General features: G+C 34.8%; 55 protein-coding genes, 3 tRNA genes, 1 pseudogene and 1 other annotated feature (2 of these 60 running past the window's edge). Of the genes and pseudogenes, 31 read left to right on the top strand and 28 right to left on the bottom strand.

Annotated features, from left to right (window positions below; genetic code table 11):
- The 15 genes from tilS to A9Q68_RS08200 form a co-directional block, all read right to left on the bottom strand.
- Positions 1-1268: the 5' portion of a tRNA lysidine(34) synthetase TilS gene (tilS, locus tag A9Q68_RS08265; protein WP_071794231.1), read on the bottom strand. 4 nt of this gene lie to the left of the window's left edge; 1268 of the gene's 1272 nt are visible here — the first part of the coding sequence; its start codon is at positions 1266-1268; its stop codon lies off the left edge, out of view.
- On the bottom strand, positions 1265-2551 hold the full coding sequence (locus A9Q68_RS08260; RefSeq protein ID WP_071794230.1) for a serine hydrolase: 1287 nt from the start codon (positions 2549-2551) through the stop codon (positions 1265-1267). Before A9Q68_RS08260 ends, tilS begins: the two co-directional genes overlap by 4 nt.
- A gap of 17 nt (positions 2552-2568) precedes the next feature.
- The gene (locus A9Q68_RS11070) at positions 2569-2688 is read right to left on the bottom strand and encodes an SP_0009 family protein (protein ID WP_276204048.1); all 120 of its coding nucleotides are present in this window, start codon (positions 2686-2688) and stop codon (positions 2569-2571) included.
- Position 2689: 1 nt separating this feature from the next.
- Positions 2690-3061 (bottom strand): FtsB family cell division protein, encoded by a 372-nt coding sequence (locus A9Q68_RS08255; RefSeq protein ID WP_071794229.1) that lies wholly within the window; start codon positions 3059-3061, stop codon positions 2690-2692.
- Positions 3048-3320, bottom strand: a complete 273-nt coding sequence (locus tag A9Q68_RS08250; RefSeq protein WP_071794228.1) for an RNA-binding S4 domain-containing protein — start codon at positions 3318-3320, stop codon at positions 3048-3050. The genes A9Q68_RS08255 and A9Q68_RS08250 overlap by 14 nt, the downstream gene beginning before the upstream one ends.
- A gap of 28 nt (positions 3321-3348) precedes the next feature.
- Positions 3349-4860 carry an oligosaccharide flippase family protein gene (locus A9Q68_RS08245; protein WP_071794227.1) on the bottom strand — a complete coding sequence of 504 codons (1512 nt, stop codon included), beginning with the start codon at positions 4858-4860 and terminating at the stop codon, positions 3349-3351.
- The gene (gene mfd, locus A9Q68_RS08240) at positions 4823-8323 is read right to left on the bottom strand and encodes a transcription-repair coupling factor (protein WP_071794226.1); all 3501 of its coding nucleotides are present in this window, start codon (positions 8321-8323) and stop codon (positions 4823-4825) included. Before mfd ends, A9Q68_RS08245 begins: the two co-directional genes overlap by 38 nt.
- A gap of 2 nt (positions 8324-8325) precedes the next feature.
- Positions 8326-8895: an aminoacyl-tRNA hydrolase gene (pth, locus tag A9Q68_RS08235; RefSeq protein ID WP_071794225.1), complete on the bottom strand. Its 570-nt coding sequence runs from the start codon at positions 8893-8895 to the stop codon at positions 8326-8328.
- A 73-nt stretch (positions 8896-8968) separates the two neighbouring features.
- Positions 8969-10087 carry a redox-regulated ATPase YchF gene (gene ychF, locus A9Q68_RS08230; RefSeq protein WP_071794224.1) on the bottom strand — a complete coding sequence of 373 codons (1119 nt, stop codon included), beginning with the start codon at positions 10085-10087 and terminating at the stop codon, positions 8969-8971.
- 80 nt (positions 10088-10167) lie between these two features.
- Positions 10168-10572, bottom strand: coding sequence for a helix-turn-helix domain-containing protein (locus A9Q68_RS08225; protein WP_071794253.1), 405 nt, complete (start codon positions 10570-10572; stop codon positions 10168-10170).
- Positions 10573-10678: 106 nt separating this feature from the next.
- Positions 10679-10888: a DUF951 domain-containing protein gene (locus A9Q68_RS08220; RefSeq protein ID WP_071794223.1), complete on the bottom strand. Its 210-nt coding sequence runs from the start codon at positions 10886-10888 to the stop codon at positions 10679-10681.
- A gap of 74 nt (positions 10889-10962) precedes the next feature.
- On the bottom strand, positions 10963-12099 hold the full coding sequence (gene dnaN / locus A9Q68_RS08215) for a DNA polymerase III subunit beta (RefSeq protein WP_071794222.1): 1137 nt from the start codon (positions 12097-12099) through the stop codon (positions 10963-10965).
- Between the two features lie 154 nt (positions 12100-12253).
- Positions 12254-13609, bottom strand: coding sequence for a chromosomal replication initiator protein DnaA (gene dnaA / locus A9Q68_RS08210; protein ID WP_071794221.1), 1356 nt, complete (start codon positions 13607-13609; stop codon positions 12254-12256).
- Positions 13610-13844: 235 nt separating this feature from the next.
- Positions 13845-14618 (bottom strand): ParB/RepB/Spo0J family partition protein, encoded by a 774-nt coding sequence (locus tag A9Q68_RS08205; protein WP_071794220.1) that lies wholly within the window; start codon positions 14616-14618, stop codon positions 13845-13847.
- 78 nt (positions 14619-14696) lie between these two features.
- Positions 14697-15893, bottom strand: coding sequence for a S1C family serine protease (locus tag A9Q68_RS08200; protein ID WP_420806781.1), 1197 nt, complete (start codon positions 15891-15893; stop codon positions 14697-14699).
- A gap of 196 nt (positions 15894-16089) precedes the next feature.
- Between A9Q68_RS08200 and rlmH the strand changes: the two genes are divergently transcribed.
- Positions 16090-16569: a 23S rRNA (pseudouridine(1915)-N(3))-methyltransferase RlmH gene (rlmH, locus tag A9Q68_RS08195; protein WP_071794218.1), complete on the top strand. Its 480-nt coding sequence runs from the start codon at positions 16090-16092 to the stop codon at positions 16567-16569.
- A 52-nt stretch (positions 16570-16621) separates the two neighbouring features.
- Here the strand turns inward: rlmH and A9Q68_RS08190 are convergent.
- Positions 16622-16695, bottom strand: a tRNA-Arg gene (locus A9Q68_RS08190).
- A gap of 173 nt (positions 16696-16868) precedes the next feature.
- On the opposite strand from A9Q68_RS08190, the gene A9Q68_RS08185 reads away from it, so the two are divergent.
- Positions 16869-16940: transfer RNA gene (locus A9Q68_RS08185), tRNA-Glu, on the top strand.
- Between the two features lie 38 nt (positions 16941-16978).
- Positions 16979-17052: transfer RNA gene (locus tag A9Q68_RS08180), tRNA-Asn, on the top strand.
- A gap of 21 nt (positions 17053-17073) precedes the next feature.
- Here the strand turns inward: A9Q68_RS08180 and A9Q68_RS08175 are convergent.
- The 3 genes from A9Q68_RS08175 to A9Q68_RS08165 form a co-directional block, all read right to left on the bottom strand.
- Complete coding sequence (locus A9Q68_RS08175) at positions 17074-19656, bottom strand: YfhO family protein (RefSeq protein ID WP_071794217.1); 2583 nt, start codon at positions 19654-19656, stop codon at positions 17074-17076.
- A 57-nt stretch (positions 19657-19713) separates the two neighbouring features.
- Positions 19714-21333, bottom strand: a complete 1620-nt coding sequence (locus A9Q68_RS08170; protein WP_071794216.1) for an ATP-binding cassette domain-containing protein — start codon at positions 21331-21333, stop codon at positions 19714-19716.
- Between the two features lie 78 nt (positions 21334-21411).
- Positions 21412-22284: a YitT family protein gene (locus A9Q68_RS08165; protein WP_071794215.1), complete on the bottom strand. Its 873-nt coding sequence runs from the start codon at positions 22282-22284 to the stop codon at positions 21412-21414.
- 129 nt (positions 22285-22413) lie between these two features.
- Positions 22414-22641 (top strand) — a binding site (T-box leader).
- Positions 22642-22684: 43 nt separating this feature from the next.
- Here A9Q68_RS08165 and trpS point away from each other — a divergent pair.
- From trpS to A9Q68_RS08150, 3 genes are all read left to right on the top strand, one after another.
- A complete protein-coding gene (gene trpS / locus A9Q68_RS08160) occupies positions 22685-23707 on the top strand; it encodes a tryptophan--tRNA ligase (protein WP_071794214.1) in 1023 nt (340 codons plus the stop codon).
- Between the two features lie 243 nt (positions 23708-23950).
- A complete protein-coding gene (gene guaB, locus A9Q68_RS08155; protein ID WP_071794213.1) occupies positions 23951-25432 on the top strand; it encodes an IMP dehydrogenase in 1482 nt (493 codons plus the stop codon).
- A gap of 172 nt (positions 25433-25604) precedes the next feature.
- On the top strand, positions 25605-26465 hold the full coding sequence (locus A9Q68_RS08150) for a GRP family sugar transporter (protein WP_071794212.1): 861 nt from the start codon (positions 25605-25607) through the stop codon (positions 26463-26465).
- A gap of 40 nt (positions 26466-26505) precedes the next feature.
- Here A9Q68_RS08150 and recF read toward each other — a convergent pair whose 3' ends face one another.
- Together recF and yaaA are read right to left on the bottom strand one after the other, a co-directional pair.
- Positions 26506-27603 carry a DNA replication/repair protein RecF gene (gene recF / locus A9Q68_RS08145; protein ID WP_071794211.1) on the bottom strand — a complete coding sequence of 366 codons (1098 nt, stop codon included), beginning with the start codon at positions 27601-27603 and terminating at the stop codon, positions 26506-26508.
- A 2-nt stretch (positions 27604-27605) separates the two neighbouring features.
- Positions 27606-27977, bottom strand: coding sequence for a S4 domain-containing protein YaaA (yaaA, locus tag A9Q68_RS08140; protein ID WP_071794210.1), 372 nt, complete (start codon positions 27975-27977; stop codon positions 27606-27608).
- A 328-nt stretch (positions 27978-28305) separates the two neighbouring features.
- Between yaaA and yfmF the strand changes: the two genes are divergently transcribed.
- The 8 genes from yfmF to A9Q68_RS08100 all read left to right on the top strand — a co-directional run bounded on the left by yfmF (position 28306) and on the right by A9Q68_RS08100 (position 35816).
- Entirely contained in the window at positions 28306-29553 is a 1248-nt protein-coding gene (yfmF, locus tag A9Q68_RS08135; RefSeq protein WP_071794209.1) for an EF-P 5-aminopentanol modification-associated protein YfmF, read from the top strand.
- The gene (gene yfmH, locus A9Q68_RS08130; protein ID WP_071794208.1) at positions 29550-30833 is read left to right on the top strand and encodes an EF-P 5-aminopentanol modification-associated protein YfmH; all 1284 of its coding nucleotides are present in this window, start codon (positions 29550-29552) and stop codon (positions 30831-30833) included. The genes yfmF and yfmH overlap by 4 nt, the downstream gene beginning before the upstream one ends.
- A 50-nt stretch (positions 30834-30883) precedes the next feature.
- Complete coding sequence (locus A9Q68_RS08125) at positions 30884-31996, top strand: helix-turn-helix domain-containing protein (RefSeq protein ID WP_071794207.1); 1113 nt, start codon at positions 30884-30886, stop codon at positions 31994-31996.
- A gap of 15 nt (positions 31997-32011) precedes the next feature.
- Positions 32012-32554, top strand: a complete 543-nt coding sequence (pgsA, locus tag A9Q68_RS08120; RefSeq protein ID WP_071794206.1) for a CDP-diacylglycerol--glycerol-3-phosphate 3-phosphatidyltransferase — start codon at positions 32012-32014, stop codon at positions 32552-32554.
- A 3-nt stretch (positions 32555-32557) separates the two neighbouring features.
- Positions 32558-33397 carry an energy-coupling factor ABC transporter ATP-binding protein gene (locus A9Q68_RS08115; RefSeq protein WP_071794205.1) on the top strand — a complete coding sequence of 280 codons (840 nt, stop codon included), beginning with the start codon at positions 32558-32560 and terminating at the stop codon, positions 33395-33397.
- Positions 33373-34215 carry an energy-coupling factor ABC transporter ATP-binding protein gene (locus A9Q68_RS08110; RefSeq protein WP_071794204.1) on the top strand — a complete coding sequence of 281 codons (843 nt, stop codon included), beginning with the start codon at positions 33373-33375 and terminating at the stop codon, positions 34213-34215. The genes A9Q68_RS08115 and A9Q68_RS08110 overlap by 25 nt, the downstream gene beginning before the upstream one ends.
- Entirely contained in the window at positions 34208-35008 is an 801-nt protein-coding gene (locus A9Q68_RS08105) for an energy-coupling factor transporter transmembrane component T family protein (protein ID WP_071794203.1), read from the top strand. The genes A9Q68_RS08110 and A9Q68_RS08105 overlap by 8 nt, the downstream gene beginning before the upstream one ends.
- Positions 35009-35159: 151 nt before the next feature.
- Positions 35160-35816, top strand: coding sequence for a transglycosylase SLT domain-containing protein (locus tag A9Q68_RS08100; RefSeq protein ID WP_071794202.1), 657 nt, complete (start codon positions 35160-35162; stop codon positions 35814-35816).
- 157 nt (positions 35817-35973) lie between these two features.
- Here the strand turns inward: A9Q68_RS08100 and A9Q68_RS08095 are convergent, their stop codons facing one another.
- From A9Q68_RS08095 to sdaAB, 3 genes are read right to left on the bottom strand one after another with little or no spacing between them, the layout of a single operon-like run.
- A complete protein-coding gene (locus A9Q68_RS08095; protein ID WP_071794252.1) occupies positions 35974-36600 on the bottom strand; it encodes an HAD hydrolase-like protein in 627 nt (208 codons plus the stop codon).
- A gap of 4 nt (positions 36601-36604) precedes the next feature.
- Positions 36605-37477: an L-serine ammonia-lyase, iron-sulfur-dependent, subunit alpha gene (gene sdaAA, locus A9Q68_RS08090; RefSeq protein ID WP_071794201.1), complete on the bottom strand. Its 873-nt coding sequence runs from the start codon at positions 37475-37477 to the stop codon at positions 36605-36607.
- Between the two features lie 12 nt (positions 37478-37489).
- A complete protein-coding gene (sdaAB, locus tag A9Q68_RS08085) occupies positions 37490-38161 on the bottom strand; it encodes an L-serine ammonia-lyase, iron-sulfur-dependent subunit beta (RefSeq protein ID WP_071794200.1) in 672 nt (223 codons plus the stop codon).
- 253 nt (positions 38162-38414) lie between these two features.
- Here sdaAB and mnmA point away from each other — a divergent pair, with 253 nt between their 5' ends.
- From mnmA to A9Q68_RS08045, 9 genes and pseudogenes are all read left to right on the top strand, one after another.
- Positions 38415-39536: a tRNA 2-thiouridine(34) synthase MnmA gene (gene mnmA / locus A9Q68_RS08080; protein WP_071794199.1), complete on the top strand. Its 1122-nt coding sequence runs from the start codon at positions 38415-38417 to the stop codon at positions 39534-39536.
- 248 nt (positions 39537-39784) lie between these two features.
- Positions 39785-40235: pseudogene (locus tag A9Q68_RS08075) on the top strand (NUDIX hydrolase).
- Positions 40236-40247: 12 nt separating this feature from the next.
- Complete coding sequence (mnmG, locus tag A9Q68_RS08070) at positions 40248-42149, top strand: tRNA uridine-5-carboxymethylaminomethyl(34) synthesis enzyme MnmG (RefSeq protein ID WP_071794198.1); 1902 nt, start codon at positions 40248-40250, stop codon at positions 42147-42149.
- An 87-nt stretch (positions 42150-42236) separates the two neighbouring features.
- Positions 42237-44210 carry a DHH family phosphoesterase gene (locus tag A9Q68_RS08065; protein WP_071794197.1) on the top strand — a complete coding sequence of 658 codons (1974 nt, stop codon included), beginning with the start codon at positions 42237-42239 and terminating at the stop codon, positions 44208-44210.
- Positions 44210-44662 (top strand): 50S ribosomal protein L9, encoded by a 453-nt coding sequence (gene rplI / locus A9Q68_RS08060; RefSeq protein WP_071794196.1) that lies wholly within the window; start codon positions 44210-44212, stop codon positions 44660-44662. Before A9Q68_RS08065 ends, rplI begins: the two co-directional genes overlap by 1 nt.
- 20 nt (positions 44663-44682) lie before the next feature.
- Positions 44683-46059: a replicative DNA helicase gene (gene dnaB / locus A9Q68_RS08055; protein ID WP_206281802.1), complete on the top strand. Its 1377-nt coding sequence runs from the start codon at positions 44683-44685 to the stop codon at positions 46057-46059.
- 12 nt (positions 46060-46071) lie between these two features.
- Positions 46072-46344, top strand: coding sequence for a Veg family protein (locus A9Q68_RS10890; RefSeq protein ID WP_102778170.1), 273 nt, complete (start codon positions 46072-46074; stop codon positions 46342-46344).
- 385 nt (positions 46345-46729) lie between these two features.
- Complete coding sequence (gene rpsD, locus A9Q68_RS08050) at positions 46730-47341, top strand: 30S ribosomal protein S4 (RefSeq protein ID WP_071794195.1); 612 nt, start codon at positions 46730-46732, stop codon at positions 47339-47341.
- A 173-nt stretch (positions 47342-47514) separates the two neighbouring features.
- Positions 47515-47946 carry an NUDIX domain-containing protein gene (locus tag A9Q68_RS08045; protein WP_071794194.1) on the top strand — a complete coding sequence of 144 codons (432 nt, stop codon included), beginning with the start codon at positions 47515-47517 and terminating at the stop codon, positions 47944-47946.
- Positions 47947-47969: 23 nt separating this feature from the next.
- Here the strand turns inward: A9Q68_RS08045 and A9Q68_RS08040 are convergent, their stop codons facing one another.
- Positions 47970-48512, bottom strand: a complete 543-nt coding sequence (locus tag A9Q68_RS08040; RefSeq protein ID WP_071794193.1) for a TetR/AcrR family transcriptional regulator — start codon at positions 48510-48512, stop codon at positions 47970-47972.
- A 130-nt stretch (positions 48513-48642) separates the two neighbouring features.
- Between A9Q68_RS08040 and A9Q68_RS08035 the strand changes: the two genes are divergently transcribed.
- Positions 48643-50922 (top strand): YhgE/Pip family protein, encoded by a 2280-nt coding sequence (locus A9Q68_RS08035; protein WP_071794192.1) that lies wholly within the window; start codon positions 48643-48645, stop codon positions 50920-50922.
- A gap of 9 nt (positions 50923-50931) precedes the next feature.
- Positions 50932-51288, top strand: coding sequence for a DUF1304 domain-containing protein (locus A9Q68_RS08030; protein WP_071794191.1), 357 nt, complete (start codon positions 50932-50934; stop codon positions 51286-51288).
- 44 nt (positions 51289-51332) lie between these two features.
- Here A9Q68_RS08030 and A9Q68_RS08025 read toward each other — a convergent pair whose 3' ends face one another.
- From A9Q68_RS08025 to A9Q68_RS08015, 3 genes are read right to left on the bottom strand one after another with little or no spacing between them, the layout of a single operon-like run.
- Positions 51333-52241 (bottom strand): DUF4097 family beta strand repeat-containing protein, encoded by a 909-nt coding sequence (locus A9Q68_RS08025; protein WP_071794190.1) that lies wholly within the window; start codon positions 52239-52241, stop codon positions 51333-51335.
- The gene (locus tag A9Q68_RS08020; RefSeq protein ID WP_071794189.1) at positions 52238-52822 is read right to left on the bottom strand and encodes a DUF1700 domain-containing protein; all 585 of its coding nucleotides are present in this window, start codon (positions 52820-52822) and stop codon (positions 52238-52240) included. The genes A9Q68_RS08025 and A9Q68_RS08020 overlap by 4 nt, the downstream gene beginning before the upstream one ends.
- On the bottom strand, positions 52809-53135 hold the full coding sequence (locus A9Q68_RS08015) for a PadR family transcriptional regulator (RefSeq protein ID WP_071794188.1): 327 nt from the start codon (positions 53133-53135) through the stop codon (positions 52809-52811). Before A9Q68_RS08015 ends, A9Q68_RS08020 begins: the two co-directional genes overlap by 14 nt.
- Positions 53136-53320: 185 nt before the next feature.
- Between A9Q68_RS08015 and A9Q68_RS08010 the strand changes: the two genes are divergently transcribed.
- From A9Q68_RS08010 to A9Q68_RS07985, 6 genes are all read left to right on the top strand, one after another.
- Positions 53321-53938 carry an NUDIX hydrolase gene (locus A9Q68_RS08010; protein WP_071794187.1) on the top strand — a complete coding sequence of 206 codons (618 nt, stop codon included), beginning with the start codon at positions 53321-53323 and terminating at the stop codon, positions 53936-53938.
- Between the two features lie 92 nt (positions 53939-54030).
- The gene (locus A9Q68_RS08005; RefSeq protein WP_071794251.1) at positions 54031-54300 is read left to right on the top strand and encodes an ArsR/SmtB family transcription factor; all 270 of its coding nucleotides are present in this window, start codon (positions 54031-54033) and stop codon (positions 54298-54300) included.
- 45 nt (positions 54301-54345) lie between these two features.
- Positions 54346-55341 (top strand): permease, encoded by a 996-nt coding sequence (locus A9Q68_RS08000; protein WP_106404008.1) that lies wholly within the window; start codon positions 54346-54348, stop codon positions 55339-55341.
- A gap of 11 nt (positions 55342-55352) precedes the next feature.
- Positions 55353-55694, top strand: a complete 342-nt coding sequence (locus A9Q68_RS07995) for a thioredoxin family protein (protein WP_071794185.1) — start codon at positions 55353-55355, stop codon at positions 55692-55694.
- Positions 55695-55844: 150 nt separating this feature from the next.
- Positions 55845-56708, top strand: coding sequence for a 3-hydroxyacyl-CoA dehydrogenase family protein (locus A9Q68_RS07990; protein WP_071794184.1), 864 nt, complete (start codon positions 55845-55847; stop codon positions 56706-56708).
- 35 nt (positions 56709-56743) lie between these two features.
- Positions 56744-57671, top strand: the 5' portion of a protein-coding gene (locus tag A9Q68_RS07985) for an acyl-CoA dehydrogenase family protein (protein WP_071794183.1). It continues 290 nt past the right edge of the window; the window shows 928 of its 1218 coding nt (coding positions 1-928); it begins with the start codon at positions 56744-56746; its stop codon lies off the right edge, out of view.

Raw genomic sequence — 57671 nt, 5'->3', positions numbered from 1 at the left:
TTTTCAATATAGAGTTTAGCCTTTATTATATCACTATTTAGCGCTTTTCTCAAATAAGTTTGACCTGCCACTAGGACAAAAATCACCTGGTTTTCTTGAACCCCAACAATAGCTTCTTCTCTTTCTTTTATGGAAAATTTCTCATCAATGAAAAGTCTTCTGAGTTTCTTACTAAAAGACCCAAAATCAATTTTATCCCCTGGCTGCCGCTTTCGCAGCGTGATAGGTTCTAAACTGAAGAGTGGAATAATGAATTCACCAGACCTATCAGCTTTCTCGTCAGAAAAAGTAAACTTAAAAGGTGGGAAAGAAATACTAGAGTCATATTCTAACAAAAGCTCTTGGAAATTGGACTCCGTCTCAGGGCTGATTTTTGCAATAAAAAATAGGCTATCTGTTAAAATCAGCTCATATCCCTGTTTAAGAGGAAAATGACCTTCTTTTTTATGACTAAGAATATGCAATAACTCCTGAAATTGCTTGCGAGAAAGCTGTAAATTTGGAAAAGCAGTCAGGTATTTTTGCAATAAATAAAACTGAACAGCATCCGTTTGAGCTGAAAAAACAGACCTATCCTGAAAATCCAAGCTTGTTGTTAAATCAGATAAGGCTTCTAAGAGCAATGTGGATTCTTGCGAAAGAGACAGTAGGGACTCACTAAATCTAGGATTCTCGCTTTCCAATAGAGGTAAGTAATGGTTGCGGATGCGATTCCTAAAGAAATCCTGACCTGCATTACTAGCATCTTCAAAGTGGAAAATAGCTGGCAAATCCTCTTTCCTTAGAGTTAAGAAAGGCCGAATCACTTGCCCTTCAGTAATCGTTTGAACCTCTTTTATTCCAGACAAATATCGTAAAAGACTTCCCCTTACCAAACGCATCATAATGGTTTCAATTTGATCATCCACATGATGGGCCGTCACCAAAGCCGTATAGCTCTCTTCAAACATGACCTTTTTAAAAAAGTCATAACGAAAAGCACGCGCCTTTTCCTCTGAGAAAGCACCCGTAAAGTGACTAATATAGATTGGAATCTTATTTTCCTGAGCCCAAGACTTTAAATAGGTCTCCTCTAAATCAGATTCTTGACGCTGTTTGTGATTGATATGGGCAATAGCAATCTCAATTTCTAGTTGCTCCTTATATAAATGCAAAAAGTGCAGTAAATTCATTGAATCTACTCCACCTGAAACAGCTATCAGAACCTTGTCATGGTTTTTAAAAAAGTTTTTTTGAACACAATAGTCATAAATTTTTGAATAGGTCATTTTAATATCGAATACACATCGTCCGCAATTTTAGTAATATCGTCATAAGACGCTTTATCAGTAAAAATAGAAATAATAAAAGGTGAATCACCATAAACAATAGCAACATCATGCTTATAATCGTAAGCATCACCGATTTTATGAGCAACAGGCACGTCAATATTTTTGGAAATTCTTTTATTATCAAAATCAGTCTTAGACAGGTAAGAAATGATATCTCCCTTTTGATAATAAATGGACTCCATAACATTAGCTGCTGCTCGAGAAGACATCATGCGTTTCTCCATATTCCATGAAATACCTGACACCGCATTAATTTGTGAATAGAAATTTTGATCATACTTATTAGCAAGGTAATACCCTAAAATATTAGTTGCCACATTATCAGAATGTTGGGCGATGGCCTTTAATAATTCAGAAACAGAATACTCTTTATTGTCAGCAGTTTTAGCAATTTCCCCGCTACCAGATGGGTCATAATCACCCTCAAAATGATTAACATCTTTCACATATTTCAATTTTTTATCAGGACTTACTTGACCATTGCTAATCTGATTTTGAACAAAATACAAGGTAGCCAACTTAGCAATACTAGCAGAATACATCATCTTATCAGCATTGATTCCGGCACTAGCTTGCGTATCAAGTTGCTTGACATAAATAGAATAGTTGCCTTTATTATATTTTTGACTTAAAACTTGTTGCACTTTAACCATGCGGTTATCAGCGAGTGATAATTCCTTGTCAGAAATCCAGCCCTTACCATTAATCCGATAATAGAGACCTTGTTGCGTTTGAACTAATTGATCAGCATGGACCTTGGTAAAAGCTTTTAAATCCGTTTTAAGGGAGTCAACACCCTTCACATAAGGTTCTTTATAGACAGTGAAATTTTCTGGTAACCAAAAGGTTTTATCCACAGCAACTTCTTCTATAGTCGCATCATCATAAATGATTTGTCGATTAGCCTCAATGTAAGTGCCATCTGATAATTTGAAAACAGGAATATTTTCTTGATTTAAGACCAAATCCTCAATCGCAAAATTAGCATTAGGCTCTAAAACTTTAGCAAAAATACTTAACTCAGGATCTGAGTAAGTATTGCTTTCATAATAGAGATTTGGATTACTAGGAATAGACTTGTAGTAGAGGGAATTCGTAATGACATTTTCCGTCAGAGGATGGATTTTAGCATTTGAAAATGAAGTCTCTTTTTCAGTACTAATAACCGGTAAAGGAGACACAAAAAAGACCATCATCATTAAAACGAATAGCTTTTTCATCATGTCTCCTTTCTTTTTTAAATATTCTTTTGAGGGTCTAATTCTTCCTTCAATGCTTGATTCTTAGTTTTTAATTCATCCAACTTTTCTTCAGAAAAAGCTAGAAAAGTTTCCACTTTTTTGACAATATCATCCATCTTATTTGGGTAACAAACCTGGAATTGGGTAAACAACTTCACCTTCTTGGGTTAAATAGTATTTTGCACGTGCATATTTTACAACATAGTCCGTATTTTTAAGTTGTTTGGCTAATTTTTTCTCAGCCTCAGTACTTTTATCCAGTGCTTTGTATTCTTTCTTTAGTGTTGTTACTTGTTTATTTTGTTCTTGTAAAGACACATAACTTTTTACCAAATTATAGGTTGGTAGAATGAAAAGAAACATCATGACAACCAAAATCCAGCCCATAAAACGATTCCGTTTTTGACTTTCTTCTTCTTCAAAACGCTTTTTTTGATTCTCATTTTTAATGTATTTATTGTTTAACTGAACAATACTAGGCTTCTTCATCGCTTTCAATCCTTGTTTCTTTGATAATCTCATACATTTTTAGAGCATCTTCTTTTTTGGTGCTGTCTTTCATTTCCAAGACTTTAACCGTCAGCAATTTATTACCGAAACGAATATCAATCACATCATTTAATTTTAAATCAGTGGAACTCTTGGCCAAAACACCATTAACTTTTATGCGCCCTTTATCAGCAACTTCTTTAGCTACAGGTCTCCTTTTAATAATACGTGAAACCTTTAAATATTTATCTAATCTCATGATTTACCTCACAGTCCATTTTATTCTATCATTTTTCTTTGGCAAATGGTAGGTAAGACCATAATTTCTTGTCGAAGACAGCAAGCCTCTTAACCAAGAAGATAAAGGTGATTAAACCAACTAAACTCGCAAGAATCACCTCAGCAAAGTTTTCAAGACGCGTCTCATTTGGCAAAAGTCGCTGCGCTATAAAGATACTTCCAAGCATCAAAAGAAGACTCAACCAATATCTGACATTGCGCAAAACACTAAGACGAACATCAGAACTAAAAGCATAGAGCACTAAGACTATCAATAAAGGAATAATGGTCGAAATAGAGGCTCCCAAAATACCATAAAGACTGGTCAGAAAAGGCGTCAACAGAAATTTCAAAAGCAAGCCAATTGATAAAAATAGAAAAGATTTTTTCTGTCTGTTTTCAATAAATAATTTCTGATGGAAAAACTGAATTAAACTCGATAAGAGAATAACTACCATAAAAACTTCTAAACTCAACCAGCCTTTATTATCCTCAAATAATGTCCTATTCATAGCCGCTAAAATCATGGTAAAGCCCATCAAAATCGTCATATTAAGATAAAAGATAAAATCAAAGAAAGACTGACTTTCACTCAAGTAATTTTTCTTATCTTTTAAGTAATCCTGAGATAGCTTAGGTAAAAAGCTAGTAAAGAAGGCCGTTGAAAAAATCAAACCAAATTGAATCAAGGGTTGTCCCCGATCAAAAATTCCCTTACTGGCCTCAGCCAAAGTATTTGAATAGCCAGCCGCAACTAAAGACTGCTTGACAAAAAGAGCATCGACAAATTGAAAAAGCAAAAGATAAACCGTATAGAAAATGAAAATCAAACTGGCAATTCCAATTTTAGGGCTCATTGAGAGTTTATTATGATGTTTCTTTAGGAGAATAGCTAAGCCTTTAGGATTTTGCCAAAAGAAATAAAGAAGTACCAATAAACTAGCTAGTAAATTGCCAGAGGCTGCCACATTAGCTGTATGATAGACTGACCAATCAAAGAGGCGATAAGAAATAGCTGCCACAATAATGATCAACACACGAATAACCTGTTCCATCACCTGACTAATAGCTGTTGGTAGCATATTGAGATTTGCTTGAGCAAGTCCTCGGTAAAAAGAAGTCACAGGAACTGTTAGTAAAACCAAAGCTGTCAGGGTAATACTAGGTGCAAATTGTGCAGAACCAATAAGTAATGCTAAAGGTTTAGCAAACAGAATCAAAAGAGCAGATAGGATTAAAGATAAGAAAAATTGAAAACGGAAGAGACTTTGTAAATCTTCACTTTCATTTTTTTGAAAAATACTTGAGACGACATTTGGCAATGCTGTCAAACTCAAAGCACTAATAATAGCTAACAAGGGATAAACCTGTTGATAAGCATAAAATCCCCTATCCCCAACCAAGTTTTGATAAGGAATCCGATAAATAGCTGCTAATATTTTGGAAATAAGACCACTTAAGCTAATGATTAAACTGGACTTATTAACTTGATTTTCGAGCTTTTCTGTCTTTAATTTCACGCAGCATCTCCCCAAATAGCATTAATTCTTCTAAAATTTCATAATCTTTTTTCTGTATAACATCAAAAATAATATCAATTTTACCACTATTTTCACTAATTTTAGCTTTCAAGCTAGTTTTTGACAAGGCTTCAAAATAATCTTGCGTTAGGTAATGCGTTAAGGACACTTTTTCAAAGCGGACAATAACTTGATTGTCACGTCTTTCAAGAAGCTCTGCAAAAGCACTATCCATATAGGATTTAAGTAGTCCGATTTCCAGTAAATAAGCCACCTGATCTGGATATTCTCCAAAACGGTCCATTATCTCATCTTGTAAGGCTAGATAATCTTCTTTACTGTCAATTTCCCGGATACGCTTGTAAATTTCGATTTTTTGACGCTCGTCATTGAGGTACTCCTGAGGTAGATAGGCATCAATCTGAAGATTAATTTCCGCATTTCCTTTTTGACGCACCTTAACCTTGCCCTGACGGTTAGCAATGGCATCCTCTAGCATTTGAGAATACATTTCAAAACCAACAGAATCAATGAAACCACTTTGGGAAGCTCCTAATATATTACCTGCACCACGAATAGCTAAGTCACGCATGGCAATTTTAAAACCAGATCCCAATTCTGTAAAGCCTTTAATAGCTTCCAAACGTTTTTCTGAAATCTCTGACAGAACCTTATCTGGACGATACATCAAGTAGGCATAGGCAATCCGATTGGAACGACCAACCCGTCCCCGCAATTGATAAAGGGTCGACAGACCCATATGATCCGCATTTTCAACAAATAAGGTATTCACATTAGAAATATCGACACCCGTTTCAATAATCGTTGTCGCCACGAGGACATCATAATCCCCATTAATAAAATCAATAAGTGTATTTTCCAGTTGAATTTCACTCATTTGCCCATGAACAAAACCAATAGAGGCTTCAGGAACTAATTCCTGTAATTGCGAAACCTTTTTATCAATAGTGTCCACTTTATTATAAACATAGAAGACCTGACCACCACGATCCATCTCACGAATAATCGCTTCTCGTACCAATCCAGGATTTATTTCCATAACATAGGTTTGAACTGGATATCGGTTTGTTGGAGGTGTCTCAATAACTGACAAATCACGAATCCCTAACATAGACATATGCAAGGTTCTTGGAATTGGCGTTGCAGTTAAGGTCAGAACATCAACTTTGGTTTTTAATTCCTTTAATTTTTCCTTGTGTTTTACCCCAAAGCGTTGCTCTTCATCAATGACAATCAAACCTAAATCAGAAAATTGCACATCTTTTGATAATAAACGGTGTGTACCGATAATAATATCGACCTGTCCCTTAGCTAATTTTTCTAAAGTAGCTGTCTGCTCTTTTTTACTTCGAAAACGACTGAGAACATCAACTTCAACAGGATAATTTTCAAACCGTTCTCGGAAATTTTCATAATGCTGTTGGGCCAAAACAGTGGTTGGCACTAAAATAGCAACTTGTTTATGGTCCTTAACCGCTTTAAAGGCAGCCCTCATAGCAACTTCAGTTTTCCCAAAACCAACATCACCCACTAAAAGACGATCCATAGGTTGTTGACTTTCCATGTCAGACTTAATTTCCTTAATGGAACGTAATTGGTCATCTGTTTCAACAAAGGGAAAATCATCATCAAAGGAAGTTTGTAAGTCATCATCAGGTGAAAATTGGAAACCTTTTAACTGACTTCTTTCAGCATATAATTTTAATAAGTCATCGGCAATATCTTCAACTTGTTTGGAAACCTTTTGTTTGGTTTTCTGGAAACGACCATCATTTAACTTATTAATCTTTGGTTCTTTACCATCAGCAGAAACATATTTAGACAAACTTTCAATTTGTTCTACCGGTAAAGAAATAGTATCCGCATTTTGATATTGAATGGTCACATAATCTCTATGGACACCTTGAATTTGAATGGTTTCAATACCAATAAAGCGACCAATCCCATGGACATTATGGACAACATAGTCCCCCTTTGCCAGTTCATTATAATTTTTTAAACGTTCAGCATTGGAAATATTTGATTTACGCACACGACGTTTGATTTTCTTATGGTAAATCTCATGTTCTGTAATATAGGCAATTTTTTCATCAGCAAAATAAAAGCCATTTGCTAATTGTCCAATAATAATTTGCGCTTTCTGGGCTTGAATAGCATCTGCCTTAACAAGCGGTAAGCTTAAATGATACTCTTCTAAATTTTTTAACAAACGTTCATAGGCATGTTGAGATTCAACCTGGACTAAAACAGTTGCTTTAGATTTTTGATAACGATTAATCTCATCAATCAGCAAAGGAAATTGATTGAAAAACTCCTGCATAGCATATTGTGTTAATTGATGGAGCTGATCAAATTTAATATTTCCTAAACCTTTATGGAAATTTGAAAAGAAAGTAGCTGGCTTATAATTGCGCACTTCACGATAGCTATCAGCAAAATAGTGTAAAGAAGAGACAGCTTTTCCCTGATGCAAATCCTCAGTTAAGAGATTTGCGACTTCCAAATCAAAACTGGCATTTTTATCCATAATTTTCTGAAAATCATCGAAAAAGACAGGAGTCCCTTTAGGAATATAATCCAGAAGAGTCCAATCCTTAGCATAAAAAAGAGATAAAAACTTACCAATATCTTTATGGCGATAACCCTCTCTAAAAACAGAGATTACCTCTTGCAAATAGGATTTTGCTTCTGGACTTGCTAAATGCATAGCCGATTCTAAATGAGTTATCGCGCGTGCAAAATCATCTTTCTCCAAAATCATTTCACTAGCAGGACTGATCACAACTTGCTCTAAACTATCAATCGATTTCTGACTTTCGCTATCAAATCTGCGGATGCCATCAACCTCATCACCAAAAAACTCCAAACGATAAGGATTTTCCTGACGTACTTCATAGATATCAAGGATATCACCACGACGGCTATATTCCCCAGGATTCATAACCTGACCAACTTTTTGATAACCAACCTGAGCCAGATTTTTAACCAAATCATCCAGATTATAGTCCTGGCCCACAGCAAAGTGATAGTTATACTTCTGAAAAACCGCTGGATTGGGCAAAAGAACCTTGAGACCAATAATACTGGTTAGAAGTATCCCTTTTTCTTCTTTATTGCTTAAAAATTGCAGAGCTTCGACCCTGGATAGAGATTTGTCTAAAGACGAAAAAATAAATTCTGCCGCCGCAACATCATCAGCAAAAAATTGATAAATGGTCTCCTCACCAAGCAAAGCAGCTAAGTCTGAGGATAATTTTTCCAATTCATTTTGATTTGACGTTACAATAATGATTTTATCGTCTTGATAAATATAATTTGCTGCGATAGCCAAGGCTTTACTTGAACCAGACAGGCCCATAACCAATTGACGGCCTAAAGTGGCAGTCCCTGACATCCAGCTTTGAAGACTCTTATTACGACTAACTAATTCTAATAAATCCATATTTACCCATTATATTTTTGCATGGTCTTTTCAAAGTTATTTTCCTGCAAATAAAAGTTTACAGCATCAACAACTTTTTCAAGGGTTAAATCAATAGTGATAGCATCATCTTTTTCAAATTTGCCTAAAACATGATTGACAACAGTTACGCCAGGACGTGGTCTGCCAATACCAATTTTGATACGGTCGAATTCTTGTGTTCCAATATGAGCAATAATGGATTTAATCCCATTATGACCACCAGCAGAACCTTTCTGACGAAAACGAATTTTTCCCACTTCCATATCTAAATCATCATAAATGACAATCATATCTGAAATATCAATATTGTAGTAGGTTAAAAGGGCCCTTACAGCTAGACCACTATTATTCATAAAAGTAGTTGGTTTTACAAAATAGACTTTTTCCTGATTGATAAAAGACCAACCCACTAAAGCCTTAAAGTTCTTATCTTCAGTAAAGGAAATGTTTAAATCCTTAACTAACTGATCAATGGCCATAAAGCCAATATTATGTTTTGTATTGTCATATTTAGAACCAGGATTTCCTAGTCCAACAATCATTTTTACCATGACGACTCACTTTCTGTAAAAGCCAAAAGGGTTGGAATTAACTTCCAACCTTCTGACCTATTTCTATTTTTGCTTAAACGTTAAATCTAAATTCCATAATGTCGCCATCTTGAACGACATATTCTTTACCTTCTTCGCGAAGACGACCAGCTTCTTTAACAGCTTTTTCACTACCATACTTAATCAAATCATCGTAGCTCATGGTTACAGCACGAATAAATCCTCTTTCAAAGTCTGAGTGAATAATCCCTGCAGCTTGAGGAGCTTTAATGCCACGTTTGAAAGTCCAAGCACGTACTTCTTTTTCACCGGCAGTGAAATAAGTACCGAGTCCTAATAAATGATAAGCGGCGCGTGTTAATTTATCCACACCTGATTCCGTTAAACCAATAGCTTCTAAAAATTCTGCCTTGTCTTCTTCATCATCTAATTCTGAAATTTCTTCTTCAGCACGTGCAGAAATAACAACAACTTCCGCATTTTCAGTTTCTGCAAAAGCACGAATTTGTTTAACATAGTCAATATCATCAGGATCCGCAACACGGTCTTCATCAACATTGGCAACATAAAGAACAGGTTTAGTAGTTAGTAAGAAAAGTCCCTTAACTACTTTTGCTTCTTCTTCAGTAAAATCAATCGTTCGAGCTGATTTACCATCTTCTAAAACAGGTTTGATTTTTTGGAGAACATTAAACTCCGCAACAGATTCTTTGTCTTTCTGTGTACGCGCCATTTTTTCCACACGCGCAAAACGTTTGTTAATAGAATCTAAGTCAGCTAAAATCAATTCCAAGTTGATGGTATCAATATCAGCCATAGGATCAACAAAGGCATCATCACGGCCTTGTTCACGCATAACATTTTCATCATCAAAAGCACGAACCACGTGAACAATCGCATCTACTTCACGAATATTAGCAAGAAATTTATTCCCTAAGCCCTCACCTTTTGAAGCTCCTTTAACAATCCCAGCAATATCTGTAAATTCAAAAGTTGTAGGAACTGTCTTTTTAGGAACAATCAATTCAGTCAATTTATTAAGACGTTCGTCTGGAACTTCAACCATCCCAACGTTAGGATCAATCGTCGCAAAAGGATAATTGGCAGCTTCTGCACCTGCTTTAGTAATTGCATTAAAAAGAGTTGATTTACCAACATTAGGTAAGCCAACGATACCAGCCGTTAAAGCCATAAGTTATAATTCTCCGTTCAAAATTTCAATCAATAACATTATAGCATAAACCAAAAGAAAAAAGCCTGTCTAGTGACAAGCTAAAATAAATTTATTATTAATTTTATAAACATAATGATAACTGGTGCATAAAAGATTAGCCACCAGTACTCAAGAATCAAATCTAAAAGGATTGATAGCCCATCCCGCTTCTCGTATTTTCCTGTCTCAGGATTTAGGACAAATTCACGATGTTTAAGCAAGTGTAAATTCTCATCTTCTTCATCATTTTGATCAGAATCCACCTTTCTACCTAAAACCAATTCATCTAAACTAACTTTTAAAACTTCAGCCAATTTGACCAAATTATCTAAATCCGGGGTAGCATCACCATTTTCCCACTTAGAAATAGATTGACGTGAAATAAAAAGTTGTTCTGCTAGAGCTTCTTGAGAAAGATTTCTTGCTTGGCGAAGAATTTTAAGTTGACTTGAAAGTTGAGTCATCATCTCACCTACTTTCTTTTTTCTTAATAATAATATCTTTGACGGCTTAAAACCAGCACTTTTGGTCGCAACTAAAGGTTGCAAAGACCTTCAAAAAAGCTACAAATTAAAGATTTTCCGGTTGCCCAATTATTTTTTTCATTTTCCGTTCAAAATCATGACGACTCATCATAACAATATGTTCACAATTTTGACATTGAATTTTGATATCAGCTCCCAAGCGTACAATTTTCCAAGAATTGGCTTTTTTTCCAGTTTCTTTAATCACACAAGCATGAGGCTTTTTCATTTCAACAATCGTTCCCAGTTGATACATGTGGACTCCTTATTCATTTTCATTACATACTATCATATCAAAAAAATAAGCCCATTTGGACTTATTTTTATAGATTAATTTGTTCTTACAGGTGTAATCAATTGGACGAATCCTTCTTGGTCATCACCAGGTGTCAAAGTAAATGGTCTAACTGGAGAAACAAAGCGAATTCTAACAGTTTCACTCTTAAGAGCTTTTAAGGCTTCAATCAAATATGTTGGATTAAAGGAAATCGTCAAATCACTACCAGCTTTTTCCACAGTTTCCAATTCTTCATTAACTTTCCCAACTTCTGGTGAGTTAACATGAGCAGTAATGCCATTTTCAGCAATTTCAAGTTTAACCGTACCATTTTGCGTTGCATTAGAAATCAAATGCGCACGTTCCATAGCATGACGAAGAGATTGTGTATTAAAGACAGCTTCAGTTTCAAATTGATTCATCAATAAACGATCGGTATCAGGATAATTTCCCTCTAAAAGTCGCGTGTAGAAAGAAATGTGTTCACTTCTAAACAGAATTTGACTTGGAGAGAAAAAGATTTCCACAGTTTCAATTTCATCCGTAAAAACTGAGGTAAATTCTCTTAAGGATCTACTTGGAATAACCACATCAAAGTCAGTTGCTGCCTTATCTAAAGTCAACAGGCGTTGGCTCATCCGATGGGAATCTGTAGCTACCGCTTTAAAATCTTTATGATCTTTCAAAGTCAAGTGCACACCAGTTAGAATTGGTCGACTTTCTTGAGTACTTGCAGCAAAAGCTGTTTCTGAAATAATCGATTTAAGAAGTTTTGTTTCTAAAACTAATGGGTTGTCTGTTGACACTTCTTGAAGGCGAGGATATTGTTCAACATCTTTCCCTTTCAATGTGATTTCTGATTTACCACTTGTTAAAACAACTTGATGTTGTTCAATCTCTTTAAAGTCTAGAGAAACATCTGGAAGACTAGAGATAATGTTAATAAAGAAGTTAGCTTCTAACAAGATTGCTCCTGTTGAAGAAATTAATAAACCAGCATTTTCATTTGAAACAGGGATAGTGTTCTCAATTGAGATTTGTCCATTAGATCCAGTTAAGGTAATATCAGAAGGATTAACTTGAATTTTAATAGTTGAAAGAACAGGAATAGCATTTTTACTGCTAATAGCTCTTTTAGTTGCATTTAATGCTTGGATAAAAAGGGAACGATTAATGGAAAATTGAATCATGAAAACTCCTTTATTTTATAAGTATAATATTTAGTAGTAGTAGTAGGTCTTGTGGACAAGGGGGATAATTGACTTAATCCCACGCGCCGTAAGCTCTCAAGCTTGTTCACAACTTGTGGAAAAGTTTGTATTGTTTTCCGACTTTTTCCACAGTCTATTTAATTTTATTTTTGATGGTGTCAATTTCAATGCGGAGACTTTCATCTTCAACAATCATATTTTTGATTTTGTTGTAAGCATGAAGAACAGTTGAATGATCTCGCCCACCAAACTCTTTTCCAATCTTAGGTAGTGAATTATCTGTTAACTCACGTGCTAGATACATGGCAACCTGACGTGCCATAACGATATTCTGTGTTCGTTTAGTTGCTTTAATTTCTTTAACAGTCACATCATAAAATTTCCCAACTTGAATTTGAATTTCTTCAATAGGTATGATGGTCATTTTTGGAGTGTCTAATTTTCTTGCGCGAATAGCCTCCGCAGCAATATCAACTGTGATTTTATCAATCTGTTTAAAGTTGGCAACAAGACTAATGTCTTTTAAGGCACCTTCTAGGTCTCTGACATTTGAATCAAATTGACCTGCTAAGTATTCAATAGTGTTTTGAGGAAAAGTAAAGTTATAATCTTGAATTTTATTGGTTAAGATAGCAACTCTTGTTTCAAAATCTGGTGGTGTAATATTAACTGTTAGTCCCCATTTAAAACGTGTCACCAATCTTTGTTCCAAATCGTTTAGTTGGTCAGGTGTTCGGTCACTGGTTAAAACGATTTGTTTATTTTTATCATGGAGAGCATTGAAGGTATTAAAGAATTCTTCTTGTGTTCCAGAAAGTGTTTTCTTAGCTAGTGATTGGATATCATCAATTAAAAGGACATCTAAACTTCTAAATTTTTCCTTTAATTCATCCATGGTATCAAGTCTAATATGAACAACAAACTCATTAATAAAGTTTTCTGCAGTGATATACTTAACACGCGCATTTGGATTTTCTTTAAGGACTTCATTACCAATAGCATTTAATAAATGGGTTTTACCAAGTCCTGGTCCTCCCCAAATAAATAAAGGATTATAAGTTGATCCAGGGGTGTTAGCAACAGCAAGTGAGGCTGCAATAGCCCATTTATTTTCATCTCCTTGAACAAAATTATCAAAGGAGTATTTTTGATTTAAATCAGTATCTACAAGGGGTAGGGAGCGTACCGGTTGAGGTGAAAATCTCTGGCCAAATTGAGGAGCCTCAGAAACAACTTGTAATTCCTCTTCAGATGTAAATTCAACGTCAATTTGAGTATTAAAAATTTCAAAACCAGCAGTCAAAATGACATTTTTTAGATGTTGTTCCCAAAAAAGTATTTTTACTTTATCGAGATAGATAGTAGCAACATTATTCTCAACTTTAATTAACTTAGCATCAAGAACAAAAAATTCATAAGTTGTCTGCTTTAATTCGATATTAGCTAGTTCCAAGACCCTATTCCAAAAAATAGTTTCATTTTCAGTCATTTTAGTGTCCTTCTATGGTAAATTCTAGGTCTATTCTAACATAAAAATAGAGAGTTTTCCACAGTCTTTTCATTATAGATTTAGAGTAATCCACAACTTGTGGACAAAATATTCACATTGTTAATTTAACTTATCCACAAGTTGTGGGTAAGTTAGGAATATATTAGTATATAAGGAATAATAGACAATAAATGATGTGGAAAAACTTGTGAGATAAAAAAAGATTATCAACAAGCTATTTTAGCTTGTTGATAATTCTGTTAAGTTCTTCTTGGTCTTGAAATGAAAATTGTAATTGTCCGCTTCCATCTTTTTTCTGTTTAATGGTTACAGCAATTCCAGTTGCTTTTGCTAGATCCTCCTCAACAGCCTTAATGAAGATATCTTTAGCTTTTTTTTGTATTTTGACTTTTTTCTCAGACTTAATTAATTCCTCTGTTTGTCTAACACTTAAATTTTTAGATAGAATTTGCTGGAATATCTTCTCCATCTTCTTCTTATTATCAATACCTATCAGACAACGAGCATGTCCAGAACTAATCTGTCCACTTTCGATAGCTTCTAAAATATAATTTGGTAGTTGTAATAATCTGATGCTGTTTGTAATATAAGGACGTGATTTCCCCATAAAACTTGCTAATTCTTCATGGGTTAATTGGTTCTTACTTAAAATATTTTGAAAAGCTTTGGCCTCTTCAATTGGATTTAAATTGGATCTCTGCAGATTTTCAATAATAGCCTGATGCATACTTTCAGTAGCTGAAAGTTCTTTAACAATAGCCGGTATTTGTTCCATTCCTGCTAATTGTGAAGCTTTTAGACGTCGCTCACCTGCAATTAATTCATAACCATATATAGCAGATGGTCGAACAATAATTGGTTGAATAAGACCATTTCGTTTGATTGAATGAGCTAACTCTTGTAATTCGTCATTTTCAAAATGAAGTCTCGGCTGGTAAGGATTGGCGACAATATCTTTGATATCTAAGACTTTAAGTTCTTCTTTCATACTTATCCTTTACAAGTAAAATACCTTTACGTTATTGTAAAGGTATTTTACAGTATTTGTCAATATTGTTTGACAGTATTAATTGAGGTCTTTAGTTGTTTTTGTTAATTTAATAGTTTCTGTCTTCTTATCTTTACCGCGATAGAAGGTTACTTTAATACTATCATTTATTTCATGACCATAAAGAATACTTTGTAAATCGCTTGTCGTTGCAACAGCTTCTCCGTCAATTTCAGTTATAATGTCATACTGTTCAAGTTTATCAGAAGCAGGCATGCCTTTTTTAACATTGGCAACAACTATACCACTCTTCACGTCTTTAGGAACATCCAATTGTTCTAAAGCATTTGTAGATAAATCACCTAGATTTACCATTGAAATTCCAAGAGCTGGTCTAACAACTTCTCCTTTACCTTCTAATTGGTTAATAATTTTAACCACATCATTAGCTGGAATAGCAAATCCCATACCTTCTACAGCACTTCCAGAAGAATCGGATTGAGAAATTTTACTTGAATTAATTCCAATAACTTGACCTTCAATATTAATCAAGGCACCACCTGAGTTACCTGGGTTAATTGCAGCATCAGTTTGGATAGCATTTGTAGAGACAGTTTCCCCTTCTTCATTTTTTAAGGTAACTGTACGACTTAGACTTGAGACAATTCCCTCAGTTACTGAATTAGCATATTCTGTACCTAGTGGGCTACCAATTGCAATAGCAACTTCACCAACATTAATTTTTGAAGAATTAGCAAATTTAGCTACCGATTTAATTTTGTCTGAAGAAATTTTAACAACAGCTAAATCAGAATAGGTGTCAGCACCAACTAATTTACCAACTACTTTGGATCCATCTGCAAGTAAGATTTCTATACGTTTTGCTTTATCAATAACATGGTTATTAGTGACAAGATAGGCATCTTTCCCATCTTTTTTATAAATAACACCTGATCCTTCACTATAAATAGCTAAGCCATCATCTTCTTTAGGTGCATCCTCACCTTGATTAAAAATACTAGGCATCTGATTTTCAGAATTATATTCTTGGTAATTTATAACAGATACGACAGCATTTTGAACAACTTTTACAGCTTTTGTTGTATTTGTAGTATTTTTATAGGTGACTTTACTAGTTGTAGTTGGTTTTGCAATGACATCTTGATTGTCAGAGTTAGATTGAAAGTTATTTAAGGTGAAAAATGCAATGGCCCCACCAATAATACCAACTACTAAAACACCAAATAGTTTTGCGATAAATTTCATTATAGACAAACTTTTACCCTCCACTCTTTTTTTTCATCTTATAAAATACTGCTTAATTATACCTTAAATTAGAAAAAAAGAAAAGAAATCCACAACTTGTGGAAAACTTATTGAATTTTTGGATAAGTCCTTATTTCATCAACTTTGATGGAATATATTTTTGTGGATAAATTAAGTTCCCTATAAGTTATGTTACAATAACTATATGAAAGTTAAAATTATAAGTGTTGGAAAATTAAAAGAAAAATATTTAAAAGATGGTATTGCAGAATATCAAAAAAGACTATCTCGCTTCTGTCAGCTTGAAATGATTGAATTACCAGATGAAAGAACACCTGACAATACAAGTATTTTAGAAAAAGAAAAAATAATTGCTACTGAGGGAGACCGAATTGAGAAAAAAATCGGCCAAAGAGACTTTGTTATTGTTCTTGCAATAGAAGGTAAAGCATTTTCATCTGAAAAATTTAGTCAATATCTTTCAGATGCAACTGTACGTGGTTATTCTGATATTACTTTTATTATTGGAGGTAGCCTTGGACTAGATCCAAGAATAAAAAATAGAGCAAACTTACTAATGAGTTTTGGTCTTCTAACATTACCTCATCAATTAATGCGACTAGTCTTGATTGAACAAGTCTATCGTGCCTTTATGATCCGCGAAGGTAGTCCATATCATAAATAAAATGTTTCACATGAAACAAAAAAGCATTACGAATTTCGTAATGCTTTTACTTTGATCCCAGCAGGATTCGAACCTGCGACCGTTCGCTTAGAAGGCGAATGCTCTATCCAGCTGAGCTATGAGACCTTAACTTCCTTATTTTAACAGAAAGGGGTTAATTCTGTCAATGCTATATTAAGATTGGAGCATATTATATGAAGTGAAAAAATAGAATTTTTTTTCAAAAAAATGTAGACAAAATAAAAAGTTCTGATATAATAATAAGAGTGTTAAGGAGAACGTCTCCATTAATTACTTCTGGTCCGTTGGTCAAGGGGTTAAGACACCGCCTTTTCACGGCGGTAACACGGGTTCGAATCCCGTACGGACTATCATAATTGCTGAGAGGCAATTTTTTTTGTAATCTTATTCCGGCATAGCTCAGTTGGTAGTAGCGCATGACTGTTAATCATGATGTCGTAGGTTCGAGTCCTACTGCCGGAGTATTCAAAAACAACCAATTATTTATTGGTTGTTTTTTCTTTGCCTAAAGTTGAAAGTGAAGTATATTAAAGCTAGGACAACACTAACAACTGAAATGATGACACCCTCTTTAAATCCATTTGGAATAAAACTTAATTCAATCTTTCCTTTTCCTTTTTTTACATCTAATAGTATGAAACCATCTTGAGCTTTTCGAATTGGTACTTTCTTCCCATTTCTTTTAGCTTGCCAACCCTTGTCGTAAGGTATTGTTAAAAAAAGTGAAGAAGGTTTATCAGTTTGATAAGAAACGGAAACCTGATTGTTTTTATGACTGACCTTGACTGGACGTTTTTGAATTTCAGCGATAGCATTCTTATATTTTTCTGTATTAAGACTATAAAAATGAGGGTTATTAAATGCTATCGACTTATTATTTGGAAAGATTAATTGAACTTCAACATTTTGTTGTTTTGGAAAATAGCCAATGTCAAAGAAACTAAAAACATTGTCCGTTGTAAAATGACTTGTCTTCCCATTAATTGATACAAGAACATCTTTATTATCTTGATTTTCAAAGATAATATTAGGTAAACTTAAATACATTTGTGACTCTTTTGGAATGTTAAGACGATACGTAACTACAGTGTCATTAGCACTACCAATTGCTTGTTGTTTTACTTGATTTGTAAATAGTTTCGCTTGTGAAAGAATTTGTGCCCCTTGTTCTTGGAAATATAAAAAGTTTTTTCCAGAGAGATCATTTAAGAGCTTCGTTTGATTATCTAAAGTGTTTACTGTAAACTTACTATCACGATAGTTACCATCTGTTAATATTGCAAGGGGAAGTGCATAAGCATTCTTATAGAGTACAGTATCGCCAACTTGCCTCATTTTATTAAATCCATACTTATTCATGTATGTCTCGCTTAAATTGTATTTAACAGCAAAAATACTATCACTAATCAAGGTGTTATTTTGATACCTTAAATTTAAATTTGTTCCTTCTGATTTAAAACCTAATCGATCTAAAATTCTGCTAGATTGTCTATTTCGAATTGACGAAAATTGAGATATGCCATTGTAATTAAACTTCATACCGTCATTGCCAGTTTGAGGAAGTAATCTCTCAGTTCGATAGAATGTATGATCAGTTTGTTTTTGATAGTTTACAAGTTGGTCAATACTATTGAGATTACGATTATAAGATTCTCTACTTGGAAATACCCATTCTTCTTCAAGTCCTGTAACTAAATAATAAGTATTAAGTGTTGTTTCTAGAGTTGTAAAGAGTAATGTAAAGATCGTAATGATTAATACTGGAAAATGAAACTCTTCCAAACTAATTAGAATGATTGTATAAGCAGCAAGAAAAGAAATGGTTAAAAGGAATAAACCTGGATTTAAAAAAGAATAATGTTCTATAAAGAGGAAGGGACTAGCTAATATTAAGCTAAAGGAAACAAAAGAAGTTACAATTGATGACAATTTAATTTCTTCTAAGTGAGACAGTGTTTCACATGATAGTAGAATTAATAGTAATGGAATAGACCAGGCATAGCGATGTAAAAACATATTTGGAGCATGCATGGCTTGCCAAAAAAGATCTAAAGGTTGTAAATAATAACTGGCGCAAATAAAAATGAGTAACAAAAAATAGGAAAAGCGAATTTGCCACTTTATTGACTTGACAGTAAAGTAAAGAATAGTCAATAAAAGGGGAAATAGACCTACATAAATCATAGGGATAGCATCAAATTTTGTTGTATCATAAGTACCTAATATATTCTTCGCAACTAAATCAAGGTACCAAGAATTATCTGTAAGAAGATTTGTTATTTTTGTAAAACTTTCTCCTTGGTTTTTTAAATCAAGAAAGGTAGGAAGTAACATAAAGGAAGCAGATAAGGCTGCTAAAACTGAATTAAATACAAATCTTGTAAATGTTTGAAATCTTTTCTTTACTTTCTCTAGTTTTAATAATTGAATAAAGAGGTACAGACTTAAAAAAATTGAAACCATATAAGCAAAATAATAATTTTGAATGAATAATATGGTTAATGTTGAGTAGTATAAGAGTGGTTTAGATTCAATTAATTTGTGTAAACCAAGTATGATTAAAGGTAGAAGGATAAATACATCTAACCAAGTATTAATTTCAAATTGACTGCTTAAAAAGCTCATTAATGCAAATGCAGTTGATAATCCAAGTAAAAAATAGGGTTTTACTTTACTGTAAATATGGTGTAAAGAATAGAAGGTTGACAGTCCAATCAAGCCAAATTTAATTAGGGTAAATAGATAGATTGCATCAGGCATTGATTTAATATCAAAAAAATAGTAAAAAGGTGACAGAAAACTTCCTAAATAATAACTGCTTAATGCATAAAAGTTGAGACCTAAACCACTTGTAAAGGTGTAAAAAATACTATCTGATCCATGAAGAATATTTCTTAAATTTTGAGCAAAAACAACATATTGATGGAAACCATCACTAGCCAAAAGTGTTTTTTCACTACCCCAATAGATTCCCTTAGAGAATAAGACAACTATCATAATGAGTGATGGCATAAGAAAACTAATTGGATAATTCAGTATGAAAAATTTTTTATTATGATGACTCATCTCTTCTCCTTCTCTTATTTATTCTAAAAAATAATAAGGCGTTTCCGCCTTATTTTTTTATTTCCAAAGTTCTGCTACTTTCGCTTGTACTTCTTGATTTTCAAGGAATTCATCGTAAGTTTCATCGATACGGTCAATAACACCATTTTTTGAAATCACAACAATGTGATTAGCAATTGTTTGAATAAATTCATGGTCATGGCTGGCAAAAATAACGGACTCTTTAAAATCTTTAATGCCATCATTTAAACTAGAAATTGATTCTAGGTCTAAGTGATTTGTTGGATCATCTAAAATTAATACATTTGATTTTAATAACATTAACTTAGATAACATAACACGTACTTTTTCACCACCAGATAAGACGTTAACTGATTTTTTTACCTCATCTCCAGAGAAGAGCATTCTTCCTAAGAAACCACGTAAGAAAGTATCATCGTCTTCACCTTTAGCAGCAAATTGTCTTAACCATTCTAAAATAGATTCACCACTAGCAAAGTCCTTAGAGTTATCTTTTGGTAGGTATGATCTACTTGTTGTGACACCCCATTTGATTGTTCCTTCATACTCAATATCATCCATGAGTGCACGCATTAATGCTGTTGTTTGAATATCATTTTGACCAATTAATGCTGCTTTATCACCTGGACGAAGTATAAAACTAATATTGTCGAGGATTTTTTCTCCGTCAATTGTAACTGATAGATTTTCAACTGTTAGAAAATCATTTCCCATCTCTCTTTCAGCTTTAAAATTGATAAATGGGTATTTTCGACTTGAAGGGACAATTTCTTCTAATTCAATTTTATCAAGCATTTTTTTACGTGATGTTGCTTGTTTTGATTTAGATGCATTAGCAGAAAAGCGAGCAACGAATTCTTGTAGTTCTTTTATTTTTTCTTCAGCTTTTGCATTACGGTCTGATTGAAGACGGGCAGCTAATTCAGAAGATTGTTTCCAGAAATCATAGTTACCAACATACAACTTAATTTTCCCAAAGTCTAAGTCAGCCATATGGGTACAAACTTTATTTAAGAAATGACGGTCATGGGATACAACGATAACTGTATTTTCAAAATCAATCAAAAAATCTTCAAGCCAAGCAATTGACTGAATATCCAAACCATTGGTTGGTTCGTCTAGTAATAGAACATCAGGTTTACCAAAAAGAGCTTTGGCTAAGAGAACTTTAACTTTTTCCCCATTAGCTAATTCACTCATAGTTTGATAGTGTAATTCTTCAGAAATATTTAAATTCTGAAGTAATTGTGAAGCTTCACTTTCAGCTTCCCAACCACCAAGTTCAGCAAAAAGTCCTTCTAGTTCTGCTGCACGGACACCATCTTCTTCAGAAAAATCTTCTTTCATATAAATAGCGTCTTTTTCTTTCATGATATCGTATAGCTGTTCATTTCCCATGATAACAACATCAATAACACGTTCTTCTTCGTAGTCAAAGTGGTTTTGTCGAAGAACAGAAAGACGTTCATCTTGTCCAAGTGAAATATGACCTGTTGAAGGTTCAATATCTCCAGCTAAAATTTTTAAAAATGTTGATTTTCCAGCACCATTGGCACCAATTAAACCATAAGTGTTACCTGCAGTAAATTTAATATTAACTTCATCAAAAAGTTTGCGATCACTAAATCGTAGTGAAATATCTGAAACAGTAAGCAATTTGTCACCTCATCTTATTTATCTAATCTTCATTGTACCTGAAAAAGCCCCTTTTATCAATAAGAAAGGGGCTTTGCTTTACATTGGTAATAAAACATCTTCATCTTCACGTTTATAGTGTTTAGTGACACTAAAGCCGCGACCAACAACTTGAGCTGCAGGCATGACAACGATAAATGCTGTATCATCAATTTCTAGAATTTTTTCTTGTAAACTTGGAAGTTCATAGGTTGAAATAATTGCCATTAACATGACTTTATCAGATGTTGTATACCCCCCACGAATTGGAATCTTTGTAACACCACGGTCCATAACTTGAGTGATATGGTCTTTGATACTTTGATATTCTCTTGAAATAATCATGACATTCTTAGAAGAATCAAAACCATTTTCCATAATAGAAATGACATAACCAACTACCAAGAGACCAATGGTTGAATACATGACATCATCTGCAGTAAGTGAGATGAAACCCATTAAAACACTAATTCCATCTACAATTGTCATAGCAACGCCCAGACTTAAAGGAGAATATTTATGGAGCATTTGTGTTAAAATACCCGTACCCCCTGTCGAGGAATTTCCCCAAAAAACCATACCTAAACCAATACCAACGATTATACCGCCAAATATTGCGGCTAAAAGCTGATTATGAGTGATAGTTGGGAGAAAATTAGTAACTCTAATAGCGATAGGATATATCCAGGAACCATATAAGGTTTTAACGAATGTTTGTTTTCCTAAGAAAAAATAACAAAGTATTAATAGAGGAATATTACTAACCATTAAAAAAAGCGATGGGCTAATTCCAAGAAGTTCTTTAATAACAACTGAAATTCCGACCATACCACCTGATGCAATATTATTGTGGACAAACATTGTATTGAAACCAACTGCTGTAATAAAAGATCCCAATGTTACATATAGGACATCCTTTACCCTACTTTTCATTACTTATTTTCTCCTTACATTTATTTCTAAAAAGACTTAGGAAATCATTATCTCTTATAAGGGGCTAAAGAGTCAAGCTATATTTTCAAAAAAATTGAAAGAATGTTGACAAAAATCATTAATTTTCATAAAATGGTCTTGAATTAGATGAGTAACTTTTCTTGTGTTTTAAGAGAACTAGTGGTCGCTGTGAACTAGTAACACAATTAGTGAAATGGGCTAATGGATGAATAATGATAGGAATCAATAACTGTCAGGACTAGCACCCCTTATCGTGCAACTTTCTGCTACTTAGAAAGTATGAGATGATATATTATTATATCAACTGAGGTGGTACCGCGTTCTAACGCCCTCACGCAATTTTTTGCGTGGGGGTTTTTGATATATAAAGGAGAAGAAAATGACAAAGCCAATAATTTTGACTGGTGACAGACCTACTGGAAAACTTCATTTAGGTCACTACGTTGGAAGTTTAAAAAATAGAGTACTTTTACAAAATGAAGATAAGTATCAAATGTTTGTCTTTCTTGCAGACCAGCAAGCTTTAACTGATCATGCTAAAGAATCTGAAATGATTCGAGATTCAATTGGTAATGTTGCTTTAGATTACTTATCTGTAGGATTAGACCCAAGTAAATCAACTATCTTTATCCAAAGTCAAATTCCAGAATTAGCAGAATTAACAATGTATTATATGAATCTTGTTTCTTTAGCAAGATTAGAACGCAATCCGACAGTAAAAACTGAAATTGCACAAAAAGGATTTGGTGAAAGTATCCCTAGTGGTTTCCTTGTTTATCCAATTTCCCAAGCAGCTGATATTACGGCTTTTAAAGCTAATTTAGTACCTGTTGGGAATGACCAAAAACCGATGATTGAGCAAACACGAGAAATTGTAAGAAGTTTCAATAATACCTACAAGACAGATTGTCTTATAGAACCAGAAGGACTATACCCAGCTAATGAAGGTGCAGGTCGTTTACCAGGATTAGATGGTAATGCAAAAATGTCAAAATCTTTAGGTAATGGTATCTATTTATCTGATGATGCTGATACTGTACGAAAAAAAGTAATGAGTATGTACACAGATCCAAACCATATTAAAGTAGAAGATCCAGGTAAAATAGAAGGTAATATGGTTTTCCATTATTTAGATATTTTTGGTCGACAAGAAGATCAAGCCGAAATTCAGGCAATGAAGGAACACTATCAAAAAGGTGGTTTAGGTGATGTTAAAACAAAACGCTATCTTTTGGAAATTCTTGATCGTGAACTAGCACCTATTAGAGAAAGAAGATTGGAATTTGCTAAAGATATGGGAGAAGTTTTTAACATGTTAGAAAAAGGCAGTCAATCAGCACAGGCGGTTGCCGCTCAAACCTTATCTGAGGTAAAATCAGCCATGGGAATCAATTATTTTTAAGAAAAAGAAGCCAGTTTTAAAGACTGGCTTTTTAACTAGTAAAAAAACGAACAAAAAAATGTATTTTTCATAAAAAAAATCGTAAATTTAACCTATATACGAATATTAAAAATCAAAAAACTTGTAATGTTAAAAAATTATTCTCTATTTGTTGACAAATTAATTTAGCGTGATATGATAGTAACAATAAAAAATAGACTGGGTTAATTGCCCAAGAAAATAAATGAAATGAGGATTATTTTAATGTCAAATTGGGACACTAAATTTTTGAAAAAAGGCTATACTTTTGACGACGTATTGCTAATTCCAGCTGAAAGTCATGTATTGCCAAATGAAGTAAATATGAAAACTAAGTTAGCAAAAAATTTAACATTAAATATTCCTTTTATTACTGCTGCAATGGATACAGTTACAGATAGTAAAATGGCAATTGCAATTGCACGTTCAGGTGGTCTTGGAGTTATTCATAAAAATATGTCTATCCTTGAACAAGCAGAGGAAGTTCGAAAAGTTAAACGTTCTGAAAATGGAGTCATCATTGATCCTTTCTTCTTAACTCCTGATCACAAGGTTGCTGAAGCTGAAGAATTAATGCAACGCTATCGTATTAGTGGTGTTCCAATTGTTGAAACTATGACAAATAGAAAATTAGTTGGGATTATAACAAACCGTGATATGCGTTTTATCACAGACTATGATTCATTAATCTCAGAACATATGACAAGTAAAAAGTTAGTTACTGCTGAAGTTGGTACTGATTTAGAAACTGCTGAACATATCCTTCATGAACATAGAATTGAGAAATTACCTTTAGTAGATGACAACGGTCGTTTGTCAGGTTTAATTACTATCAAAGATATTGAAAAAGTAATTGAATTTCCAAATGCAGCTAAAGATACCTTCGGTCGTTTATTAGTTGCAGCAGCTGTAGGTGTCACTTCAGATACCTTTGAACGTGCTGAAGCACTTTTTGAAGCTGGTGCTGATGCCATTGTTATTGATACTGCTCATGGTCACTCTGCTGGCGTACTTCGCAAAATTTCTGAAATCAGAGCACACTTCCCAGATAAGACACTTATTGCCGGTAATATTGCAACTTCTGAAGGGGCACGCGCCCTTTACGATGCTGGTGTTGATGTTGTAAAAGTTGGAATCGGTCCTGGTTCAATCTGTACAACTCGTGTTGTTGCAGGTGTAGGTGTTCCACAAATCACTGCTATTTATGATGCGGCAGCTGTTGCGCGTGAATACGGTAAAACAATTATCGCTGATGGAGGAATTAAATACTCTGGTGACATCGTTAAAGCTTTAGCAGCTGGTGGTAATGCAGTAATGTTAGGGTCAATGTTTGCAGGAACTGACGAAGCTCCTGGTGAAACTGAGATCTATCAGGGACGTAAATTTAAAACATACCGTGGAATGGGTTCTATTGCAGCTATGAAAAAAGGTTCAAGTGATCGCTATTTCCAAGGTTCTGTCAATGAAGCTAATAAATTAGTACCTGAAGGAATTGAAGGCCGTGTTGCTTATAAGGGTGCTGCATCTGATATTGTTTTCCAAATGTTAGGTGGTGTTCGTTCTGGAATGGGCTATGTTGGAGCAGCAACAATCGAAGATCTCCACAATAAGGCTCAGTTTATTGAGATGTCTGGAGCTGGGTTAATTGAAAGTCATCCACATGATGTTCAAATTACAAATGAGGCACCGAATTACTCAGTACATTAATATTACAACTAAGACTAAAAGACTAGACATTGTGTCTAGTCTTTTAGTCTTGTTTAATGTCAAAATTTGAGATATAATTATTCTCCAGGCAATTTTTTATGATAAAAAATTGACAATAATATTGACAATTCTGTAAATTTATTGTCAATAATCATGTAAAGGAGAATTTTCTTTGGAAGGTATATTATATGCTTTAGTCCCAATGATTGCATGGGGTAGCATTGGTTTTGTAAGTAATAAAATTGGTGGACAACCTAGTCAACAAACTTTCGGAATGACTTTGGGTGCATTATTTTTTGCTATTGTGGCATGGATTATTGTCAGACCCGAAATGACTTCTGTTTTGTGGCTATTCGGATTCATTGGAGGATTTTTATGGTCAGTCGGTCAAACTGGTCAGTTTCACGCAATGAAGAATATGGGCGTTTCTGTTGCTAACCCTCTATCTAGTGGTTCACAGTTAGTCTTAGGAAGTTTAATTGGTATTTTTATATTCGGAGAATGGAAACACTCTTATCAATTTATCTTAGGAACATGTGCTTTAATTTTATTAATCGTTGGTTTCTACTTTTCAAGTAAAAAGGATCAAACCAATCAACAATCTGAATTGCATAACTATAATAAAGGATTTAAAGCTTTAACCTATTCTACTATAGGTTATGTATCCTACGTTGTTCTTTTCAATAACATCATGAAATTTGACATGATATCAGTCCTACTCCCAATGGCAATTGGAATGGTATTTGGAGCAAGTTTATTCATGTCTTTCAAACTAAGCTTTGATAAATATGTTTTAAAAAATAGTCTCGTTGGAATAATGTGGGGTATTGGTAATGTTTTCATGTTGTTAGCTGCATCAAAGGCGGGGTTAGCAATTGCTTTCAGTTTCTCACAATTAGGTGCTATTATTTCAATAATTGGTGGAATCCTATTCCTCGGAGAGAAGAAAACAAAAAATGAAATGCGCTGGGTAATAATCGGTATTATTTGTTTTATTATTGGTGCAGTATTACTAGGTGTTGTTAAAGCTTAAAAAGACGAAGAGAATTTTCTCTTCGTCTTTTTTTATTTTACTAATCATCAACTGTAATGTGACCAGAGTTCACATGAAATTTTCTAATATCTTTTGGAAGTTGGGATAGATGATCTAAGCTTGTTGTTGTAATAAAAGTTTGTACCTTTTCTTGTATGACTGTTTCTAATAATTTTGATTGTCTGGTATTATCCAACTCACTCATAACATCATCTAATAATAAAATAGGATTGTCCCCAGTGATTGTTTTCATTAAACTAACTTCTGCCATTTTTAGGGATAATATTAAACTACGATGCTGACCTTGACTTGCGAAGTTTGCATTAATATCATTGATAAAGAAAGAAATATCGTCACGATGAGGTCCGACACTGGTATTTTTTCGGAAGATATCCTTTTGTCTATTTTTTACCAATGCATCTAAAAATGCTTCTTTGATTGAAAGTTGATCATGTTTTTCAAAACTGGGTTGATAAGAAAAATTCAAGTTTTCTAGTCCATTTGAAATAGCCAAGTGATGTCTTTTTGCCTCAGTTTCAAGTGATTTAATAAATTGAATACGCTGTTCAATGACTCTAGTACCATAATCTGCTAGTTGCTCATCAAGAACACCTAAGAAATCACTATTTATGGATATTGCAGTCTTTAAATAAGCATTTCTCTGTTTTAAAACATGATTATATTGAGATAAATCTGATAAATAAACAGGTTTTATTTGTCCAAGATCAATATCAATAAATTTGCGTCTTAAAGCTGGAGCACCTTTAACAAGTTGCAAGTCTTCAGGAGCAAATAGCACGACCATCATATTACCAATATACTCAGACAATTTTGCTTGTTTTAAAGAATTGATTTTGGTTATACGACCCTTTTCTGTTAAATCAATTTCAAGACTAATTGTTCCACTTACTTTACTAATTTTCCCAGAAACCTGCAAATTATTTTTTTTAAAACCTATTAATTCTTTATCGGTTCGAGTGCGATGACTTCTGGTTAAAGCAATAAAGTAAATAGCCTCTAAAAAATTTGTTTTTCCTTGAGCATTATTACCAATAAATACATTTAGTCCTGGAACAAATTCTGCTTGGATTTGTTCGTAATTTCGATAATGCGTTAATTGTAACTCTTTAATCCACATCTTTACATACCTGGAAATCGGACGGGTTTATTAGATTTCTTAGCTTTTGTATGACTTGAGCTTACTTGTTTTTTGGTTGATTTATTCAATTCTTTAACCAACTTTGCGACTCTTACTTTTTCTGCTTGATCACTAAGATAAGTTTCTTTCTCAGATTCACTTGGTTCAACTAATCGTATTCTTACTCCTTGCTCAGGTATTTCGATTTCATCCCCAATTCTAATTTTTTTACCCCGGCGTTTCTCATCTTCACCATTAAATAAGACTATATTCTCAGATAAAAATGATTTAATTGCCCCGCCACTCTGTATTATACCTACTTCCTTTAATAAGGCTTGTAAAGTAATAAATTCTGTAAATAGTTTGTATTCCATGTTTTTTCTCCATTTATAATTCAAAATATTATAGCATAAATAGGCAAGAAATAATAATAAAGCATTAGTGTTGGTTAGAAACTGTATGTTGACCTTCTTCTCAAATAGAACTTCTTATGATATAATAATTTCAGTATTTTTAAGAATTGATGCTCTGAGAATTGAACAGACCTTCAAAGTAAGTGTCTTTGATATTCTCAGGGCTTCTTTTTTATCCTAAAAAAATGTCTAACAAATTACAAGATAGTAAAAAAAGTGTTTATTCTCAAAGGAATCTCTTTAAAAATGGTATAATTTAAGGAATCAGTCTAATGAGTAAGGAAAAATTATGAAAATCGTCGAAGGTGTCCAACTACATCTTATAAAAACAGAAAAATTCAAAACAAATCATATAACTTTAAGATTTTCTGGTGATTTGAGTCAGAAATTAGTTGCTAAAAGGGTATTGGTAGCTCAAATGCTTGCTACAGCCAATGAAGATTATCCAACAGCAAAAGAATTTAGGGAAAAATTAGCAGATTTATATGGAGCAAGTCTTTCCACAAATGTTTCAGTTAAAGGAAAGGTTCATATTGTAGATATTGATATTACATTTATCCAGGATATTTATGCTTTTCAAGGTGAAAAAATCTTAGAAGAAGTGATTGACTTATTAAAAGGAATATTATTTTCACCACTATTATCTGTTGCTCAATATCAACCACGTATTTTTGAGGTTGAAAAGACTAATTTAATGAACTACCTTGAATCCGATAAAGAAGATTCTTTTTATTATGGATCATTACAATTGAAGGAACTCTTCTTTAAGGACACTGATTTACAAGTATCTAAATATGGAACAGCAGATTTAGTTGATAAAGAGACTGCTTATACAAGCTATCAAGAGTTTCATAAAATGCTGATGGAAGATCAAATTGATATCTATATTCTAGGTCAATTTGATGATTATAAAGTTGTTCAATTGTTCCATCAATTTCCATTTGAACCAAGAAAAAAGGAGTTATCGTTTTATTATCAACAAGAATACTCCAATATTGTTTCAGAAAAAATTGATAAAAAGTTGTTAAATCAATCTATTTTGGAATTAGCCTATTATTTTCCATCTGAAAGGTTTAAAGAAGATTATTATGCTTTGACGGTTCTAAATGGTTTACTGGGGTCTTATGCTCACTCAAGATTATTTACAAAAATAAGAGAAACTGAAGGAATTGCATATAGCATTGGTAGTAAAATTGATCGATACTCAGGATTATTAGAAATATATGCAGGTATCGACAAAAAAGATAAGACAAAAGCACTACAATTAATTGTCAAGGAAATTAACGATATAAAAATGGGTCGTTTTTCTAGTCAATTAGTTGAAAAAACAAAACTTATGCTTCAAACTAATGGAGCTTTATCAGAGGATTACTGTAAAGCATTAGTTGACAGTTCATATACACAATCCTATATTGACAATGATTTTTCACTTGAGTTGTGGTTAAAAAAGATTAAATCTGTTAAAAAAATGGATATTATTAAAGCTGCTAACCATCTCAAATTACAGGCACTTTATTTTTTGGAGGCGGATAAGTGATAGATATAGAAAAATTTAGCTATGCTAGTGTAAGAGAAGAAGTCTATCATTCACGGTTAACGAATGGATTAGAAATATATATCATAAAAAAACCATTATTTACAGAAAAAGCAACAATGTTGACAGTTAATTTTGGATCAATTGACAGCAATTTTACAGTTAGAAATAGACCATATCAATATCCCGAAGGGATAGCCCATTTTTTAGAACATAAGCTATTTGAAAATGAATCTGGACAGGATGTATCTCATTACTTTACAGCCTTAGGTGCAGATGTAAACGCCTTTACAACATTTGAAAAAACCTCATACTTCTTTTCAACAAGTAACAACTTTACAAAGTGCTTGACACTTCTTCAAGAGTTCGTCTTGACAGGAAACTTTACAGAGGAAAGTGTTGCTAAAGAACGAAAAATAATAGCGCAAGAAATTGACATGTACCTTGACGATCCTGATTATCAATCCTATATCGGAATTTTACAAAATCTTTTTCCAAATAGTCTTTTATCAAGCGATATTGCTGGAAATCAGAATTCGTTAGAATCTATTACAGCTACTGATTTACAACGAAACTACAAACAGTTTTATCATCCTTCGAACATGACGCTAATTATCGTAGGTGATGTTGATATTGAAGAAACCTATCGGTCAATAGAAGATTGCCAGGAACGGTTAAAACAAAGGAGACCGGCAAAAGCAACAATAGATAAGTTACCATATTCTCCAATTGTTAAGACTAATTCCATGAGTATGGAAATTTCAACACCTAAGTTAGTAGTTGGTTATAGAGGTAAAAAGTTTACAAATGATATCTCCATACTTAGATATAAAGTTGGTTTACGTCTGCTACTATCCCTTTTATTCGGGTGGACTTCGAAAACATATCAAACATGGTACGATCAAGGGAAAATCGATGATTCTTTTGATATGGAAATTGAGATTCAAAGAGACTTTTCCTTTTTACTAATAACCCTTGATACAAATGAACCAATCGCAATGTCTAGTAATATTCGAAAAAAAATCAATAATTTTACTAAATCAAAAGATTTGACGCTAAAACATTTGCAATTATTGAAAAAAGAGATGTTTGGGGATTTTGTTCAAAGTTTAGATTCAATTGAACAAGTGATGAGTCAGTTTAATCTTTTTTTAAACGACCAGGATTCTTATTTTGAAATACCTCAGATAATTGAAACAATAACTCTTGATGATATATTAGCCATCGGAAACGATTTTTTCGAAGGTGCTGAGGCTTCAGATTTCACTGTCTTTCCAAAATAGTGTTTTATTTGATATAATAGACGTAATATTTTTATAGTAGAGGTACCTGTATGAGAGAACAAACATTAGGTGACTTCCTAAGGGAATCACGAGTTGGACAAAAAATTACTTTAGATGAGATTGAAAATAAAACTGGCATATCTTCTCATTATTTATTAGCCCTGGAGTTAGATCAGTTTAAAATTATTCCAGAAGAAGATTTTGATTCTTATCTTAGTCAATACGCAGATATTGTAAATCTAGATTTTCAATCTCTGAAGCAACGTTTTTTAGAGCAAACTAATAAAGAACAAGATAACAATGAACCGAGTATAACTCAACAAGTTGAGGAAAAATTGAGTAAGCGTCCTATTCCTTTTGTTTTTCCGACAAAAAACGAAGACCCTGAGCAAGAAAAACCTGAAATTGAAGAATTTCTTGCTTTAAATCGAAATGATTCAGAGGAAAATCAAAGCCATTTTTTTAAAGAAGAGAAAAAAAATCAGGAAATAGTGGCTAATAGTCCATCGCTTGATGACAAGATTCCTGTTATGGAAGAAAAACAAACTGAACCTCGACGGGAGAGTCTTTTATCCGATAACCGTCAAGATAAAGAAGTTTCTCGTTTAAGCCGATATCAGGATGAGGATAAAAAATCAAAATCAATTTTACCTGTAATCCTTTTATCTTTTATTGCATTAGCGATTGGAGCTTTTGTTTATTTTACAGTATGGCCAAAATTTTCAAATAATGTAAATGTGGAAAAAGCAAAAAGTGTTTTCTTTGATAAGAATAAGAAAAGCTCCAACTCTTCTTCCAAAAAAGTTGAAAAATCAAGTTCTGCTTCAAGTAGTGAAGAAAAGACAGTGATAAAAGCTGAAGGTCAGGGCAACTATATTACCGCAGATATCAAAAAAGCAAAAGAAACAGTTGAAGTCTCTGTTTCATTAACTGATGCTGAAAGTGCATGGATTGCTCTCTCTAATTCTGATATTGGTGAAGCAGGAACAACTTTGACACAAGAAGAGCCGACCTATACTACTACTTTACCTGCTGATACTAAAGAAGCCCTCTTAATGCTTGGTGTAAAAGATGGACTTTCAGTTTCAATTGATGGTCAAAAATTAGATTTATCATCTTTAACAAATAACGATATCAGTTATATTACTTTAAACATCAACTAAATCAAAGGAAAAACAATGACCAAAAAAGAAAATATTCCTAATTTATTAACACTTATTAGAATTTTAATGATTCCAGTTTTTTTAATCATCACAACTGTTTCACAATCTCTTACCTGGCATATCGTTGCTGCTGTCATCTTTGCTATTGCCAGTTTAACTGACTATCTAGATGGCTATTTGGCCAGAAAATGGAAGGTTGTTACAAATTTTGGTAAGTTTGCAGATCCCCTTGCAGATAAAATGCTTGTCATGAGTGCTTTTATTATGTTAGTTGGAGCTGGTCTTGCTCCAGCATGGATTTCAGCGATTATTATTTGTCGTGAATTAGCTGTTACAGGATTACGTTTACTCCTAGTTGAATCAGGTGGCGAGGTTCTTGCTGCTGCTATGCCAGGGAAGATAAAAACATTTTCACAAATGTTGTCTGTTATTTTCCTATTTTGTCACCTTCATATTATTGGCACAATTCTTTTATATGTAGCTTTAGTTTTCACAATCTACTCTGGCTATGATTACTTTAAGGGAGCTGGTTTTCTTTTTAAAGATACCTTTAAATAAAGCATGTCAAATATTATTGAAGTTAGAAATATAAAATTCAAATACCAAGAAAATCAAGAATCCTATACCTTAGACGATGTTTCGTTTCACGTGAAACAAGGTGAGTGGTTATCGATTATTGGCCATAATGGTTCTGGAAAATCAACAACTGTTCGCCTCTTAAATGGTCTTTTAGCTCCAGAGTCTGGAACGATTCACATTGATGGTGATCTTTTATCAGAAAATAATGTCTGGGATATCAGACAAAAAATTGGGATGGTTTTTCAAAACCCTGATAATCAATTTGTTGGTGCAACTGTTGAAGATGATGTCGCCTTTGGATTAGAGAATAAAGGTGTCTCTCATCAGGAAATGGTAGAGAGAGTTGACCAGGCCTTACAGTTAGTTGGAATGTCGGAATTTAAAACTCGAGAACCAGCTCGTTTATCGGGTGGACAAAAGCAAAGAGTTGCAATTGCTGGAGCAATAGCAATGCGACCTATGATAATTGTTTTAGACGAGTCGACAAGTATGTTAGATCCTAAAGGACGTTTAGAGCTGATCAAAACAATAAAAGCAATCAGAGAAGATTATCAATTGACCGTTGTTTCAATTACACATGATTTAGACGAGGTTGCTTTAAGCGATCGTGTTTTAGTGATGAAAAACGGTCAAGTTGAGTCTAGCTCGACACCTAGAGAACTTTTTGCTAGAGGAGACCAGCTCTTAAATTTAGGTTTGGATATCCCTTTTACAAGTAATCTCATTAAGACGCTTAAAGAAGATGGCTTTACGATTAGTGAAGACTATCTGTCAGAAAAGGAATTAGAAAATCAATTATGGCAATTAATTTCCAAGATGTAAGTTTTACCTACCAGGAAGGGACCCCTTTTGAAGGGCGTGCCCTTTTTGACGTTAATCTTGATATAGAAGATGGTTCTTATACAGCTTTTATTGGACATACTGGTTCTGGAAAATCAACTATCATGCAATTATTGAATGGTTTATTAGTTCCGACAACTGGCCGTGTAACTGTTGATGGAAAAATAATAACAAGTCAATCTAAAAATAAAGACATTAAACAAATTCGTAAAGAAGTTGGCTTAGTTTTTCAGTTTCCAGAAAGTCAACTATTTGAAGAAACTGTCCTAAAAGATGTCGCTTTTGGACCTCAAAATTTTGGTGTGTCTAAAGATAATGCAGAGAGAATTGCTCGTGAAAAATTAGCCTTGGTTGGTATTTCAGAAGATTTATTTGAAAAAAATCCTTTTGAATTATCTGGAGGTCAGATGAGACGGGTTGCCATTGCAGGTATATTAGCAATGGAACCTAAAGTTCTTGTTTTAGATGAGCCAACTGCAGGGTTAGATCCTAAAGGAAGACGAGAATTAATGTCGCTATTTAAAAAATTACATGACTCTGGGATGACAATCGTTTTAGTAACTCATTTAATGGATGATGTTGCTAACTTTGCAACTAAAGTCTATGTACTTGAAAAAGGTAAAATAATTTTATCTGGTATTCCAAAGGATATTTTTCAAAATGTAGAACTATTAGAATCAAAACAACTAGGTGTTCCTAAAATAACCCAATTCGCCAATCAATTAGCCTTAAAAGGTAAAAAATTTCCAAGCTTACCTATTACCTTGGATGAACTTAGGGAGGAATTGAAGCATGGATAAACTTATTTTAGGTCGTTATATTCCTGGCAATTCTATCATTCACCGTCTGGATCCTAGAAGTAAGCTCATTGCCATGATGATATATATTATCATTATTTTTTGGGCAAATAATTTTGTGACAAATGCAATCATGTTTACGTTAACCATCATAGCAGTACTACTTTCTCAAGTAAAATTGTCATTCTTCTTAAATGGTTTAAAACCAATGATTGGAATCATTTTATTCACTACAATTTTTCAAATATTATTTACTCAGGGTGGACAAGTATTATTCCAATTTTGGATTATAAAAATAACAAGTTTTGGTTTGAGTCAAGCACTCTTAATTTTCATGCGTTTTATTTTAATTATATTTTTCTCAACCCTTCTAACTCTTACCACTACTCCCTTGAATCTCTCTGATGCAGTGGAATCCTTATTAAAACCATTGAAGATTATTAAAGTTCCTGCGCATGAGATAGGTCTTATGCTTTCATTAAGTTTGCGCTTTGTCCCAACCCTTATGGATGATACAACGCGTATTATGAATGCTCAGAAGGCAAGAGGTGTTGATTTTGGTGAAGGACATTTAATTCAAAGGGTTAAATCGATTATTCCTATTTTAATTCCACTTTTCGCTTCTAGTTTCAAGCGTGCAGATGCACTTGCAATCGCTATGGAATCAAGGGGATATAAAGGTGGTGAAGGTAGGACTAAATTTAGAATATTAAAATGGACATTTAAAGACTGGCTAGTGATTATCCTGATGATATTATTAGGTCTTGTGCTATTTTTTCTAAAAAGTCCAAAATAAGAACTACATGTAGTAAATTATTATCTTTCTATGGTAATAATTCAGAAATTCTTATAATCAAAATATTCCTGTAATATTTTTAATATAACTTCTATAGACAAGTAACATACTTAGGTTATTATGGTATTTGGAGAAAAAAGAGGTGTATTATATGTTTAAAAATGAAAATTTAAAGAAACGTTATGTTAGTTTTGGGGTATTAGCATTTGCTATCGCAATTGTTGCAGTTATCTTCGCTTTTTCAAGTAAAAAAGTTGATACTGAATCATTTGCAAAAGATTCTGAAACTAAAGTAGTCAAAAAAGTAACTAAAACAACTTCAACTAGTTCAACTGCGAAAAAAGAAGAAAAACCAAGTTCATCTTCAAGCAAGTCTAGTTCATCAACAGAAGCTAAAGTAGCTGAATCAAATCCAGAGCAATCAGTTCCTGCAAGTGATCAAACTGCAGCTGCTCCTGCCCAAGAGGCAACACAAGCAGCACCAGTTGCACAAGCACCTGCTCAGCAAGCACCTGCACAACAGTATGCAGCGCCTGCTTCAGGATACTTAGCTAACGGAAACTCAGCAGGAGTTGTTGGAAGTCAAGCAGCTGCTCAAATGGCAGCAGCAACAGGTGTTCCACAATCAACTTGGGAAGCGATTATTGCACGTGAATCAAATGGTAATCCAAATGTTTCTAATGCATCAGGTGCTTCAGGTTTATTCCAAACTATGCCAGGTTGGGGTTCAACAGCAACTGTTCAAGATCAAATTAATGCCGCAACAAAAGCTTATAATGCTCAAGGTTTATCAGCTTGGGGTTATTAAAAACGAATGAAGCAATAGACTTAGGTCTACTGCTTCTTTTTTTCTTTCAAATCAAATAATTGATGATATTGTTTATTCTTCAAACTAAAATATTTTTGTGAAAAGTTGTATACAAATAAACCACCCATTAATTGAGTGGTTTTTTCGATTTGATGAATTATAGCAGGCTTAGAATCTCTTTAGGGCTATGAGCAATTTGATCAGCGTCAGCTATTATTAAGTCTGATTCTGTTCCAAATCCCCATGTTACGCCGAGTGTGTTGATTCCGGCCACTTTTCCACCAATAATATCAAATTGAGTGTCTCCAATGATTACTGTTTGGTCAGTATCTAATGTTTCTTCTTCAAGACATGCTTTAACAACGTCTGCTTTAACAAAACGATTAGCCATGGAACCATAAATGTTTGTAAAGTAGTTGTCAATCCCTAGTTCTTCTAGCATATGGATAGCCATCGGCTCATGCTTACTAGTGGTAACGTACAGGGTGTATTCTGAAGACTTTAGCTTATCCAACAACTCTGGGATACCTTTGTAAAGGTGAACTTGATAGACGCCTTCTTTTTTATAGAATTCTCTAAAATGCTGGATGGCAATTTCAACTTGTGCTTTATCTGTAAAGAAGTTGTCAAATGTCGTTTCAAGAGGTGGTCCTATAAAAGTTGACAGAACTTTGACATCAGGAACTTCCAAATTCAACTCTGTAAAAGTATATGTAAAGGCATTGATTATTCCTTGACTAGAATCAACTAAAGTTCCATCTAAATCAAATAAAAGATTTTTCATGGCTTTACTCACCAAAAATTTCTTTACTGTAACGTCGACCAGTTGGTGTTGCTGCCAGACCACCTTCTGCTGTTTCTCTAAATGCAGTTGGTAAAGCTGATCCAACTTGATACATGGCATCAATAACTTCATCTACAGGGATTTGAGATTTTATCCCAGCAAGTGCCATGTCAGCAGCGATAATTGCAAAGCTTGAACCTAAAGCATTTCGTTTAACACATGGGACTTCTACAAGGCCTGCTACGGGATCGCAGATTAGTCCCAACATATTCTTAATAACAAAAGCAATGGCTTGACTAGCTTCAAATGCTGTTCCACCAGCTGCTTTTACTAAGGCAGCTGCACTCATAGCTGATGCTGAACCAACTTCTGCTTGACAGCCTCCTTCTGCTCCGGAAATAGATGCGTTATTACCAATAACAAGACCAAATGCACCTGCTGTAAACAAGAAATCAAGTTGTTCTTCTTCAGTTAATTTGAGTTTGTCAATTGCTGTTGACAGTACTGCAGGGAGACAACCAGCAGATCCAGCTGTAGGTGTAGCACATACTAGTCCCATTTTGGCATTTAACTCATTGACAGCCATAGCATTTCTAACAGCAGTAAGGACAGTTGTATCCGCAATTGACTTTCCAGATTTGAGATAGATATCCATTTTAAGGGCATCTCCACCTGTCAAACCAGAAATTGATTTACTTGGTGTCAAGCCATTGACAACTGACTCCTTCATCACCTCAAGGTTACGGCTCATGATGTAAATAATCTCATCCCTAGTTCGGCCTGTAACTTCCATTTCAGTGGCAATCATTAATTCAGCCACATTACCTTCAAATTTTTCATCAGCTTGTTGAACAAGCTCTTCTATAGTAAAAAACATTTTCTATTCCCTCTAGTCAAAGAAATTGACATTATGTAAATGTGAAATTTTTTCTATCTTCTTGACAGCATCTTGACAATCACGAGTATCAACTTCAATTATCATAATGGCTTTTTCGCCAGCACTTTCCCTCGTAACATTCATTTGAGCGATGTTAATCTCATACTCAGATAAAATATCAGTAACGCGTGCAATCATCCCTGGAATATCTTGATGGACAATGATTAAGGTTGGGGTATTCATTGACAGTGAAACAGAAAAACCGTTTAATTCTGTTACTTGGATATTTCCACCACCAATTGACACTCCTGTAATACTCATATTTTTATCATCCTTATTGACAGTGATCTTTACAGTATTAGGATGTGGAGCATTGCTATCTTTTAAGATGTCCCAGTAAATCCGAATGCCTCTTTGATGAGCAATTTCTAGTGAATTCTTGATGTCAGGATTGTCTGTATCCATTCCCATGATACCTGCAACTAAAGCTTTGTCAGTTCCATGACCTTGGTAAGTTTTGGCAAAAGAGTTATAGAGATGGAAAGTGACTTCATCTGGAATTTCGCCAAAAATTGAATATACAACCTTTCCTATTCTAACTGCACCTGCTGTATGACTACTTGAAGGACCGATCATAACTGGCCCAATAATGTCAAAGACAGATTGAAATTTTTGTGTTTTCATAATTTCTCCCATAGTTTTACTTTACGTTTATTATAACAAACAATAAGAAAATTTCCTCATTTTTTATAGATTTTTATAGAAAAATATATTATTTTATAAAAATAATATAGTATTAGTGTGAACTAGTTGATTTCATGTCATAACTTGTTATAATAGACTTTGCGTCAAAGACGCTTCAAAATCGACCTTCAAATCGACTTTTGGAAACGACGACCTTCAAATCGTACGTTAAACGAAAAGATGGGAGACTATTATGATAGATAAGTCAAAAACACGTGTCGTTGTCGGCATGAGTGGTGGCGTTGATTCATCGGTAACAGCCCTTTTATTAAAAGAGCAGGGTTATGATGTAATTGGTGTTTTCATGAAAAATTGGAATGATACTGATGAATTCGGTGTCTGTACAGCAACAGAGGATTATAAGGATGTGGCAGCAGTAGCTGACCAAATTGGCATTCCTTATTACTCTGTCAACTTTGAAAAAGAGTATTGGGACAGAGTCTTTGAGTACTTTTTAGCTGAGTATCGTGCAGGGCGTACACCAAATCCAGATGTTATGTGTAATAAAGAAATTAAATTCAAAGCATTTCTTGATTATGCTATGAACTTAGGTGCTGATTATGTCGCAACTGGTCATTATGCGCAATTGGACCGTGATCAAGATGGTATCGTTCATATGTTGCGAGGTGCCGACAATGGGAAAGATCAAACATATTTCTTAAGTCAGTTATCACAAGAACAACTACAAAAAACCTTATTTCCTTTAGGACATTTACAAAAGCCTCAGGTTCGGGAAATTGCAGAGCGAGCAGGACTAGCTACAGCTAAGAAAAAGGATTCAACTGGTATTTGCTTTATAGGTGAGAAGAACTTCAAACAATTTTTAAGTCAATACTTACCAGCGCAAAAGGGTAGAATGATGACAGTTGATGGTCGTGACATGGGTGAACATGCGGGACTCATGTACTACACGATTGGCCAACGTGGAGGATTAGGTATTGGGGGACAACATGGTGGTGACAATCAACCTTGGTTCGTTGTTGGCAAAGACCTCAAAGAAAACATCTTATATGTCGGACAAGGTTTCTATCATGAATCGTTAATGTCAACGAGCTTGGAGGCATCAACAATTCACTTTACAAGACAAATGCCTGAAGAATTCACCTTGGAATGCACAGCAAAATTCCGATACCGACAACCTGATTCAAAAGTTACAGTCCATGTTAAAGGTAATAAAGCAGAAGTTATTTTTGCGGAGCCACAACGTGCTATCACTCCAGGTCAGGCAGTTGTCTTTTATGATGGAGATGAATGTTTAGGTGGTGGAATGATTGACATGGCATTTAAAGATGGTGAAGCCTGCCAATATATCTAAGATTTGTGGACCTAGGAAGCTATACATATGTCATTGACAAGACGTTTACAAAATTGTCAATAATCTTAACAATACTGTCAATAAAATTGACGGAATTATTTAATATTATATTTGACAATTTAAGTCATTTTGATAAAATACTATTAACATATTTCAATGATGGTCAAAGCTCATGGAAATTGTAAGTCTTTTTGGCGTACAGTTTTCGAGGGTTTTGGCTATTTTTCTGCTTATTTTAGGAGAATATTGTGGATTTAGATTTTAGATATAAGTTAAACAATATTGTAGTTTCTGTTAGAGCGACTGCTTTGATTATAAAAGACGAGAAAATCTTTCTAACAAAGGATAACAATAATCGTTATTATTCATTAAGGTGGGGCTGTAAAAATAGGGGAAACAACCGAAAGTGCTGTTTCACGTGAAACAAAGGAAGAAGTTGGTATTGTTGTAATTGATAAATTAGCATTTATCGTCGAAAATTATTTTTTCGAAGAAGATGTAAGCTGGCACAATATTGAATTTCATTATATCGTTTCTCCAAAGGAAGAACCAGACTTGAAAATGCAAGAAGGTTCTAAAGTTCAAGTCTGTGAATGGGTTGAGATAAACAAACTGGATGAAATTGATTTGGTTCCGGAATTTTTGAAAACGGAGTTGCCAAATTGGAATTGTCAATTAAAACACGTTATTAATAAGTAAAAGAGGAAAAAAATGGTACATGAATTTACAGAATCCTATGACGTTATTGTTGTAGGTGCAGGTCACGCAGGTGTTGAAGCGAGTTTAGCTGCTTCCCGTATGGGTTGTAAAACATTGCTTGCCACAATTAATTTAGATATGCTTGCTTTTATGCCTTGTAATCCATCGATTGGTGGGTCAGCGAAAGGAATTGTTGTTCGTGAAATTGATGCACTCGGCGGTGAGATGGGCAAGAATATTGATAAAACCTATATTCAAATGAAAATGTTGAATACAGGGAAAGGTCCAGCTGTCCGTGCTTTACGAGCACAAGCTGATAAAACTTTATATGCTCGTGAGATGAAACATACGGTTGAAAAGCAAGAGAATCTGACCCTGCGTCAAAGCATGATTGATGATATCTTAGTTGAAGACAACCAAGTTGTCGGCGTCTTGACAGCGACGGGTCAAAAGTTTGCTGCGAAATCCGTTATTGTGACAACCGGGACTGCTTTACGTGGTGAAATTATTCTAGGAGAATTGAAATATTCTTCAGGTCCTAACAATAGTTTAGCTTCTGTAACTTTGGCAGATAACTTAAAAAAACTTGGGCTTGAAATTGGTCGCTTTAAAACTGGAACACCTCCACGTGTCAAGGCATCATCAATTGATTATGATCAAACAGAAATTCAACCTGGAGATAGTAAACCTAATCATTTTTCATTTATGTCTAAAGATGAGGATTACTTACAAAATCAAATTCCATGTTGGTTGACTTATACCAATCAAAACAGTCACGATATTATCAATAAAAACCTCTACCGTGCTCCAATGTTTTCAGGTATTGTAAAGGGTGTTGGTCCACGTTATTGTCCTTCTATTGAAGATAAAATTGTCCGTTTTGCTGATAAAGAACGTCATCAATTATTCTTAGAACCTGAAGGTCGTGATACGGAGGAAGTTTATGTCCAAGGACTGTCAACTAGTTTACCAGAGGATGTCCAAAAAGAACTGATTCACTCGATTAAAGGTTTAGAGAATGCTGAAATGATGCGAACTGGTTATGCCATTGAATACGATATTGTTCTTCCTCATCAACTTCGCGCAACGCTTGAGACCAAAGTTATTTCTGGCCTCTTTACAGCTGGTCAGACCAACGGGACATCTGGTTACGAAGAAGCTGCTGGGCAAGGGATTGTAGCAGGGCTCAACGCTGCTCTAAAAGTACAAGGTAAACCGGAACTAATTCTCAAAAGAAGTGATGCCTACATCGGGGTTATGATCGATGATTTGGTGACCAAAGGGACAATAGAGCCATACCGTCTGTTGACATCTCGTGCTGAGTATCGCTTGATTTTACGTCATGACAATGCTGACATGCGTCTAACTGAAATTGGCCGTATGATTGGTTTGGTTGATGATGAGCGCTGGGCAAGGTTTGAGATTAAGAAAAATCAATTTGATACAGAGTTGAAGAGACTTGACAGTATCAAGTTGAAACCAATCAAAGAAACTAATGAACAGGTTCAAGCACTTGGTTTCAAGCCTTTGACAGATGCGATGACGGCTAAAGAATTTATGCGTCGTCCAGAAATCGATTATGCGACTGCCGTTACTTTTGTTGGGCCTGCAAGTGAAGATTTAGATTCAAAAATTATTGAGCTTCTTGAGACAGAAATTAAATACGAGGGTTATATTAATAAAGCCTTGGATCAAGTAGCAAAAATGAAGCGGATGGAAGAAAAAAGGATTCCAAAAAACATCGATTGGGATGCTATTGATTCTATCGCTACTGAAGCCCGTCAAAAATTCAAGAAAATTAACCCAGAAACGATTGGACAAGCTAGTCGGATTTCAGGGGTTAATCCTGCGGATATTTCAATTCTCATGGTTTACATTGAAGGAAATGGTAAGGCAAAAAGAAAGTTGCCTTAAGTCATGAAAATGTAACCTTATAAGACACACACAGCTCTGTTTTTCAGGGCTGTTTTGTGGTATAATATTTGCTTAAGAGGTTATAGGATGAAAAGATTTCGTTTTGAAACCATCCATCTTATGTTGATGGGGTTAATTTTATTTGGATTATTAGCACTATGTGTAGCATTCATGCAATCAAAAATTTTAACTTTGTTTGCTATTTTTCTTGTGCTCTTATTTAGTATGTCCTTACTTTGGTATCAGAAAAAGGTCTATGAATTATCCGATTTAGATCATATTGAATTATTAAACGAACAAACTGAAAACAACTTAAAATCATTGTTGGATAAGATGCCTGTAGGTGTGATTCAGTTTGATAAAGAAAATAACTTAGTTGAGTGGTTTAATCCATACGCAGAATTAATTTTCACAAGTGAAGAAGGTATTTTTCAGGATCAAGCCATCCAGAAAATATTGACAGATAAACGTCAAGGTGAAATTTCGCAAACCTTTGAAATTTCTGGCAACCGCTACACTTCTTATCTTGATGAAGCTGCGGGTGTTTTTTACTTCTTCGATGCTTTTATTGGTAACCGTCAAACAGTGGATGCAAGTATGCTAAGACCAGTTGTTGGTATTATCTCCATTGATAATTATGATGAGATTACTGACAATCTAACAGATGCTGATATTTCAAAAGTGAATAGTTTCGTTGCTAATTTTATCGCTAATTTCATGGATACACGGCATATTTTCTATCGTCGTGTCAATATGGACCGTTATTATTTCTTTACAGATTATCAAAATTTGAAAGGATTAATGGATAATAAATTTGCCATTTTAGAAACCTTTAGGAAAGAAGCTCAGGAAAACCAACTTCGCTTAACCTTAAGTATGGGAATCTCTTTCGGTCAAAAATATCATGACCAAATTGGACAGTTAGCCTTAGAAAATCTCAATATTGCCTTGGTTCGCGGTGGTGACCAAACGGTTATCCGTGAAAACGAAGAAGGAAAAGCCCCGATTTATTTTGGTGGAGGGTCTGTTTCTACAGTTAAACGCTCTCGAACACGGACAAGGGCAATGATGACGGCTATTTCTGACCGCATAAAAACTGTCGACAATGTCTTTATAATCGGGCATAAACGACTTGATATGGACGCTTTAGGAGCATCAGTTGGGATGCAGTTCTTTGCGGGTAATATTATTGAAAATAGCTTCGCAGTCTATGATCCTGATGAGTTGGGACATGATATTGAAAGAGCTATTGAACGATTACAAGCTGACGGTAAAACACGCTTGATAAGTGTTTCACACGCCATGCGTCTAGTCACTAAGAATTCACTTTTGGTTATGGTGGACCATTCAAAAACATCTTTGACACTATCAAAAGAATTTTACGATATGTTCCAAGATGTCATCGTCGTCGATCACCATCGTCGAGATGATGATTTCCCTGAAAATGCCATCTTGACCTTTATTGAAAGTGGCGCAAGTAGTGCTGCCGAGTTAGTGACAGAATTAATTCAATTCCAGAATGATAAGAAAAAACTAAGTAAGATTCAAGCAAGTATTTTGATGGCTGGTATTATGCTAGACACGAAAAACTTCTCTACACGGGTTACAAGTAGAACCTTTGACGTTGCCAGTTATCTACGTAACAAGGGTAGTGATAGCGTTGAAATTCAACAAATTTCAGCTACTGACTTTACAGAGTACAAGCAAGTTAATGAAATTATTCTTAGAGGCCAAAAGATTGGTGAAAACATTATTGTCGGTACTGGTATTGAAAATCATCTTTACTCCAATGTTATTGCTAGTAAAGCAGCTGACACCATGTTGTCAATGGCAGGAGTCGAAGCTAGTTTTGCTATGGTTCAGGTTAAAGAGAATAGATTTGTCATTTCGGCTCGAAGTAGAAGTAAAATCAATGTTCAACGTATAATGGAAAAATTAGGTGGCGGAGGTCACTTTAACTTAGCAGCTTGTCAAATTGAAAATATGAAGTTTGAAGATGTGAAACAATTATTGATTGAGACAATTGAAAAAACCATTAGAGAAACAAGTGAGGTAGAGTAATGAAAGTTATTTTTTTAGAAGATGTTAAAGGTAAAGGGAAAAAAGGTCAGGTTAAAGAAGTACCAACTGGCTATGCTCAAAATTTTTTAATCAAAAAAAATCTTGCAAAAGAAGCAACAAGCCAAACAATTGGTGAATTAAAAGGAAAACAAAAAGCTGAAGAAAAAGCGCAAGCAGAAATTTTAGCAGAGGCTCAAGCTACTAAAAAAGCTTTAGAAGATGACAAAACAGTAGTTATTTTTAGTGAAAAAGTTGGTCCGGATGGACGCACTTTTGGCTCAATTACAGCTAAGAAAATTTCAGAAGAATTGAAAAAACAATTCAATATTACAGTTGATAAAAGACATATTGAAATGGATCATCCCATTAGAGCAATTGGTCTTATCGAAGTTCCAGTTAAATTACATAAAGAAGTTAAGGCTGAAATTAAATTGAAAGTTGATCAAGCCTAAGGTAACAAATTGATTTAGAAATGGAGGCGAAAGATTTGCCTGAAGTACCAGAATTAAGAGTTCAGCCACAAGATTTATTGGCAGAACAGTCTGTCCTAGGCTCAATATTTATTTCGCCGGATAAACTGATTACTGTTCGTGAATTCGTTGGTCCTGATGACTTTTATAAATATTCACATAAAATTATTTTTCGAGCAATGATTACCCTCAGTGACCGCAATGATGCTATTGATGCAACGACTGTTCGTACCATTTTAGATGACCAAGGTGATTTACAAAACATTGGTGGTTTGTCTTATATTGTCGAACTTGTCAATAGTGTACCAACCAGTGCAAATGCCGAGTACTACGCTAAAATAGTTGCTGAGAAGGCAATGTTGCGAGATATCATTGCAAGGTTGACAGACACTGTCAACCTTGCCTATGAAGGTTCTTCAGATTCAGAAGATATTATTGCTGGCGCTGAAAAAGCCTTGATTGAAATCAATGAGCACAGTAACCGTAGTGGCTTTAGAAAAATTTCCGATGTTTTAAAAGTTAATTATGAAAACCTTGAAATCAGGTCTAAGCAAACAACTGATGTTACTGGTTTGCCAACTGGATTTAGAGACCTTGACAAGATTACAACAGGTTTACACCCTGATCAACTCATTATTTTAGCAGCTCGGCCTGCGGTTGGTAAAACAGCCTTTGTTTTGAATATTGCTCAGAATGTGGGGACTAAGCAAAAACAAGCGGTAGCTATTTTTTCATTAGAAATGGGTGCAGAAAGTTTAGTTGACCGGATGTTGGCGGCAGAAGGAATGGTTGATTCTCATAGCTTGAGAACAGGTCAGTTGACAGAGCAGGATTGGAACAATGTGACCATTGCCCAAGGTGCTTTGGCAGAGGCGCCAATCTATATCGATGATACTCCTGGGATTAAGATTACCGAAATTCGAGCGCGTTCGCGGAAATTAGCGCAGGAAATTGAAGGTGGCCTTGGACTTATCGTGATCGACTATCTCCAGTTAATCACGGGAACCAAACCGGAAAACCGTCAACAAGAGGTTTCAGATATTTCTCGACAATTAAAAATTCTGGCTAAAGAGCTCAAAGTTCCTGTTATTGCCCTTAGCCAGCTTTCCCGGGGTGTGGAACAGCGTCAAGATAAACGTCCTGTTTTGTCAGATATCCGTGAATCAGGATCTATCGAACAAGATGCCGATATCGTTGCCTTTCTATATCGTGACGATTACTACCGTAAAGAAGGGGAAGACCCTGAAGATGCAATTGAAGATAATACCATTGAAGTTATTTTGGAGAAAAACCGGTCTGGTGCGCGTGGTACCGTTAAACTGATGTTCCAAAAAGAATATAACAAGTTTTCAACGATTGCCCAATTTGAAGAGAGATAAGAGGATAAAATTATGAGTGATGCATTTGCAGATGTTGCCAAGATGAAGAAAATCAAAGAAGAAATCAAAGCCCACGAAGGTCAATTAGTAGAATTAACCTTGGAAAATGGCCGTAAACGTGAAAAAAATAAAATTGGTCGTTTAATCGAAGTTTACAGCTCCTTGTTTATCATTGAATACAATGATAACGCAGACCAACCAGGAGGCTACAATAACACTTACGTGGAGTCTTACACCTATTCAGACATCCTAACCGAAAAAACATTGATTAGATATATGGATTAAAAAAAAACAACCCAGTGGGTTGTTTTTTCGTTGAGACAAGCAATTGACAAGCTAAACGCCACAGAGTGGACTGGTTTTTAAACGAGCCTTAAAATTCGAGAGCGAGTTAGCCCAGTGGGCTCTTTGTTCGTTGAGCCAAGAAATCGAGGAAAACTCTTTTATTTCCAATAAAAATTGATATTTAAAATATTAAAAAAGTGATTTACAGAAGACTTTAAAGATGTTATAATATAATTTGTGCGAAATAACAGCAGAAAAATATGAAGCTCGTCAACAGGTGGTTATCTATTCAAGTAACCTTTGCTGTTTAGGCGAAAACCCCCTGCACGAATCAGGATTTTTCAAACAGTTATTTCCTCAAAATCATTAGAGGAGGACATTTAATATGTCACGTTATACTGGTCCATCATGGAAACAATCACGCCGTTTAGGTTTATCCCTTACAGGCACAGGTAAAGAATTAGCACGTCGTAACTACGTACCAGGTCAACACGGTCCTAACAACCGTAGCAAACTTTCTGAGTACGGTTTACAACTTGCTGAAAAACAAAAATTACGTTTTTCTTACGGTTTAGGTGAAAAACAATTCCGTAACTTGTTCGTACAAGCTACAAAAATCAAAGAAGGAACTCTTGGTTTCAACTTCATGGTTCTTTTAGAACGTCGTCTTGACAACGTTGTTTACCGTTTAGGTCTTGCAACTACTCGTCGTCAAGCACGTCAATTCGTTAACCACGGACACATCCTTGTTGATGGCAAACGTGTTGATATCCCTTCATACCGTGTTGAAGCTGGTCAAGTGATCTCAGTTCGCGAAAAATCAATGAAAGTTCCTGCAATCCTTGAAGCTGTTGAAGCAACTCTTGGACGCCCAGCTTTCGTATCATTCGATGCTGAAAAACTTGAAGGTTCATTAACTCGCCTTCCTGAACGTGATGAAATCAACCCAGAAATCAACGAAGCACTTGTCGTTGAGTTCTACAACAAAATTCTTTAATTCTTACATTAAACACTTTAAAAGCCTATTTAATAGGCTTTTTTTGTTGTGTGAAATTTGGACGGCATGACTTTATACGCTTAAATATAACTTGCTATATAATTTGGATATAGTATAATTTTAAAAAATATTAAGGAGAATGCCAATGATTGATTATTTAATTTTACACTGAAGTGGGTTATCAGACGCCTAAATTAGATACCAGGGCAGCCATTTTCAAAGATGACAAGATTCTTTTGGTCAAGGAAAGGAATGGGACCTGGTCCTTGCCTGGTGGCTGGGTTGACATAAACCTCTCCATTGAAGAGAATACCATTAAAGAAGTCAAGGAAGAAGCCGGTATTGATGTGAAGGCTGATTTTATTATTGCTATTCAGGATAGAGCCAAGCACAATCAGCCTATTTATCCCTATGGGGTTTGTAAGGTATTTGTAGCTTGCACCTACTTGGGTGGCCACTTTGAAAGCAATTCGGAAACCAGTGAATCAGCTTACTTCAGCGAGAATCAACTCCCTGGCTTAGACACCGAAAAAAATACAGCAGAGCAAATTAGCATGTGTTTCGCTGCTCATGGTGATTCAAATTGGATAACTCAATTTGATTAGCAAGTATTATTTTATTTGTTTACTTACTTATTAGATCGATCAATCATTTTTAAGACGAAGTCGGTCATTTGTTGGGGGCTTTCTTTTTTGCCTCTTGCAATCCAGGTTTGGCAGGTACCAAAGAAAGCATAGGCTAAATAGACACTTTGATAGTCTAGTTCAATTTTGGACATGCCTTCCTTTGCGACACGGTCTTGGAGCTCAGAGGTAATTAAGATCCGAACCTTGTTGATGATAAAATTTTGCAGTTCTTTGGTCCCGTTGGCTGATAAGAGAGCTGAAAGTAGTTTTTCCCTTGATAAGAAGGAAAAGACTTCTAAAAAGGTTGCTTCATTATCATCATAGTCTTTGTCAAAGATATATTCTAATTGATGGAAAAGCATTTGCTGATAAGAATCAATCATTTCGTATTTGTCACGGTAATGGGTGTAGAAGCTTGAACGACTAATTCCAGCTGTTTCTGCTAATTCGGTTGTTGAGATGTCATCAAAACTTTCCTTGTTAAGGAGTTTAACCATAGCTTCTAAGAGCGCCTTTTTGGTGTTTTCTTTTCGATTACTTGACATTCAGGTCTCCTTTTTTGAACAATTTGGACAATGTGTCTAAAAGCAAGGATTAATTCTTGAGTTTTCATGACTTCAATGTATAATATATTTTATCACAAAATGACTAAAGTACAATCGTTCGGGAGGGAAAATGTTAGAAGAGTTAAAAGCACTTTTAAAAAATCCAAAACTAATCATTACAATGATAGGAGTTGCACTAGTTCCAGCCTTATATAACTTATCTTTCTTAGGTTCTATGTGGGATCCCTATGGTAGAGTTGAAGACTTACCAATTGCAGTTGTTAATCAGGATAAAAGTGCAAAGTTAAATCAAGGTCAACTTCATATTGGTCAAGATATGGTAGACAATATGTCTAAAAATAAAGATTTAGACTATCACTTTGTCACTAAAAAGAAAGCTGATAAAGGTTTAAAGAATGGTGACTACTATATGGTTGTGACCCTACCAGAAGATCTTTCTCAGAAAGGAACTACTATTTTAGAAGAGAAACCTGAAAAAATGGTTATTCATTACCAAACCAGTAAAGGTCATGGGATGGTTGCTTCTAAAATGAGTGAAGCAGCAATGACCAAATTAAAGAGCTCAGTTTCAAAAAATATTAGTCAAACTTATACCAAATCGGTTTTCTCTAGTATGCGTCATTTGCAGGATGGTCTAGGAAAGGCTTCTAATGGAAGTCGTCAATTAGCTCAGGGTGCTAAGAGTGCTGAAAGCGGAAGTCAAGAAATGTCGTCAAATTTAAGTACACTTAGCAATGGCAGTCAATTGCTTAATCAAGGGGTGGGACAACTCAATTCTGGCTTGTTAACCTATACAGGTGGTGTCAGTCAACTAAATAGTGGGATTACAAATTTCTCTACCCAATTACCAACTTATTTAGATGCTGTTTCGCGCTTATCTGCAGGTGCAAATCAACTAACAGCAGGTTTAAGCCTCTTGTCAACAAAGACAACTGTCAGTCCTGTTGACAGTCAAAATATTCAGGCCTTAGAAACTGGTTTGCCAGAATTAAATACCTACATTCAATCATTAAATACAAGGGTTAGCCAATTAGGTTCGTCTTCGTCAACAAGTCCTGATTTAGGAAAAATACAAACCTATTTACAATCTATTGCAACCTCTGCTCAAACTATAATTAATAATGAAGCAACAGCTTCAAATAGCCAATTGGCAGCACTTCAATCTACCGCAACATACAAGAGCTTGACTCCGGAACAACAAGCAGAGCTTTCTAGTGCAGTTTCTGGAACCTCATCATCAGCAAGTAGTAGTGCTCAGGCAATATTAGCCAATGTTTCTTCATTACAAACAACCTTGTCAAGCTTGTCAACACAATCAAGCAGTGGACAACTTACTCAATTACAAACAAGTATTAGTCAAATTGCATCTAAGTCTAATCAGGCTTTACCGGGAGCAAGTGTTGCATTGACAAAATTGTCGACTGGCATGTCAAGTGTTAACTCTGCTGTCAATAATCAACTCTTGCCCGGCAGTAGTCAAATCAGTGAGGGATTAACAACACTTTCTGGCAATAATCAGACGATTACTGATGGGTTGACTAAAATATCAAATGGATCATCAACACTGAATTCCAATTCGGCTTCACTAATTGAAGGGAGTCAAACCTTATCTGAAAAGACAGGTCAATTGTCAACTGGAGCTGGTAAACTTTCTGACGGAAGTGAGCGATTGACAAGTGGATTGACGAACTTGTCAACGGGATTGACAAGTTTACAAACTTCGTTAGCGCAAGCTTCAAACAAACTTGATTTGGTGAGCGTCAAAGAAAGTAATGCTAAAGCTTTGGTGTCACCTTTGGCATTATCCGAACAAGATAAAGACAGTGTTAAAACTAATGGGATTGGTATGGCACCTTATATGATTGCCGTTTCTTTAATGGTAGTAGCGCTATCAACCAATGTTATTTTCGCCAACTCATTGTCAGGTAAGCCAGTTAAGAGTCGATGGGATTGGGCAAAACAAAAATTTGTTATTAATGGTTTTATTTCTACTTTAGGTTCGTTAATTTTATATGTAGCCATCCAATTTTTGGGCTTTGAGGCCAATTTTGAGTTGAAGACGCTTGGCTTTATTATTCTGAGTGGGTGGACTTTAATGGCCCTTGTGACGGCCTTAGTTGGTTGGGATGATCGTTATGGCTCCTTTGCTTCTCTAATCATGTTGCTGGTTCAAGTCGGATCATCTGGTGGCTCTTACCCAATTGAATTATCTGGTAAATTCTTCCAAACCATGCATCCTTTCTTACCAATGTCTTATGTGGTTTCAGGATTACGGGAAACCATTTCTTTAAGTGGAAATATTGGACTTGAAGTCAAGATTCTGTTAGGATTTTTAGTAGGTTTTATGGGACTCGCTTTACTCATTTATCGACCTAAATCCAATACTTAAGGAAATCATATGTCTATTATTACAACCGTTCTGGCAACACTGACAGCTTTAGAACAAATTTATATTATGTACTTAGAAACTTTTGCAACAAGTTCAACGGCTACCCAGAAAGTCTTTCAATTAAGTCAAAGTGAATTAGAAGATAAAACTATTGCTAGCCTTTTTAAAAATCAAGGGATTTATAATGGCTTGATTGCCTTCTTACTTTTATATGGTATTTACTTTTCTCATAACAGTGAGATTGTAGCCCTGTTTCTCATTAATGTTATAGCAGCAGCAATTTATGGTGCCATGACTGTTGATAAGAAAATCCTTTTGAAGCAGGGTGGCTTAGCTATTTTAGCATTGATTAGCATGCTTTTCTAAAACTTACAAAATAACCCTAGGATAAATATCCTAGGGTTATTGTTTTATTCTACAGTTATGTCACCAAGTTTGCTGTCAAGGTCTAATTGGTTTTTAGAATCTGATTTTAGATTAGAGGTAATATCGGAATCACCTAATGCTTTATTGCTTTTCACAGCTAAGTCATGTTCTTTTAGTTGGATATCAGCATCACCCATGTTTAAGGTTAATTGGTTTTGATTAAGGAAGGTTATTTCGGAAGCAGAGAAATCGCCAGCACTTAGGGTTAATTTAGAATCGGTAAGACTTGATGAGCTAAAGTCCATATTCCCTGCATTAACTTTTAGTTGGGCATCGCTAACCTGACTGTCAATAACGGTCATATCACCGGCTTGAAGGGTGAGTTGAGCATCACCGATTTTTGAGGAATTTACTTCTAGATTGCCGGCTGACAATTCAAAGTCAAGGTTATTAATGTGACTATTTTCTATCTGTAATTCACCGACTTTTAGACTACCTTTGAGACTTTGAAGTTTACTTCCTTTTGGCAGGGTTATTTGGATAGAGTAGCCTGAATCGACACCGAAATGTCCAACTTTATCGATTTCCATAAGATTACGTAAAGTTAGGAATCTGACGGTCGTTTTACTTTGAAGGAGTTGGGATTTTTCTGTTATTGAGAGAGTTTTACCTGTTTGATCAATTTTTACTGGGTAGTTCTTGTCGTCAAGATAGGTAATGGTAGCCTTGTCTTGATTACCTGTTTTAATTGTAATATCTGAGACATTACAATTTAGTGAAATCTGATCAAAGCTTGTCAATTCTTTAGTTTTATAGGTATGATGCTTTGGTTCTTCTTTTGAAGTTGATAAGGCTGACCATCCACCCCTGACAAAGCCCAAACCTGCCAAGGCAGCACCTGAAAGTAGTAAGCAAAGTGATGTCAGTAAAAGTGTTTTTTTCCAAGTTTTCATGCTGTTTGACCTCTCTTTAATAATTTTTGAATGAGGACTGCTCCACCACGGATCAGGGCTGCACAGGCTTCAACACCAAGGTAGATAGCTAAGAGGGAACCGCCAATCATGATGAGGCCCATACCAAAGCTAAGGATGGTTGAATTAATAGAGGTTGCTAGGTAAGAAAAACTATCGAAGAGGACATAGCAACCATTGGCAAAGAATGAGACGCCTAAGATGATTAATGAAAAAATGATCGCTCCAATGGCAAATAGGAGAGCAAGAACAAGTGCGATAATGGCAAACAGGATTGGTAAGGCGGCTGGAGCTGCCAGAATTGACAGGATTGTCAACCAGATGATTTTGGCATAGTGTTTGGGTTTTTTATCTTCAATCTCAATTTTATCTTCAAGTAATCGCCCTAAAATTTCACTAGCTGCCTCCTTTGGACTACCAAGGTCGGTGATAACTTGAGCTTCGTTTTCGGGACCTGCTTCATCAAAATATTCAGTAAAGTAGTCCATTGCTTCTTGAAAATCGTCTTGTGGTAATTTTCGAAGCTGATTTTGCAGCTCTGCTAGATACTCAGTTCTTGTCATGTCGGAGACTCCCTTCAATTATTGCATCTAAATTTGCTTTGTAGTTTTGCCATTCTCCATCAAGAAAAGCAAGTTGTGTGTGTCCTTCTGTGGTTAATTGATAGTACTTACGTTGACGTCCTTGATGCTCTTGGCTATAGGTTTTGAGAAAACCTGCCTTTTCCAATTTTTTGAGGATTGGGTAAAGGGTTGATTCCTTAATGTTGGCAACCAGTTTGATGGTTTGGCTAATATCATAGCCATAGGAATCTTGATCTTTAACGATAGACAAGATTAAAAATTCAATCAAGGTAGCTGATACGGGAAAATACATATCGATACCTCCTTAATGTGTAGAAATTTTATATATAAATATTTTACACATTAAGTATATGACAGAGAAGAGAATAAGTCAAGAGATTATGTGTAAAAATTTTATATATTTAAAAATAGTAATTTCTTGACCTAAGGCATTATTTTTTGTACCCTTGGGAAAAGAGTATTGTGCGAGGATTTAAGATGGAAGAAAGAATCAGAGAAGTGATGGCTAATTATCAGCCTAAACCACTAGGTCAACAGAAAGAATATGCTATCTTTTTACCATTGGTTTGGGATGAAGGAGCTTGGCAGGTATTATATGAAGTCAGAGGGCAAGATATTTCACAACCAGGAGAAGTCTCTTTTCCAGGTGGACGCTTAGAGCCAGGAGAGACGTTTGCAGAGGCTGCTTTACGGGAATGCACGGAAGAGTTAAATGTAAGTCCAGATCACGTTGAGATTTGGGGAGAGATTGACTATATTGTTCAAGCTAAGCGCACCATTCATTGTTTTGTTGGTCAACTTCATTGCGATAATTGGCGAGACTTGAAATATAATGAAGAAGTTGATCATCTCTTCACCATTCCTCTAAATGAAATTTTAAACAAGGAACCTGTCTTTTATGACTTGCCCCATCGGATTAAAGAAGGCTCTAACTTTCCATTTGAAAGAATCCGTAATGGTGAAAAATATGCCTTTAATCATCAATCATCAAAAATCCCTTTTTATGAGGGCTTTGATGAAACGATTTGGGGTTTGACGGCTCAATTTACAGATTGTTTTAGTCGGATTTTAAGTGAAAAAAATGAGTCAAAATAATCTTGACTCATTTTTATTTATTTCGTTGACAATCTATTTTTAAAGGAATATGCTTAACATATAAAAGATTTTTGATATGAGTGGGTGATGAAATGACTACTATTGAAAAGGATGCTTTCTTATTTAAAGCTTTAAGTGATGTTAATCGGTTAGCAGTTCTCAAAGAACTACAAAAAGGTAGTCTATGTGCCTGTGCTTTAGGAGAAAAGTTAGACTTGGCTCAACCGGCTCTTTCTTACCATATGAAAATCCTTTGCCAGACTGGCTTGGTAACCAGTCAGCAAAAAGGGAAATGGAAGCATTATAGTCTAAATCCGGATTTTGAAAAAGTGGTATATAGTGGTTTAATGTCCTACTTATAAGATGATTCTTGATAAATGATGAAAGTGTATAATTGTATGAAAGAAATTGGCTTATTTATTCAAAATCAACTTTTAGGCATGCAGTGGCTTAATCAATTGATAGGAGCGGCTCTACGAGCTTTCGACCTAGATACTTCTAGTCGCTTTGTTGCCAGTTTGCAATTTTTTATCTATGATGTGATTAAAATTGGAATCCTTCTTTGTAGTTTGATTTTTTTGGTTTCCTATATTCAATCCTTTTTTCCACCGGAAAAAAGTAAGAAAATTTTAGGGCGTTTTAATGGTGTTTGGGCACGTATCATGTCTGCTTTTTTGGGGACAGTTACACCATTTTGTTCTTGTTCTTCTATCCCCTTATTTATGGGCTTTACAAGTGCTGGTTTACCACTAGGAGTCACTTTTGCTTTTTTGATTTCTTCACCGATGGTTGATTTAGGCAGTTTGGTGTTACTAACCAGTATTTTTGGTCTAAAAATTGCTTTATTCTATGTGATTTTTGGTCTGGTCCTAGCTGTCATTGGTGGTACCATTATTGAAAAAATGCATTTAGAGGATTCTGTTGCGGATTTTATCCGCCAGGCTAAAGCTGTTCAATTAGATGGACAAGAGTTAAGTAGTAGAGAAAGACTTGTTTTTGCAAAAAATCAAGTGGTCGATACTTTTAAAAAAGTATTCCCTTATATTCTAGTCGGCGTTGCCATTGGCGCATTAATTCACAACTGGCTCCCCCAGCTTTGGATTGAAAAAGTTCTTGGCAGTCAAAATCCATTTGGAGTGGTACTAGCAACACTGATTGGTGTGCCGATTTATGCTGATATTTTCGGTACTATTCCTGTTGCAGAGGCTTTGCTATCCAAAGGAGCCCAATTAGGAACTGTCCTATCTTTTATGATGGCTGTTACAACGCTTAGTTTACCTTCAATGATTATGTTGAAGAAAGCCCTTAAGCCGAAATTACTAGCGGTTTTTATTGCTATTTGTAGTTTTGGAATTATATTAATCGGCTATCTATTTAATATGTTACAAACTATCTTATTTTAAGGAGAAAGATTATGGCTTTATTTGGAAAAAAAGAAGAAGAGAAAACGTGTGGCTGTCAATGTCAAGGCAATTGCCATAAAGACAAAGTGGATCAGCACCTTGATGATGCAGAACATACCTTTAAAATTCTAGGATCAGGCTGTAAAAAATGTCACACGCTTGAAGAAAATGTGATTCGTACCTGTGAAAGTATGGGAAAAAGGGTCAATATCGAGCATGTCACTGATTTTAGTCAAATTGCTGCATATGGCGTTATGAGCACACCGGCATTGGTCTTGGATGAAGATGTTGTCTCAACGGGGAAAGTTTTATCTGAAGAAGATATTGAAGCAATTATCATTGAAAATTTTTAAGAAAAGTAAGGCTTCCTTAATCGGAAGTCTTTTTTAGTGCATTTTGTAGGAAAAAGATATTTTCTTTACTCATTTTTGTCGATGAATTTAAGTTGACTAGTTTGTATAATGAAACTATCAATTAAACAAAGTCAAAAAAGGAGATTTAAAATGACAAACATTAAGACAATCGGAGTTGTTGGTGCAGGAGCTATGGGTGGCGGTATTGCAAACCTTTTCGCTCAAAATGGTTATCAAGTTGTTTTAAGAGATGTTGAACAACGCTTTATCGATGCAGGTATGGCTCGTATCACTAAATTCATGGAAGGCAGTGTTAAACGTGGCAAATTAAGCCAAGAACAAATGGACGAAACATTAGCACGTATCACAACAACAACTGATCTTAAAGATTTTAAAGATGTTGACTTCGTTGTTGAAGCAGTTATTGAAAAAATGGAAATTAAACAAGCTGTTTTCAAAGAGCTTGAAGGAATCGTTCGTGAGGATGTTATCCTTTCAACTAATACTTCTTCATTATCAATTACTGAAATTGCCAATATTTTAGAAAACCCAGCTCGTTTTGCAGGTATGCACTTCTTCAACCCAGCACAAGTTATGAAATTGTGTGAAATCATTTATGGTTTTGAAACTTCAGATGAAACAATTGCAATTGTTAAAGAATTAGCTGAAAGCATTCGTAAAGAAGTAGTTATCGTTAAGAAAGATGTTCCTGGATTTATCGTTAACCGTATTATGATTCCTCAATTTATTGAAGCGATTAAAGTTTTAGAAGAAGGAATTGCTTCTAAAGAAGATATTGATAAAGCAATGCGTTATGGATTAAACCACCCAATGGGAGCGTTTGAGTTACAAGACTACGCTGGTGTTGATATTGGTTACCATGTTATGAATTACTTCGCTAAAGAATTTGGCGACAACCGTTGGACTCCACCAACACTTTTGAAAAACATGATTCGTGCAGGACGCAATGGTAAGAAATCTGGTAAAGGTTTCTACGACTACGATAACAAATAAAAAAATACAAAAATATTATAACGGAGGCCTTATAAATGGTTAAAGAATCTAGAGCAGATAAGTTGTTTGCAAGTGGTGAAATGTTTTACTCAGATTTATACAATTATGCTGATGGTTTGACAGCAGGTGAAAAAGAAGTTCTTAAAGAACTTGAAGACGTTTTAAAAAATGATTTAAAACCTCTTTTGGCTGAGAACTGGCATAATGCTACTTTCCCATTAGAACAATTTAAAAAAGTTATTGACCTACATCTTATGGATGATCCTCGTTTATTAGAAGGTCGTGAGAATGGTCGTATTTCTGAATTGTTTAGAGGATTTCGTGCTTATACCCTTGCAAAAACAGATCCCGTTTTAGGAACTTTCTATACAGCAAATGGTGGTTTATTCCATGAATGTGTTCGTCTTGGCGGAAGTCCAGAGCAAGTTGAAAAAATGATGCCTGGTGTTTACTCATGGGATGGTTTAGGAGTTCTTGCCATGACTGAACCTGATCATGGTTCTGATATTGCTGGTGGTATGGCAGCAACTGCTAAACGCGATGGTGATTACTGGATCTTAAACGGCCACAAAAAATGGATCGGTGCTGGCACTTTAGCTAAATACCATGCATTCTTTGCACGTGACGTTGATGACAACCAAGTGAAATTATTCTATGTTGAACGCGAATCTGAAGGGGTTGAAACTTTTGTTACTCCGGAAAAAGCTTTCTTCCGTTCAATGCCAAATGCTGAAATCATTTATAAAGATGTTCGTGTTCACGAATCTCAACGAGCTCAAAACGTGAATTCTTGGAAAGACTGTGCTAACATTCTTCGCAATACTCGTTCTGATGTGGCTTGGTTGTTAGCTGGAGCAACTGCTGGTGCATTTGAAGCAGCTTTAACTTATACTCGTGAGCGTATGCAATTTGGTAAACCAGTTGCTGGTTTCCAATTAATTCAAGAAAAATTAGCTCGTATGG

This window comes from Streptococcus bovimastitidis, from assembly GCF_001885095.1.
GTDB classification, from domain to species: Bacteria; Bacillota; Bacilli; order Lactobacillales; family Streptococcaceae; genus Streptococcus; species Streptococcus bovimastitidis.
This window is presented reverse-complemented; position numbering and strand designations above follow the sequence as displayed.

What these genes read in the sequence shown, in the direction of transcription:
- A9Q68_RS08260 (WP_071794230.1), bottom strand. Translation starts at nt 2,551, where the DNA reads ATGAAAAAGCTATTCGTTTTAATGATGATGGTCTTTTTTGTGTCTCCT.
- A9Q68_RS11070 (WP_276204048.1), bottom strand. Translation starts at nt 2,688, where the DNA reads ATGGATGATATTGTCAAAAAAGTGGAAACTTTTCTAGCTTTTTCTGAA.
- A9Q68_RS08255 (WP_071794229.1), bottom strand. Translation starts at nt 3,061, where the DNA reads ATGAAGAAGCCTAGTATTGTTCAGTTAAACAATAAATACATTAAAAAT.
- A9Q68_RS08250 (WP_071794228.1), bottom strand. Translation starts at nt 3,320, where the DNA reads ATGAGATTAGATAAATATTTAAAGGTTTCACGTATTATTAAAAGGAGA.
- mfd (WP_071794226.1), bottom strand. Translation starts at nt 8,323, where the DNA reads ATGGATTTATTAGAATTAGTTAGTCGTAATAAGAGTCTTCAAAGCTGG.
- pth (WP_071794225.1), bottom strand. Translation starts at nt 8,895, where the DNA reads ATGGTAAAAATGATTGTTGGACTAGGAAATCCTGGTTCTAAATATGAC.
- ychF (WP_071794224.1), bottom strand. Translation starts at nt 10,087, where the DNA reads ATGGCTTTAACGGCTGGTATCGTTGGCTTACCTAATGTTGGTAAATCA.
- A9Q68_RS08225 (WP_071794253.1), bottom strand. Translation starts at nt 10,572, where the DNA reads ATGACTCAACTTTCAAGTCAACTTAAAATTCTTCGCCAAGCAAGAAAT.
- A9Q68_RS08220 (WP_071794223.1), bottom strand. Translation starts at nt 10,888, where the DNA reads ATGTATCAACTGGGAACGATTGTTGAAATGAAAAAGCCTCATGCTTGT.
- dnaN (WP_071794222.1), bottom strand. Translation starts at nt 12,099, where the DNA reads ATGATTCAATTTTCCATTAATCGTTCCCTTTTTATCCAAGCATTAAAT.
- dnaA (WP_071794221.1), bottom strand. Translation starts at nt 13,609, where the DNA reads ATGACTGAAAATGAAACTATTTTTTGGAATAGGGTCTTGGAACTAGCT.
- A9Q68_RS08205 (WP_071794220.1), bottom strand. Translation starts at nt 14,618, where the DNA reads ATGAAAGAAGAACTTAAAGTCTTAGATATCAAAGATATTGTCGCCAAT.
- rlmH (WP_071794218.1), top strand. Translation starts at nt 16,090, where the DNA reads ATGAAAGTTAAAATTATAAGTGTTGGAAAATTAAAAGAAAAATATTTA.
- A9Q68_RS08175 (WP_071794217.1), bottom strand. Translation starts at nt 19,656, where the DNA reads ATGAGTCATCATAATAAAAAATTTTTCATACTGAATTATCCAATTAGT.
- A9Q68_RS08165 (WP_071794215.1), bottom strand. Translation starts at nt 22,284, where the DNA reads ATGAAAAGTAGGGTAAAGGATGTCCTATATGTAACATTGGGATCTTTT.
- trpS (WP_071794214.1), top strand. Translation starts at nt 22,685, where the DNA reads ATGACAAAGCCAATAATTTTGACTGGTGACAGACCTACTGGAAAACTT.
- guaB (WP_071794213.1), top strand. Translation starts at nt 23,951, where the DNA reads ATGTCAAATTGGGACACTAAATTTTTGAAAAAAGGCTATACTTTTGAC.
- recF (WP_071794211.1), bottom strand. Translation starts at nt 27,603, where the DNA reads ATGTGGATTAAAGAGTTACAATTAACGCATTATCGAAATTACGAACAA.
- yaaA (WP_071794210.1), bottom strand. Translation starts at nt 27,977, where the DNA reads ATGGAATACAAACTATTTACAGAATTTATTACTTTACAAGCCTTATTA.
- yfmF (WP_071794209.1), top strand. Translation starts at nt 28,306, where the DNA reads ATGAAAATCGTCGAAGGTGTCCAACTACATCTTATAAAAACAGAAAAA.
- A9Q68_RS08125 (WP_071794207.1), top strand. Translation starts at nt 30,884, where the DNA reads ATGAGAGAACAAACATTAGGTGACTTCCTAAGGGAATCACGAGTTGGA.
- pgsA (WP_071794206.1), top strand. Translation starts at nt 32,012, where the DNA reads ATGACCAAAAAAGAAAATATTCCTAATTTATTAACACTTATTAGAATT.
- A9Q68_RS08115 (WP_071794205.1), top strand. Translation starts at nt 32,558, where the DNA reads ATGTCAAATATTATTGAAGTTAGAAATATAAAATTCAAATACCAAGAA.
- A9Q68_RS08110 (WP_071794204.1), top strand. Translation starts at nt 33,373, where the DNA reads ATGGCAATTAATTTCCAAGATGTAAGTTTTACCTACCAGGAAGGGACC.
- A9Q68_RS08105 (WP_071794203.1), top strand. Translation starts at nt 34,208, where the DNA reads ATGGATAAACTTATTTTAGGTCGTTATATTCCTGGCAATTCTATCATT.
- A9Q68_RS08100 (WP_071794202.1), top strand. Translation starts at nt 35,160, where the DNA reads ATGTTTAAAAATGAAAATTTAAAGAAACGTTATGTTAGTTTTGGGGTA.
- A9Q68_RS08095 (WP_071794252.1), bottom strand. Translation starts at nt 36,600, where the DNA reads ATGAAAAATCTTTTATTTGATTTAGATGGAACTTTAGTTGATTCTAGT.
- sdaAA (WP_071794201.1), bottom strand. Translation starts at nt 37,477, where the DNA reads ATGTTTTTTACTATAGAAGAGCTTGTTCAACAAGCTGATGAAAAATTT.
- sdaAB (WP_071794200.1), bottom strand. Translation starts at nt 38,161, where the DNA reads ATGAAAACACAAAAATTTCAATCTGTCTTTGACATTATTGGGCCAGTT.
- mnmA (WP_071794199.1), top strand. Translation starts at nt 38,415, where the DNA reads ATGATAGATAAGTCAAAAACACGTGTCGTTGTCGGCATGAGTGGTGGC.
- mnmG (WP_071794198.1), top strand. Translation starts at nt 40,248, where the DNA reads ATGGTACATGAATTTACAGAATCCTATGACGTTATTGTTGTAGGTGCA.
- A9Q68_RS08065 (WP_071794197.1), top strand. Translation starts at nt 42,237, where the DNA reads ATGAAAAGATTTCGTTTTGAAACCATCCATCTTATGTTGATGGGGTTA.
- rplI (WP_071794196.1), top strand. Translation starts at nt 44,210, where the DNA reads ATGAAAGTTATTTTTTTAGAAGATGTTAAAGGTAAAGGGAAAAAAGGT.
- dnaB (WP_206281802.1), top strand. Translation starts at nt 44,683, where the DNA reads ATGGAGGCGAAAGATTTGCCTGAAGTACCAGAATTAAGAGTTCAGCCA.
- A9Q68_RS10890 (WP_102778170.1), top strand. Translation starts at nt 46,072, where the DNA reads ATGAGTGATGCATTTGCAGATGTTGCCAAGATGAAGAAAATCAAAGAA.
- rpsD (WP_071794195.1), top strand. Translation starts at nt 46,730, where the DNA reads ATGTCACGTTATACTGGTCCATCATGGAAACAATCACGCCGTTTAGGT.
- A9Q68_RS08040 (WP_071794193.1), bottom strand. Translation starts at nt 48,512, where the DNA reads ATGTCAAGTAATCGAAAAGAAAACACCAAAAAGGCGCTCTTAGAAGCT.
- A9Q68_RS08035 (WP_071794192.1), top strand. Translation starts at nt 48,643, where the DNA reads ATGTTAGAAGAGTTAAAAGCACTTTTAAAAAATCCAAAACTAATCATT.
- A9Q68_RS08030 (WP_071794191.1), top strand. Translation starts at nt 50,932, where the DNA reads ATGTCTATTATTACAACCGTTCTGGCAACACTGACAGCTTTAGAACAA.
- A9Q68_RS08025 (WP_071794190.1), bottom strand. Translation starts at nt 52,241, where the DNA reads ATGAAAACTTGGAAAAAAACACTTTTACTGACATCACTTTGCTTACTA.
- A9Q68_RS08020 (WP_071794189.1), bottom strand. Translation starts at nt 52,822, where the DNA reads ATGACAAGAACTGAGTATCTAGCAGAGCTGCAAAATCAGCTTCGAAAA.
- A9Q68_RS08015 (WP_071794188.1), bottom strand. Translation starts at nt 53,135, where the DNA reads ATGTATTTTCCCGTATCAGCTACCTTGATTGAATTTTTAATCTTGTCT.
- A9Q68_RS08010 (WP_071794187.1), top strand. Translation starts at nt 53,321, where the DNA reads ATGGAAGAAAGAATCAGAGAAGTGATGGCTAATTATCAGCCTAAACCA.
- A9Q68_RS08005 (WP_071794251.1), top strand. Translation starts at nt 54,031, where the DNA reads ATGACTACTATTGAAAAGGATGCTTTCTTATTTAAAGCTTTAAGTGAT.
- A9Q68_RS07995 (WP_071794185.1), top strand. Translation starts at nt 55,353, where the DNA reads ATGGCTTTATTTGGAAAAAAAGAAGAAGAGAAAACGTGTGGCTGTCAA.
- A9Q68_RS07990 (WP_071794184.1), top strand. Translation starts at nt 55,845, where the DNA reads ATGACAAACATTAAGACAATCGGAGTTGTTGGTGCAGGAGCTATGGGT.